This window comes from Nocardioides jiangsuensis, from assembly GCF_019679455.1.
Lineage (GTDB): Bacteria > Actinomycetota > Actinomycetes > Propionibacteriales > Nocardioidaceae > Nocardioides_C > Nocardioides_C jiangsuensis.
On sequence record NZ_JAIEZQ010000003.1, the window covers coordinates 447,321 to 501,760 of the forward strand.

At 72.2% G+C, this 54,440-nt stretch carries 59 protein-coding genes and 1 tRNA gene (2 of these 60 cut by a window edge); 33 read left to right on the forward strand and 27 right to left on the reverse strand.

What is annotated here, in order from left to right; genetic code table 11:
* The 3 genes from K1X13_RS18050 to K1X13_RS18060 all read left to right on the forward strand — a co-directional run.
* Positions 1-268: the end of a histidine phosphatase family protein gene (locus tag K1X13_RS18050; protein ID WP_221026524.1), read on the forward strand. It extends 365 nt beyond the left edge of the window; 268 of the gene's 633 nt are visible here — the last part of the coding sequence; its start codon lies beyond the left edge, outside the window; it ends in the stop codon at positions 266-268.
* Positions 269-282: 14 nt separating this feature from the next.
* Entirely contained in the window at positions 283-762 is a 480-nt protein-coding gene (locus K1X13_RS18055) for a universal stress protein (protein ID WP_221026525.1), read from the forward strand.
* A 79-nt stretch (positions 763-841) separates the two neighbouring features.
* Positions 842-917: transfer RNA gene (locus K1X13_RS18060), tRNA-Ala, on the forward strand.
* Between the two features lie 86 nt (positions 918-1,003).
* Here K1X13_RS18060 and K1X13_RS18065 read toward each other — a convergent pair.
* Entirely contained in the window at positions 1,004-1,510 is a 507-nt protein-coding gene (locus K1X13_RS18065) for a YflT domain-containing protein (RefSeq protein ID WP_221026526.1), read from the reverse strand.
* A 91-nt stretch (positions 1,511-1,601) separates the two neighbouring features.
* Between K1X13_RS18065 and K1X13_RS18070 the strand changes: the two genes are divergently transcribed.
* Positions 1,602-2,048 (forward strand): hypothetical protein, encoded by a 447-nt coding sequence (locus K1X13_RS18070; protein WP_221026527.1) that lies wholly within the window; start codon positions 1,602-1,604, stop codon positions 2,046-2,048.
* A 32-nt stretch (positions 2,049-2,080) separates the two neighbouring features.
* On the opposite strand, the gene K1X13_RS18075 is transcribed toward K1X13_RS18070, so the two are convergent.
* The 7 genes from K1X13_RS18075 to galE (K1X13_RS18105) all read right to left on the reverse strand — a co-directional run bounded on the left by K1X13_RS18075 (position 2,081) and on the right by galE (K1X13_RS18105) (position 6,953).
* A complete protein-coding gene (locus tag K1X13_RS18075; protein ID WP_221026528.1) occupies positions 2,081-2,800 on the reverse strand; it encodes a hypothetical protein in 720 nt (239 codons plus the stop codon).
* Between the two features lie 72 nt (positions 2,801-2,872).
* A complete protein-coding gene (locus K1X13_RS18080) occupies positions 2,873-3,328 on the reverse strand; it encodes a hypothetical protein (protein ID WP_221026529.1) in 456 nt (151 codons plus the stop codon).
* Positions 3,329-3,452: 124 nt separating this feature from the next.
* Entirely contained in the window at positions 3,453-3,815 is a 363-nt protein-coding gene (locus K1X13_RS18085) for a hypothetical protein (RefSeq protein WP_221026530.1), read from the reverse strand.
* A gap of 108 nt (positions 3,816-3,923) precedes the next feature.
* Positions 3,924-4,685: an SDR family NAD(P)-dependent oxidoreductase gene (locus tag K1X13_RS18090; protein ID WP_221026531.1), complete on the reverse strand. Its 762-nt coding sequence runs from the start codon at positions 4,683-4,685 to the stop codon at positions 3,924-3,926.
* Complete coding sequence (locus K1X13_RS18095) at positions 4,685-4,993, reverse strand: hypothetical protein (protein WP_221026532.1); 309 nt, start codon at positions 4,991-4,993, stop codon at positions 4,685-4,687. Before K1X13_RS18095 ends, K1X13_RS18090 begins: the two co-directional genes overlap by 1 nt.
* A complete protein-coding gene (gene galE, locus K1X13_RS18100; RefSeq protein ID WP_221026533.1) occupies positions 4,990-5,952 on the reverse strand; it encodes a UDP-glucose 4-epimerase GalE in 963 nt (320 codons plus the stop codon). Before galE (K1X13_RS18100) ends, K1X13_RS18095 begins: the two co-directional genes overlap by 4 nt.
* Positions 5,949-6,953 carry a UDP-glucose 4-epimerase GalE gene (gene galE, locus K1X13_RS18105; protein WP_221026534.1) on the reverse strand — a complete coding sequence of 335 codons (1,005 nt, stop codon included), beginning with the start codon at positions 6,951-6,953 and terminating at the stop codon, positions 5,949-5,951. Before galE (K1X13_RS18105) ends, galE (K1X13_RS18100) begins: the two co-directional genes overlap by 4 nt.
* A gap of 128 nt (positions 6,954-7,081) precedes the next feature.
* On the opposite strand from galE (K1X13_RS18105), the gene K1X13_RS18110 reads away from it, so the two are divergent.
* The 3 genes from K1X13_RS18110 (at position 7,082) to leuS (ending at position 11,915) form a co-directional block, all read left to right on the forward strand.
* Positions 7,082-8,773 (forward strand): sodium:solute symporter family protein, encoded by a 1,692-nt coding sequence (locus tag K1X13_RS18110; RefSeq protein WP_308249628.1) that lies wholly within the window; start codon positions 7,082-7,084, stop codon positions 8,771-8,773.
* Between the two features lie 26 nt (positions 8,774-8,799).
* On the forward strand, positions 8,800-9,093 hold the full coding sequence (locus tag K1X13_RS18115; RefSeq protein ID WP_221026535.1) for a hypothetical protein: 294 nt from the start codon (positions 8,800-8,802) through the stop codon (positions 9,091-9,093).
* A 317-nt stretch (positions 9,094-9,410) separates the two neighbouring features.
* Positions 9,411-11,915: a leucine--tRNA ligase gene (gene leuS / locus K1X13_RS18120; protein WP_221026536.1), complete on the forward strand. Its 2,505-nt coding sequence runs from the start codon at positions 9,411-9,413 to the stop codon at positions 11,913-11,915.
* Positions 11,916-11,999: 84 nt separating this feature from the next.
* Here the strand turns inward: leuS and K1X13_RS18125 are convergent, their stop codons facing one another.
* Positions 12,000-12,647 carry an SDR family oxidoreductase gene (locus tag K1X13_RS18125; protein WP_221026537.1) on the reverse strand — a complete coding sequence of 216 codons (648 nt, stop codon included), beginning with the start codon at positions 12,645-12,647 and terminating at the stop codon, positions 12,000-12,002.
* A 111-nt stretch (positions 12,648-12,758) separates the two neighbouring features.
* Here K1X13_RS18125 and K1X13_RS18130 point away from each other — a divergent pair, with 111 nt between their 5' ends.
* The 3 genes from K1X13_RS18130 to K1X13_RS18140 all read left to right on the forward strand — a co-directional run bounded on the left by K1X13_RS18130 (position 12,759) and on the right by K1X13_RS18140 (position 17,040).
* Positions 12,759-13,625: a DegV family protein gene (locus K1X13_RS18130; RefSeq protein WP_221026538.1), complete on the forward strand. Its 867-nt coding sequence runs from the start codon at positions 12,759-12,761 to the stop codon at positions 13,623-13,625.
* A 90-nt stretch (positions 13,626-13,715) separates the two neighbouring features.
* Positions 13,716-14,702: a helix-hairpin-helix domain-containing protein gene (locus K1X13_RS18135; protein ID WP_221026539.1), complete on the forward strand. Its 987-nt coding sequence runs from the start codon at positions 13,716-13,718 to the stop codon at positions 14,700-14,702.
* A 13-nt stretch (positions 14,703-14,715) separates the two neighbouring features.
* Positions 14,716-17,040 (forward strand): ComEC/Rec2 family competence protein, encoded by a 2,325-nt coding sequence (locus tag K1X13_RS18140; RefSeq protein WP_308249629.1) that lies wholly within the window; start codon positions 14,716-14,718, stop codon positions 17,038-17,040.
* Between the two features lie 74 nt (positions 17,041-17,114).
* Here K1X13_RS18140 and K1X13_RS18145 read toward each other — a convergent pair whose 3' ends face one another.
* The gene (locus tag K1X13_RS18145) at positions 17,115-18,596 is read right to left on the reverse strand and encodes a serine/threonine-protein kinase (RefSeq protein ID WP_221026541.1); all 1,482 of its coding nucleotides are present in this window, start codon (positions 18,594-18,596) and stop codon (positions 17,115-17,117) included.
* Positions 18,597-18,770: 174 nt separating this feature from the next.
* Here K1X13_RS18145 and holA point away from each other — a divergent pair, with 174 nt between their 5' ends.
* Positions 18,771-19,754, forward strand: coding sequence for a DNA polymerase III subunit delta (gene holA / locus K1X13_RS18150; protein ID WP_221026542.1), 984 nt, complete (start codon positions 18,771-18,773; stop codon positions 19,752-19,754).
* 147 nt (positions 19,755-19,901) lie between these two features.
* Here holA and rpsT read toward each other — a convergent pair whose 3' ends face one another.
* The 3 genes from rpsT to K1X13_RS18165 form a co-directional block, all read right to left on the reverse strand.
* The gene (rpsT, locus tag K1X13_RS18155; protein WP_221026543.1) at positions 19,902-20,162 is read right to left on the reverse strand and encodes a 30S ribosomal protein S20; all 261 of its coding nucleotides are present in this window, start codon (positions 20,160-20,162) and stop codon (positions 19,902-19,904) included.
* Positions 20,163-20,319: 157 nt separating this feature from the next.
* Complete coding sequence (locus K1X13_RS18160; protein WP_221026544.1) at positions 20,320-21,267, reverse strand: phosphotransferase; 948 nt, start codon at positions 21,265-21,267, stop codon at positions 20,320-20,322.
* On the reverse strand, positions 21,264-22,226 hold the full coding sequence (locus K1X13_RS18165) for a phosphotransferase (protein WP_221026545.1): 963 nt from the start codon (positions 22,224-22,226) through the stop codon (positions 21,264-21,266). Before K1X13_RS18165 ends, K1X13_RS18160 begins: the two co-directional genes overlap by 4 nt.
* A gap of 19 nt (positions 22,227-22,245) precedes the next feature.
* Between K1X13_RS18165 and lepA the strand changes: the two genes are divergently transcribed.
* The 4 genes from lepA (at position 22,246) to K1X13_RS18185 (ending at position 27,897) form a co-directional block, all read left to right on the forward strand.
* Positions 22,246-24,234 carry a translation elongation factor 4 gene (gene lepA, locus K1X13_RS18170; RefSeq protein WP_372450712.1) on the forward strand — a complete coding sequence of 663 codons (1,989 nt, stop codon included), beginning with the start codon at positions 22,246-22,248 and terminating at the stop codon, positions 24,232-24,234.
* Positions 24,235-24,260: 26 nt separating this feature from the next.
* Positions 24,261-25,196, forward strand: a complete 936-nt coding sequence (locus K1X13_RS18175; RefSeq protein WP_221026547.1) for an aminoglycoside phosphotransferase family protein — start codon at positions 24,261-24,263, stop codon at positions 25,194-25,196.
* Between the two features lie 64 nt (positions 25,197-25,260).
* Positions 25,261-25,914, forward strand: a complete 654-nt coding sequence (locus K1X13_RS18180) for an MOSC domain-containing protein (protein ID WP_221026548.1) — start codon at positions 25,261-25,263, stop codon at positions 25,912-25,914.
* 156 nt (positions 25,915-26,070) lie between these two features.
* Positions 26,071-27,897 (forward strand): AMP-dependent synthetase/ligase, encoded by a 1,827-nt coding sequence (locus tag K1X13_RS18185; RefSeq protein WP_221026549.1) that lies wholly within the window; start codon positions 26,071-26,073, stop codon positions 27,895-27,897.
* Between the two features lie 4 nt (positions 27,898-27,901).
* Here the strand turns inward: K1X13_RS18185 and K1X13_RS18190 are convergent, their stop codons facing one another.
* Positions 27,902-28,876, reverse strand: a complete 975-nt coding sequence (locus tag K1X13_RS18190) for a putative endonuclease domain-containing protein (protein ID WP_221026550.1) — start codon at positions 28,874-28,876, stop codon at positions 27,902-27,904.
* Between the two features lie 121 nt (positions 28,877-28,997).
* On the opposite strand from K1X13_RS18190, the gene hemW reads away from it, so the two are divergent.
* Positions 28,998-30,224: a radical SAM family heme chaperone HemW gene (gene hemW, locus K1X13_RS18195; RefSeq protein WP_221026551.1), complete on the forward strand. Its 1,227-nt coding sequence runs from the start codon at positions 28,998-29,000 to the stop codon at positions 30,222-30,224.
* Positions 30,225-30,230: 6 nt separating this feature from the next.
* On the opposite strand, the gene K1X13_RS18200 is transcribed toward hemW, so the two are convergent.
* Together K1X13_RS18200 and K1X13_RS18205 are read right to left on the reverse strand one after the other, a co-directional pair.
* Positions 30,231-30,716, reverse strand: coding sequence for a DUF4870 domain-containing protein (locus K1X13_RS18200; protein ID WP_221026552.1), 486 nt, complete (start codon positions 30,714-30,716; stop codon positions 30,231-30,233).
* 9 nt (positions 30,717-30,725) lie between these two features.
* On the reverse strand, positions 30,726-31,571 hold the full coding sequence (locus K1X13_RS18205) for a DUF3097 domain-containing protein (RefSeq protein WP_221026553.1): 846 nt from the start codon (positions 31,569-31,571) through the stop codon (positions 30,726-30,728).
* A 139-nt stretch (positions 31,572-31,710) separates the two neighbouring features.
* Between K1X13_RS18205 and K1X13_RS18210 the strand changes: the two genes are divergently transcribed.
* Together K1X13_RS18210 and K1X13_RS18215 are read left to right on the forward strand one after the other, a co-directional pair.
* Complete coding sequence (locus K1X13_RS18210) at positions 31,711-32,304, forward strand: PadR family transcriptional regulator (protein ID WP_221026554.1); 594 nt, start codon at positions 31,711-31,713, stop codon at positions 32,302-32,304.
* Positions 32,301-32,717, forward strand: a complete 417-nt coding sequence (locus K1X13_RS18215; protein WP_221026555.1) for a DUF1707 SHOCT-like domain-containing protein — start codon at positions 32,301-32,303, stop codon at positions 32,715-32,717. The genes K1X13_RS18210 and K1X13_RS18215 overlap by 4 nt, the downstream gene beginning before the upstream one ends.
* A gap of 22 nt (positions 32,718-32,739) precedes the next feature.
* Here the strand turns inward: K1X13_RS18215 and K1X13_RS18220 are convergent, their stop codons facing one another.
* On the reverse strand, positions 32,740-33,606 hold the full coding sequence (locus K1X13_RS18220; RefSeq protein WP_221026556.1) for an MBL fold metallo-hydrolase: 867 nt from the start codon (positions 33,604-33,606) through the stop codon (positions 32,740-32,742).
* Positions 33,607-33,753: 147 nt separating this feature from the next.
* Between K1X13_RS18220 and hrcA the strand changes: the two genes are divergently transcribed.
* Genes hrcA through K1X13_RS18235 form a run of 3 tightly spaced genes read left to right on the forward strand, consistent with a single transcriptional unit; the run spans position 33,754 to position 36,712 of the window.
* On the forward strand, positions 33,754-34,776 hold the full coding sequence (gene hrcA / locus K1X13_RS18225; protein WP_221026557.1) for a heat-inducible transcriptional repressor HrcA: 1,023 nt from the start codon (positions 33,754-33,756) through the stop codon (positions 34,774-34,776).
* A gap of 11 nt (positions 34,777-34,787) precedes the next feature.
* Entirely contained in the window at positions 34,788-35,975 is a 1,188-nt protein-coding gene (gene dnaJ / locus K1X13_RS18230; protein WP_221026712.1) for a molecular chaperone DnaJ, read from the forward strand.
* On the forward strand, positions 35,972-36,712 hold the full coding sequence (locus K1X13_RS18235; protein WP_221026558.1) for a 16S rRNA (uracil(1498)-N(3))-methyltransferase: 741 nt from the start codon (positions 35,972-35,974) through the stop codon (positions 36,710-36,712). Before dnaJ ends, K1X13_RS18235 begins: the two co-directional genes overlap by 4 nt.
* Before the next feature lie 90 nt (positions 36,713-36,802).
* On the opposite strand, the gene K1X13_RS18240 is transcribed toward K1X13_RS18235, so the two are convergent.
* From K1X13_RS18240 to K1X13_RS18250, 3 genes are read right to left on the reverse strand one after another with little or no spacing between them, the layout of a single operon-like run.
* On the reverse strand, positions 36,803-37,849 hold the full coding sequence (locus K1X13_RS18240; RefSeq protein WP_221026559.1) for a winged helix DNA-binding domain-containing protein: 1,047 nt from the start codon (positions 37,847-37,849) through the stop codon (positions 36,803-36,805).
* Between the two features lie 32 nt (positions 37,850-37,881).
* Positions 37,882-39,036 carry a Gmad2 immunoglobulin-like domain-containing protein gene (locus K1X13_RS19775; RefSeq protein WP_221026560.1) on the reverse strand — a complete coding sequence of 385 codons (1,155 nt, stop codon included), beginning with the start codon at positions 39,034-39,036 and terminating at the stop codon, positions 37,882-37,884.
* Complete coding sequence (locus K1X13_RS18250; RefSeq protein WP_221026561.1) at positions 39,033-39,557, reverse strand: SigE family RNA polymerase sigma factor; 525 nt, start codon at positions 39,555-39,557, stop codon at positions 39,033-39,035. The genes K1X13_RS19775 and K1X13_RS18250 overlap by 4 nt, the downstream gene beginning before the upstream one ends.
* Before the next feature lie 185 nt (positions 39,558-39,742).
* On the opposite strand from K1X13_RS18250, the gene K1X13_RS18255 reads away from it, so the two are divergent.
* A complete protein-coding gene (locus K1X13_RS18255) occupies positions 39,743-40,099 on the forward strand; it encodes an HIT domain-containing protein (RefSeq protein WP_221026562.1) in 357 nt (118 codons plus the stop codon).
* A 29-nt stretch (positions 40,100-40,128) separates the two neighbouring features.
* Here K1X13_RS18255 and K1X13_RS18260 read toward each other — a convergent pair whose 3' ends face one another.
* Positions 40,129-40,368 (reverse strand): hypothetical protein, encoded by a 240-nt coding sequence (locus K1X13_RS18260; protein WP_221026563.1) that lies wholly within the window; start codon positions 40,366-40,368, stop codon positions 40,129-40,131.
* Positions 40,369-40,502: 134 nt separating this feature from the next.
* Here K1X13_RS18260 and K1X13_RS18265 point away from each other — a divergent pair, with 134 nt between their 5' ends.
* Genes K1X13_RS18265 through K1X13_RS18280 form a run of 4 tightly spaced genes read left to right on the forward strand, consistent with a single transcriptional unit; the run spans position 40,503 to position 43,794 of the window.
* Positions 40,503-41,540: a PhoH family protein gene (locus tag K1X13_RS18265; RefSeq protein WP_221026564.1), complete on the forward strand. Its 1,038-nt coding sequence runs from the start codon at positions 40,503-40,505 to the stop codon at positions 41,538-41,540.
* Positions 41,541-41,589: 49 nt separating this feature from the next.
* Positions 41,590-42,102, forward strand: coding sequence for an rRNA maturation RNase YbeY (gene ybeY / locus K1X13_RS18270; RefSeq protein WP_221026565.1), 513 nt, complete (start codon positions 41,590-41,592; stop codon positions 42,100-42,102).
* Positions 42,099-43,466 carry a hemolysin family protein gene (locus K1X13_RS18275; RefSeq protein ID WP_221026566.1) on the forward strand — a complete coding sequence of 456 codons (1,368 nt, stop codon included), beginning with the start codon at positions 42,099-42,101 and terminating at the stop codon, positions 43,464-43,466. The genes ybeY and K1X13_RS18275 overlap by 4 nt, the downstream gene beginning before the upstream one ends.
* Entirely contained in the window at positions 43,447-43,794 is a 348-nt protein-coding gene (locus K1X13_RS18280) for a cytidine deaminase-like protein (protein WP_221026567.1), read from the forward strand. Before K1X13_RS18275 ends, K1X13_RS18280 begins: the two co-directional genes overlap by 20 nt.
* Positions 43,795-43,809: 15 nt before the next feature.
* Here K1X13_RS18280 and K1X13_RS18285 read toward each other — a convergent pair whose 3' ends face one another.
* The 3 genes from K1X13_RS18285 to K1X13_RS18295 form a co-directional block, all read right to left on the reverse strand.
* Complete coding sequence (locus K1X13_RS18285) at positions 43,810-44,646, reverse strand: SMP-30/gluconolactonase/LRE family protein (protein ID WP_221026568.1); 837 nt, start codon at positions 44,644-44,646, stop codon at positions 43,810-43,812.
* Positions 44,647-44,723: 77 nt separating this feature from the next.
* Positions 44,724-45,101 carry a YybH family protein gene (locus K1X13_RS18290; RefSeq protein WP_221026569.1) on the reverse strand — a complete coding sequence of 126 codons (378 nt, stop codon included), beginning with the start codon at positions 45,099-45,101 and terminating at the stop codon, positions 44,724-44,726.
* Positions 45,102-45,132: 31 nt separating this feature from the next.
* Positions 45,133-45,594 (reverse strand): GNAT family N-acetyltransferase, encoded by a 462-nt coding sequence (locus tag K1X13_RS18295; protein ID WP_221026570.1) that lies wholly within the window; start codon positions 45,592-45,594, stop codon positions 45,133-45,135.
* 87 nt (positions 45,595-45,681) lie between these two features.
* Between K1X13_RS18295 and K1X13_RS19505 the strand changes: the two genes are divergently transcribed.
* Positions 45,682-46,569, forward strand: coding sequence for a YchJ family protein (locus tag K1X13_RS19505; protein WP_264082334.1), 888 nt, complete (start codon positions 45,682-45,684; stop codon positions 46,567-46,569).
* A 131-nt stretch (positions 46,570-46,700) separates the two neighbouring features.
* On the opposite strand, the gene K1X13_RS18305 is transcribed toward K1X13_RS19505, so the two are convergent.
* A complete protein-coding gene (locus K1X13_RS18305) occupies positions 46,701-47,756 on the reverse strand; it encodes a zinc-dependent alcohol dehydrogenase family protein (protein ID WP_221026571.1) in 1,056 nt (351 codons plus the stop codon).
* Between the two features lie 243 nt (positions 47,757-47,999).
* On the opposite strand from K1X13_RS18305, the gene K1X13_RS18310 reads away from it, so the two are divergent.
* The gene (locus K1X13_RS18310; protein ID WP_221026572.1) at positions 48,000-48,512 is read left to right on the forward strand and encodes a hypothetical protein; all 513 of its coding nucleotides are present in this window, start codon (positions 48,000-48,002) and stop codon (positions 48,510-48,512) included.
* 9 nt (positions 48,513-48,521) lie between these two features.
* Positions 48,522-48,896, forward strand: coding sequence for a hypothetical protein (locus K1X13_RS18315; protein ID WP_221026573.1), 375 nt, complete (start codon positions 48,522-48,524; stop codon positions 48,894-48,896).
* 50 nt (positions 48,897-48,946) lie between these two features.
* Here K1X13_RS18315 and K1X13_RS18320 read toward each other — a convergent pair whose 3' ends face one another.
* On the reverse strand, positions 48,947-49,411 hold the full coding sequence (locus K1X13_RS18320; protein WP_221026574.1) for a hypothetical protein: 465 nt from the start codon (positions 49,409-49,411) through the stop codon (positions 48,947-48,949).
* 333 nt (positions 49,412-49,744) lie between these two features.
* Positions 49,745-50,452 (reverse strand): hypothetical protein, encoded by a 708-nt coding sequence (locus K1X13_RS18325; RefSeq protein WP_221026575.1) that lies wholly within the window; start codon positions 50,450-50,452, stop codon positions 49,745-49,747.
* 186 nt (positions 50,453-50,638) lie between these two features.
* Between K1X13_RS18325 and K1X13_RS18330 the strand changes: the two genes are divergently transcribed.
* The 4 genes from K1X13_RS18330 to K1X13_RS18345 form a co-directional block, all read left to right on the forward strand.
* Positions 50,639-51,997, forward strand: coding sequence for an FAD-binding oxidoreductase (locus K1X13_RS18330; protein WP_308249631.1), 1,359 nt, complete (start codon positions 50,639-50,641; stop codon positions 51,995-51,997).
* Entirely contained in the window at positions 51,994-53,283 is a 1,290-nt protein-coding gene (locus tag K1X13_RS18335; protein WP_221026577.1) for an SAM-dependent methyltransferase, read from the forward strand. The genes K1X13_RS18330 and K1X13_RS18335 overlap by 4 nt, the downstream gene beginning before the upstream one ends.
* Positions 53,284-53,363: 80 nt before the next feature.
* Positions 53,364-53,879: a SigE family RNA polymerase sigma factor gene (locus K1X13_RS18340; RefSeq protein WP_221026578.1), complete on the forward strand. Its 516-nt coding sequence runs from the start codon at positions 53,364-53,366 to the stop codon at positions 53,877-53,879.
* On the forward strand, positions 53,876-54,440 hold the 5' end (the start) of the coding sequence (locus K1X13_RS18345; protein WP_221026579.1) for a hypothetical protein. It continues 641 nt past the right edge of the window; only the first 565 of its 1,206 coding nucleotides appear in the window; it begins with the start codon at positions 53,876-53,878; the stop codon falls past the right edge of the window. The genes K1X13_RS18340 and K1X13_RS18345 overlap by 4 nt, the downstream gene beginning before the upstream one ends.

The window sequence follows — 54,440 nt, forward strand, 5'->3', positions numbered from 1 at the left end:
GACGGCGGGCGACGTGTGCGCCCGGATGATGCCGGTGCTGCGCGAGTGCCTCGACTCCCTCGACGCGGGGGAGACCGGGGTGGTCGTCGGGCACGGCGCATCGCTCAAGGTCGGCCTCCTCGGCCTGCTCGGCTGGGACATCGACGGCCACCGCGACCTCGTGGTGCTCGACAACTGCGGCTGGGCCACGGTCGAGCGGCGCGCGGGTGACGAGCGCATCCGTCTGGCCGGCTACAACGAGAAGGTGCTCCGAAGCGCCGCCATCTAGGGGAGGATGGAGCCATGAACGCGAGCATCGGTGATGTCACCAGGCGGGTCGTGTGCAACGGCGGTGTGGTGGTCGGTGACGACGGCTCCTCCGGCGCCGAGGAGGCGCTTCGGTTCGCCCTCGAGGAGGCGCGCCGCCGGGAGACCACGCTGCACGTGGTGCGCGCCTGGTCGATCATGAGCACCGCGCGGCCGATCGACGTACCGCAGGGCATCGCCGCCTCCCTGGAGGAGTACGAGGCGACCGCGTTGTCCGACGAGCAGAAGCGCGTCGCGCAGCTGCTCGGGGAGGACCACGGAGTCGAGGTCGAGGTGCACGCCGTGCACGCGCCCGCGGTGCAGGCCCTGATCGAGGCGTCCGAGTCCGCCGACGTCGTCGTGGTCGGCTCGCGCGGCCTGGGCGGGTTCCGCAGCCTGGTGCTCGGCTCGGTCGCCGAGCAGGTGCTCCGGCACGCCGCCGGGCCCGTGATCGTCGTACGCCACAAGGCCTCCTGACACGGGAGGTACCCCTCGATTTCGCATCCGAGGGGGCTGTTGGCTAAGATTCCCGAGTTGCCTGACCGAGTCGGGCGGCGGGGCTGTGGCGCAGCTGGTAGCGCACCTCCATGGCATGGAGGGGGTCAGGGGTTCGAGTCCCCTCAGCTCCACCAACACGGAAAGCCGGTTCTCACGGAGAGCCGGCTTTCGTCGTTCTCGGTGAGCCGCCGCCTGGCCGGAGGCCCCTCGCGGTCGCTGCTCAGCCGGTGTACGGCGACGGCCCGCCCGGCATCTGCGCGAGGAGCTCACGACCCCGCTGCGCGAGCTTGTGCTCGACGAGCACCTCGTACTTGGTCGCCACCACCTGGCTCACCGAGGTGAAGTCGCGGCGGCCGCGGGTTGCGGCGTACCCGACCAGCGCCCAGATCAGCCCGAACAGCGCCCCGAACAGCGCGGTGGAGAGGACCACCGGAAGCGTCTCGCCGGTGCCGAAGACTGCGAACACCAGCCCGATGAACAGGCCGAGCCACAGACCGGAGAGCATGCCGCCGACCGCCACCCGTCCGGTGGTGAGCCGCCCCGTGACCCGCTCGACCTGCTTGAGGTCGGTGCCGACGATCATGCAGTTCTCCACGGGGAACTCGTGGTCGGAGAGGTGGTCCACCGCGCGCTGCGCGTCGGCGTACGCGTCGTACACCCCGACGGACATCGGGAACTCCAGCGCCAGCGCGGCGCGGGACCCGGGAAGGTTCGCCTGGTTGTTCATGCCCCCATCGTGGCAGCAGGGTCCACTCGCGCGAAGGCCGCGCGCGGGCTCGGCTCGACACGCCTCGACGGGCCCACGTAGCGTGCGCCTCATGACGGGGACCCGGACAGAGCACCTGACGAGCGCGCTCGGCGCCGTGACACGGGTGGCACGCGACGACCTGCCCATCATGTACCTCGACGTCGCCTTCGACGTCGAGGCGATCCAGGCGGGCTGGCCGGCGTTCGAGTCCCGGTTCACCTCGCTGCGCGGACGCAAGATGATGGCCGTGGTCTTCCCCGAGCAGGGCATCTACCGGCTCGCCACCGCGATGCGCGACGAGGACGACCCGGACGCGCTCGGCCTCGACATGGGCGCGCTGCCCGGCGGGGCCTACCTCCGGCTCGCGCTCGTGGGCGAGGCGCCGCGGGTCTACCGCGACATCGGGCCCGCCTTCGACGCGCTGCACGGGCTGGGGGAGTACGACGCCTCCCGGCCCTCGATCGAGCTCTACCGCCGCCACGGTGAGGTCGACTGCCTGATGCCGGTCCTCGGCTGACCGGACGCGGAGGCTGCGCGACCTAGGTGTACCTAGGCGGGGTTCCGGGGGAGCAGCCGGTCCCAGCCGTCGACCAGGTCCAGGTTGGCCACGACCGGGAGCCGGACCGGGTAGGTGATGCCGACGAGCTCCCAGAAGCGGGTGAAGCTCCACGGGTCCGCGGGGTCCTCCCGATCCTCCGGGGGGTGCCGGTCGGCGTGCTGTCTGCGCCCCGGCCACCAGATGCGGATGCCGCGCGCGGGGATCTCCTCGACCTCGGCGTCGACGTCGTCGGCCTCTTCGGGTCCGGCCTGGCGGAAGTGGGTCGCGACGTCCGCGACGGGGACGCCGAACACGGCTGCGACCGTCGCCGGGTCACCCGCCCACGCGCGCGCCACCGACTCGACCTCGCCGAGGTGCCGGGCGAGCGCCAGCGGGTAGGAGGCGAACCTGTCCAGCACGGTGCCGGCGCGGAGCAGGTGGTGCGACCAGCCGTCGTTGCCGGCGAGGCCGACCGCGCTGACCACGGTGTCGAGACGTTCCGACAGGGCACGGCAGATGGCCACGTCGTACAGGTTGAAGTACTCCGGCCACAGCACCCCGGTCCAGCCGTCGAGCGGTTCGAAGACGTCGATGGTGGCGGGGCTCAGCGGACGCCCCACGTCGGACACCGAGGTGGTGACGCCGTGCTCGCGCAGGTACGCGGTGATGCCGTCCACCAGGTCGCACGCGGCCACGTCGCGGAACGCCGACACCGTCAGGTAATGCCCCATGCCCGCGCACCCTAGCCCCCCGCGGCCTCGCGGACAGCCGAACCGCGGGACGTGGCGGCGTCGGGACGCGGGTCAGCGCTTGGCCGAGCGGACCTTGGCGACCGCCACCGCGATGAGCAGACCGAGCAGGAGCACGAGCAGGAGGACGGGAGACAGCACGGCCAGCAGCACGAGCGCGACCACCGCGGCCACGATGGCGGCCTTGACCTTGCTTCCGCCGCCGGACCAGGCTCCCTTGACCGCCGCCCAGACGGGGTTCTTGCCCTGCAGGCCGGCCTGGACGCCGCTGACCGCGGCCTGCTGCTTCGCCCCACCGCCGGTGACACCCTCGGCCACGTCCGCGAGGCCGGAGGACGCGGCTTCGACGGTGCTCTCGGCCACCCCGGTGAGCTTGCCTCCCAGGGCGTCGATCTTCTGCGACACCTTGGCCGCCGCGAACTCGAGCGCGGTGCTCAGCACGTGGCGGAACGCGGCGCCGGGGCTCGCCGTGGAGTCGGTCGTCGCAGGGTCGGCGTGGTGTGCAGTCATGTGATCACTTCCTCGGTTCGACCGTACCCGTCGGCCGGCGCCCTACCCGTCCTTCCCGGTGCGGACGACATCCGACCCGGCTCAGGGTCGAGGTCCCCCCTGCCCAGGCATCGTGGGTGGCCGCTCACTCCCACCAGAGCGTCTCGCCGAGCACGACGACGACCAGCAGGGCCGGGAACAAGGACAGCGGGAGCCACAGCAGCGCCCACTGTTCGTGCCTGACCTTGGCGACGACCGCGAGCGCGAAGGCCGCGAGAGACGCGACCAACCCGCCGAGCAGCGCCACCGCGCCGAGGAGACCGACCCAGGTGTCCTCGGTGGCACCCACGCCACCCACGGCCAGCGCCACCGCGAAGATCGTGTACGACACCGCGATCACGGCCGCGACCGCAGCCGCGAGCCCGACTGCCCACCGGGCCGGGCGGGAGTGCCCGTCGGCGGGACCTGCGGGGCTGCGGGCGGGTCCTGGCACGGGTTCGGCTGTCATCGAGCTCACCTCTCTCGCGAACCCCCGGTTCCTCGTGGCTCGATCGTCCCATCGCCGCCCGGTCGGGAGCAGAGGACAACGGCCCCCGTTCCGCCAGGTGCGGCGCGGTCAGGTGATCGTCATGCCGCCGTCGACCGCGAGGGTCTGCCCGGTCACGTAGCCACCGGCGTCGCTGGCGAGGAAGACCAGGGCCGCGGCGAGCTCGCGGGCGTCGCCCTTGCGGCCGGCGGGGATCCGCGGCGCCATCGAGTCCAGGTAGCCCTCGGGGTACTGGTCGGTCATCTCCGAGGCGAAGAATCCCGGCGCCAGCGCGTTGACCCGGATCCGCTTGCGGCCGGTCCACTGCTGGGCGAGGTCGCGGGTCAGCCCGATCAGGCCGGCCTTGCTCGCGGCGTACGCGGCCTGGGGGAGTCCCGCGGTGGTGATCCCCAGGACGCTGCTGATGTTGACGATGCTGCTGCCCGGCCCCATCACCCGGCCGCACTCCTGGGCCATCCAGTAGCAGCCGTTGAGGTTCACGTCGACGACCGAGCGGAACTGCTCCGGGGTCTCCCTGGTCGCGGGCACCGCGGTGCCGAGCCCGGCGTTGTTGACCAGGACGTCGACCCGGCCGAAGGCCGCCATCGTCTCCTCGACGAGCCGGCGGCAGTCCTCGGGCTCCGCGACGTCGGTGCGGACCGTGATCGCGCGGCGACCGGCCGCCTCGACCAGCTCCCGGGTCTCGTCGAGCCGCTCCACGCGGCGCGCGCCGAGCGCCACGTCGGCCCCGGCCTCGGCGAGGGCCTGCGCGAAGGCCACCCCCAGCCCGGACGACGCCCCGGTGACCACGGCCACCTTGCCGTCGAGGCGGAACATGTCGAGGACGCTCATCATTCTCCTTCGAAGGGACGGAGCTGGACGACCACGCCGCCGTACCGGGCCTCGTCGGCCCAGCAGCGGTTGCCGTCGACGTACACGAGGTGGGTGACCGTCACCTCGGCGGCGAGGGACTGGTCGTCGGCGTACCGGGCGGCGAACCCACCCGTCTCGCTGGTGTTGCCCAGCACCACCCGCCGACCGCCCTCGTCGGTGGCACGCGCGACGCACTCGCGGCACAGGTAGCCGGGGTAGTGGGGGACCGCCGGCTGCTCGCGGCCGCACACGGGGCAGGTCACCAGGTCGAGGGACACGTCGGTCACTCCGCGCTCTTCCGCGCCGCCCAGGCGCCGGCCACCATGTCGGTGAGGGTGTGCCGCATCTTCCAGTCGAGGTCGCGGGCCGCGAGCTCGCCGGTGGCCACGATCCGGTCCGGGTCGCCCGGCCGGCGCGGCGCGATCTCGGGGTCGAACGCGATCCCGGTCACCGCGGCCATCGCGTCCATGATCTCGCGGACCGAGCTGCCGGTCCCGCTGCCGAGGTTGTACGCCGGCGCCAGGGACGTCCCGTCCTCGAGCGCCCGCGCCGCCACCACGTGGGAGTGCGCGAGGTCGGCCACGTGCACGTAGTCGCGCACGCAGGTGCCGTCGGGGGTGGCGTAGTCCTCGCCGTTGATGCGCGGCGTACGACCGGAGAGGAGCGCCTCGAACACCAGCGGAAACAGGTTGTGCGGGCTGCTGTCGTAGATCGCCGGGTCGCCGGAGCCGACCACGTTGAAGTAGCGCAGCGAGGTGTGCCGAAGGCCGACCGCGGTCGCCTGGTCGGCCAGCAGCCACTCGCCGACGAGCTTCGACTGGCCGTACGGCGACTGGGGTGCGAGCGGCGTGTCCTCGGTGACGAGCTCCTCGTCGGGGGTGCCGTACACCGACGCGCTGGACGAGAAGACCGCGTGCTGCACACCGGCCTCCTCCATCGCGCGCAGCACGCTCACCGTGCCGGTGACGTTCTGGTCGAAGGTGTGCAGCGGCCGCTGGACCGACACCCCGGCGTACTTGAAGCCGGCCACGTGCACCACGCCGGTGACCGCGTGCTCGCGCAGCGTGCGCCGGACCAGGTCGGTGTCGAGGATGCTGCCCCGGACGAACGGGGTGCCCTCGGGGACGAAGCCGGCGTGACCGCTCGACAGGTCGTCGAGGACGACGGCCCCGATCCCCACCTCGGCGAAGGCCCGGACGACGTGCGCGCCGATGTAGCCCGCGCCACCGGTCACCAGCCAGGTCACGGGTACCCCAGGACGGACTCGCGCTTCGCGCTCCACGCGAGCGCCGAGGCGATCGCGTCCTCCATGCTCAGCGAGGAGGTCCAGCCCAGGACCTCGCGGGCCTTGTCCACGTTGGCGAAGGCGCCGACGGCGTCACCGGGGCGGGGCGGCGCCTCGCGCAGCGGCACCGGTCGGGCGAAGACCTTCTCGAAGGCGGCGACGAGCTCCCGCACGGTGACGCCCGCGCCGGTGCCCACGTTGATCACCGTGCTCGGGGCGTCGACGGTGGCGAGCACGTCGTCGAACCGCTCCACGGCCTGCACATGCGCCTGCGCGAGGTCCCACACGTGGATGTAGTCGCGGATCCCCGTGCCGTCGCGGGTCGGGTGCTCGGTGCCGGTGATCGTGAACGCGTCCTTCTGCCCCATCGCGGCCATCACCAGCTGGCCGAGGACGTGGGAGGGCTCGCGGGCGTAGATCCCGGACTCGAGGTCGGGGTCGGAGCCGATCGGGTTGAAGTAGCGCAGCATGATCGCCCGCAGGTCGGTGGCGGCCGCCATGTCGGTCAGCGCCATCTCCATGACCCGCTTGGTCCGGGCGTACGGCGACGGCGGGTCGAGCGGGGCGTTCTCGTCGACCTCGAAGTCGTCGACGGTGGCGTAGAGCGAGGCCGAGGAGGAGAACAGCACCCGTGGCTTGCCGAGCTTCACGAGCTGGTCGAACAGCTCGAGCGACTTCGTCACGTTGTCGCGGTAGTACTCGTAGGGCAGCTCGACCGACTCCGGGACCACGATCCGGGCAGCCATGTGGATCGTGCAGTCGAGATCGGGGTGCTCCTCGACGATCCGGGCGAGCAGGCCGCGGTCGGCGATGTCGCCCTCGTAGAAGATGCGGTCCTTCACGAAGACGCGGGGGCCGGTGAGCAGGGAGTCGAGGATCACCGGGGTGTGCCCGGCCTCCTCGAGTGCCTTGGCCGTGGTCGATCCGAGGTAGCCGGCGCCGCCGGTGACGAGAACCTTCATGGCCCCGACCCTAGTGGGGTGGTTTGAAAATGTGTGGCAAGGGATACCAGTACTCACGGGCCTGGTTACGGCCGCGTGACCACCGGGTAACGTGCCGCCGGTCCTGAACACATCTATCGGGAGGCACCGTGGTTCTCGCGGCCGGTGACCAGCTGAGGCTCGACGCAAACTGGGTCGACTACCTGTTGGTGGCGCTCTACTTCATGTTCGTGCTCGGCATCGGATTCGCTGCGAAGCGGTCCGTGTCGAGCAGCATCGACTTCTTCCTCTCCGGACGGTCCCTGCCCGCGTGGGTGACCGGTCTGGCCTTCATCTCGGCGAACCTCGGCGCGATCGAGATCATGGGCATGTCCGCGACCGGTGCGGAGTTCGGCATGCCGACCATGCACTACTTCTGGATCGGCGCGATCCCGGCCATGCTGTTCCTCGGCGTGGTGATGATGCCGTTCTACTACGGCTCCAAGGTCCGCAGCGTGCCGGAGTTCATGCGGCGACGGTTCGGCACCGGGGCCCACCTGGTCAACGCGGTGAGCTTCGCGCTCGCGCAGGTGCTGATCGCGGGCGTGAACCTGTTCCTGCTCGCCAGCGTGGTCAACGCGCTGCTCGGCTGGCCGCTGTGGGTCTCACTGGTGATCGCCGCCGCGGTGGTGCTGTCCTACACCGCGCTCGGCGGGCTGTCCGCCGCGATCTACAACGAGGTGCTCCAGTTCTTCGTGATCGTCGCCGCGCTGCTGCCGCTGACCCTGATCGGTCTGAACAAGGTCGGCGGCTACGAGGGTCTGAAGGAGAAGGTGACCGCGGGCCCGAGCGGCGGAGCGGACCTGTCCTCCTGGCCGGGCCAGGCACTGTCGGGCTTCGACTCGCCGCTGCTGTCGGTGATCGGCATCGTCCTCGGCCTCGGCTTCGTGCTCTCCTTCGGCTACTGGACCACCAACTTCGTCGAGGTGCAGCGCGCGATGGCGTCGGAGTCGATGTCCGCGGCGCAGCGCACCCCGATCATCGGTGCCTTCCCGAAGATGTTCATCCCGTTCATCGTGGTGATCCCCGGCATGATCGCCGCGGTCACCGTCAACGAGCTGGCCACCTTCAAGGAGAACGGCGGCACGGGGGGCTCGGTCGACTACAACGACGCGCTACTGCTGCTGATGCGTGACCTGCTGCCCAACGGCATGCTGGGTCTCGCGATCGCCGGTCTGCTGGCGTCGTTCATGGCCGGCATGGCCGCGAACATCTCGGCGTTCAACACCGTGTTCAGCTACGACCTGTGGGAGCAGTACGTCGTCAAGGACCGCGAGGACTCCTACTACCTCCAGGTCGGCCGCGTGGTCACGGTGGCCGCCACGGTCCTCGCGATCGGTACGGCGTTCCTCGCCGCGGGCTACGCCAACCTGATGACCTACCTGCAGACGCTGTTCGGCTTCTTCAACGCGCCGCTGTTCGCCACGTTCATCCTCGGTATGTTCTGGAAGCGGATGACCCCGACCGCCGGCTGGATGGGTCTGGTGTCCGGCACCGCGGCCGCGGTCACGGTCTGGCTGCTCAGCGGGGACGTCCTGGGCGTGATCGGCATCGAGGGCCAGGGCGGTGCGTTCGTCGCCGCCGGCGCCGCGTTCGCGGTGGACATCGTGGTCAGCGTCGCCGTGAGCCTGATGACCAAGCCGCGGGAGTACGGCGAGCTGAAGGGGCTGGTCTGGTCCCTGACGCCCAAGGAGTCGTTCCAGGACGAGCACCCGTCGCGGCTGTCGTGGTACCAGAACCCGAACAAGCTCGCGGGCCTGGCGCTGGCCATGGTCATCGTCCTCAACTTCATCTTCGCCTGACCCGGCCGAGCCACCAGGAGACCGACATGAGCAAGCACGACACCACGGCCGGCAGGTCCCCGCACCGGGCCGGCGCGTTCGACATCCGCACGTTCATCGCGATGCTGATCGGCCTGTACGGGCTGGTCCTGGTCGTCACCGGGCTGGTCTCGACCAGCGCCGCCGACCTGGAGAAGGCCGGCGGGGTGAACGTCAACCTGTGGACCGGGATCGGCCTGCTGGTCGTCGCGGCCCTCTTCCAGGGCTGGGCGATGCTCCGCCCGCTCGTCGTACCCGAGGACTTCGACGGGCGCGAGGACGACCAGCACGGCGCCGGCTGACCGAGCCCGCGCGAGCTGCCCACTGACCTGGCTCAGGCCCTTCGGTGCCGGAGCCAGGTCAGTGCTGGTCGCGGGCCGGTTCGCGGGCCTGTTCGGCGGGCGGACGCACCGGGCACCGGACCGCGGTCCCTCCGCTGCGGTACCATGAGCCCGTGCGGAAGACTCTTCTTCTTAGTCAGCCGCGTTGACCACGATCCACGTCAGCGCGGCTACCCCTCATGCCTGAGGGGTTTTTTTATGCCCCGCCGTGAACCGCGGGCCCGGGGCCGGGAGAGGACCACGACGACCAGCACGCCGCGACAGGAAGACGAAGACCGATGAGCGAGCAGACCCAGAGCCAGGAACACGCAGCGGAGCCCGCCACCTATGACGTGGTCGCCGCGCAGGACCGCTGGCGCAAGGTGTGGGACGACCTGAACCCGTTCGAGGCCGCCGACGACGGGAGCCGGGAGCGCCGCTACGCGCTGACGATGTTCCCCTACCCCAGCGGGGACCTGCACATGGGCCACGCCGAGGTGATGGCGCTGCACGACGTGATCGCGCGCTACTGGTGGCAGCGCGGGTACGACGTGCTGAACCCGATCGGCTGGGACTCCTTCGGCCTGCCCGCGGAGAACGCCGCGATCCGCCGCGACGAGCACCCGGCGACGTACACCTACGCCAACATCGAGACCCAGGCCGAGTCGTTCCGCCGCTACGGGATGAGCTTCGACTGGTCCCGGCGGCTGCACACCAGCGACCCGGAGTACTACCGGTGGACGCAGTGGCTGTTCCTGCGCTTCCGCGAGCGGGGCCTGGCCTACCGCAGGTCCAGCCCGGTCAACTGGTGCCCCAACGACCAGACCGTGCTGGCCAACGAGCAGGTCGTCGGCGGCATGTGCGACCGCTGCGGCGCCGAGGTCACCAAGCGCGAGCTGACCCAGTGGTATTTCAAGGTCACCGACTACGCCCAGCGGCTGCTGGACGACATGGAGGGGCTGAAGGCCACCTGGCCCGAGCGCGTGCTGGCGATGCAGCGCAACTGGATCGGCCGCTCCGAGGGCGCGCACGTCGACTTCGAGATCGAGCCCGCCGGCGAGGAGCCCGGCCGCACGGTCACGGTGTTCACCACCCGCCCGGACACGCTGTACGGCGCCACGTTCTTCGTGGTGGCCGCCGACGCGAAGCTGGCCGGCGAGATCTGCGCGCCCGAGCAGCGGGAGGCGTTCGAGGCCTACCTGGCTCAGGTGCGCAAGGAGACCGACATCGACCGGCTGTCCAGCGAGCGCGAGAAGACCGGTGTCTTCCTGGGCCGCTACGCCGTCAACCCGGTCAACGGCGAGCGGATCCCGGTCTGGGCCGCGGACTACGTGCTGGCCGACTACGGCACCGGCGCGGTGATGGCGGTCCCCGCCCACGACCAGCGCGACCTGGACTTCGCGAAGGCGTTCGACCTGCCGGTACGCCGCGTCGTCGACACCGGCGAGGAGAACCCCGAGGAGACCTTCGTCGCCACCGCCGGTGACGGCGTGTACGTGAACTCCGACGACCTGGACGGGCTGACCGACAAGGCGTCGGGGATCGCCCAGATCGTCGGCCGGCTGGAGGGCGAGGGCCGCGGCAAGGGCGCGGTCAACTTCCGGCTGCGCGACTGGCTGCTGTCCCGTCAGCGGTTCTGGGGCTGCCCGATCCCGATCATCCACTGCCCGACGTGCGGCGAGGTCCCGGTTCCCGACGACCAGCTGCCCGTCGTACTGCCGGACCTGAGGGGAGCCGACCTGAAGCCCAAGGGCACCTCGCCGCTGGCCGCCGCGGAGGAGTGGGTCGACGTCGACTGCCCGTCGTGCGGCGGGCCCGCCAAGCGGGACAGCGACACGATGGACACCTTCGTCGACTCGTCGTGGTACTTCCTGCGCTACTGCTCCCCGGACTACACCGAGGGCCCCTTCGACCCCGAGGCGGTCCGGAGGTGGATGCCGGCGCATCAGTACGTGGGCGGTGTCGAGCACGCCATCCTGCACCTGCTGTACAGCCGGTTCTTCACCAAGGTGCTGCACGACATGGGCATGGTCGACTTCGAGGAGCCGTTCCAGGCGCTGCTGAACCAGGGCCAGGTCATCAACCAGGGCAAGGCGATGAGCAAGTCCCTGGGAAACGGCGTGAACCTGGGCGACATGATCGACCAGTACGGCGTCGACGCGGTCCGGCTGACGATGGTGTTCGCGGGACCGCCCGAGGACGACATCGACTGGGCCGACATGTCCCCGTCCGGGTCGCTGAAGTTCCTGCAGCGCGCGTGGCGGCTGAGCGGTGACGTCACCTCGGAGCCGGGGACGCCGTACGACGGCGGCGACGTGACCCTGCGCAAGGCCACGCACCGCACGCTGCGCGAGGTCGAGCACCTGGTCGACTCGCACCGGTTCAACGTGGTCGTCGCCCGGGTCATGGAGCTGGTCAACGTCACCCGCAAGGCGATCGACTCGGGCTGCGGCCCGACCGACCCGGCGGTGCGCGAGGCGGTCGAGGCCGTCGCGATCCTGCTGTCCCTGGTCGCGCCGTACACCGCGGAGGAGATGTGGTCTCGGCTGGGCCACGAGCCGACCGTGGCGAAGGCCGGCTGGCCGACCGTCGACGAGGCGCTGCTGGTGCAGGACTCGGTCACCGCGGTCGTGCAGGTGCAGGGCAAGCTGCGGGCCAAGCTGGAGGTCGGCCCGGACATCTCCGAGGCGGACCTGGAGGCGATGGCGCTGGCCGAGCCGGTGATCCAGCGGGCGCTGGAGGGGAAGACGGTCCGGAAGGTGATCGTCCGGGCGCCGAAGCTGGTCAACATCGTCGCCGGCTGACCCCTCACGAACAACCGGGTCGATCTCCTGCACGTGGTGCGGGTGATCGACCCGGTTGCGTGAACGGGGCGCGTGGCTGTCTCGTCAGAGGCCGGCGAGGGCCTCGGCGACGGGGGTCTGGCCGGTGAGGACGGTGAACTGCCTGCGGATCGTCGCGGGGTTCCCGAGGGCGGCGAGGAGGACGGCGGCGACGTCCTCGCGGGGGATCTCCCGCGGGTCCGACCCGGGGTCGAGCGAGATGCTGCCGGTGCCCTCGTCGTCGGTGAGCCGGCCGGGCCGGACGATGGTCCAGTCGAGGTCACGTCCGCGCAGGTCCTCGTCGGCCGCGGCCTTGGCCCGCAGGTACACCTGGAAGACCTGGTCGCTGTCGGGGTCGGCCTGGTCGGTGCCCATCGAGGAGACCATCAGGTAGCGCCGTACGCCCGCCTGCTCCGCGGCGTCGGCCAGCAGCGCAGCGGCAGCGCGGTCCACGGTGTCCTTGCGTGCGGCGCCGCTGTTAGGGCCACCTCCGGCGGCGAAGACCACCGCGTCGGCGCCGGAGACGACGGCGGCGACGTCCGCGGCCGAGGCCTGCTCGAGGTCGAGTACGACGCCCCGGGCACCGACCTTCTCGAGGTCGGGGACGTGGTCGGGGTTGCGGACCAGGCCGACGGCCTCGTGACCCGCCTCGGCGAGCTGCCGCTCGAGCCGCAGGGCGATCTGGCCGTGTCCGCCGGCGATGACGACGCGCATGTGCTTCCTTCCGTCGGGGGTCGTGGACGGGGGAGTACCCCTGTCCCGGGCACAACACGTCCGGGACGCGGACGATTCCGTCAGCACCTGACCGACCGGTAACCTTCCCGCATGCCCCGCACCGCCCTCGTCACCGACTCGACGGCCTCGCTGCCGCCCGAGGTCGCTGCCGAGCACGGCATCACCGTGGTCCCGCTGCAGGTGGTGATCGGCGCGCGCTGCTACGACGAGGGCGTCGACGGCGGTGCCAACGCCGGCACGGTGGCCGAGGCGCTGCGCACCTGGGTGCCGGTGAGCACCTCCCGCCCCACGCCCGCCGCCATGCTCGAGGCCTACGAGCGGGCGGCCGCCGAGGGTGCCACCGAGATCCTGTCCGTACACCTCTCCGGGGAGCTGAGCGGCACGGTCGAGTCCTCCCAGCTCGCGGCCAAGGAGTCGCCGGTGCCGGTGACCACGGTGGACTCCCGCCAGCTCGGGATGGCGACCGGCTTCGGGGTGCTCGCCGCCGCGGACGTCCTCGCGGCGGGCGGCAGCGCCGCGGAGGCGGCCGCGGTCGCGGAGAAGCGGACCAGCGGCACGACCTCGCTGTTCTACGTCGACACCCTGGAGTACCTGCGCCGCGGCGGCAGGATCGGCGCGGCCGCCGCGCTGCTCGGCTCCGCGCTGTCGGTGAAGCCGCTGCTCAAGCTCGAGGACGGCCGGATCGCCACGATCGAGAAGGTGCGTACGACGGGCCGGGCGCTGGGCCGGCTGGAGGAGCTCGCCGTCTCCGCCGCCGGGGACCAGAAGGTCGACCTGGCCGTGGCGCATCTCGCCAACCCCGAGCGCGCGGAGCTGCTCGCGGGCAACCTGCGCACCCGGCTCGCCTCCAACCTCGACGGCCGTGACGTCGTCGTGGGGGAGGTGGGCGCCGTGATCGGCGCCCACGTCGGGCCGGGCATGGTCGCGGTCGTCGTCTCGCCGCGCTGCGCCGACTGAGCCCGTCCCCGGGCCGGTCGGTGGACCGGCCGTCCACAGGTACGGCGGCGGGGCTGTCGCGGGCTGCCCGGGGCTCCTACGTTCGACCGCATGCGTGGACGCCGAGCAGCCCAGGAGCAGGTCGCCGAGGTCGCCCGGTGGCGACTCGAGCTGCTGAGCGCCGAGCTCGCCACCCTGCGGGAGGCGACGACCCCGCACGAGGGCGTCCCCCGGCCCGTCGGCGACGATCCGGTGACCGCGGCCCGGCAGAGCGGCGACGTGGGGCCGGCGGCCGTCGAGTCGTGGGCGGAGCCGCTGGCGCCGGGGCGGCACGCCCGTCGGCCCCTGGGCCCGCTGGCCCGTGTGGGCGGGTGGCTGCACGACCAGCTGCCGCCGACGCTGCACGGGCGGGTGGCCCTCACCTCCGGGCATCTCGCCGTGGTCGCGCTGCTCGTCGGCGCCGGGCTGGCGCTGACCGCGTGGTGGTCGGTGCGCGCCGACGGGGGTGAGCCGGTGCCCGCGCTCGCGCCCGCGGCGTCGCCGCAGGACGGGCTCGCGGTCGTGGACCCGTCGCCGGAGCCCCCGCCGACCTCGGGTCCGCTGACGAGCCCAGCCGCCTTCACCCCCGCCGCGGCGGCGGGGTCCGCGGCCGAGCCGGGTGCCGTCGTGGTCGTGGACGTCACCGGCCGCGTCCGCCGGCCGGGGATCGTCACCCTGCCGGTCGGCGCGCGGGTGGTCGACGCCCTCGAGGAGGCCGGCGGTGCGCGCAGGGGCGTCGACCTGGTGCCGCTGAACCTGGCCCGCCTGCTGGTCGACGGCGAGCAGATCGTGGTCGGCGTCCCACCCGCGGCCGGGGTCGCCGCCCCCGCGGCGTCCGCCCCGACGGGGTCCTCCTCGGCGGCCGGCTCGATGGTGAACATCAACAGCGCGTCGGAGGTGGAGCTCGAGGAGCTGCCCGGCGTGGGCCCGGTGACGGCCGCGGCGATCGTGCAGTGGCGCACCGAGCACGGTGCGTTCACCGCGGTCGACGAGCTGCTCGAGGTGTCCGGGATCGGCGATGCCACCCTCGCCGAGATGGCCCCCTACGTCACCCTCTGACGGGCGCGGACAGGTGCCGAGCCCGCACGAGGACGAGGGCGAGGAGCGGCCGTCGCCCGACCTGCGGGTGGTGCTGCTGGCGGTGGTCGCCTGGGCGGGGGCACTGGCCGGGTTCCTCCTGCAGCCCTGGCTGGCCGCCGCCGTGTCCGGACTCGCGGCGGCCGCGGTGACCGTCCGCTCCAGGAGAGGCCGGCCGGTCGTGCTCGCCGTGGCGTGCCTCGTGGCCGGGACGGCGGTCGGTGGCTCGGCGATGCTGCGGGCGGAGGCCAACCGATCCAGCCCGGTGGCCGCGCTCGCCGAGCAGCGGGCGTTCGTCACCGCCTCGCTGCGCGTCGCCTCCGACCCGGTGCGACGGGAGGGACGGTTCGCGTCGTACGTCCTGCTGCGGGCCACGGTGACGGAGGTCACCGGTCGTGGCCGGCGGTACGCCACGCACGTGCCGGTGCTCGTCATCGCGGGCGACCCGTGGCGCGAGGCCGAGCTCGGGTCGGTGGTCCGGGTGGAGGGGCGGCTGGCCCCGGCGGACGGACCGGACCTGGCGGCGGTGGTGTCGACGAGCCGTGACCCCACCGTGCTCGAGCCGCCCGCGGGGGTGCTGGACGCGGCGTCGGTGGTGCGGGCCGGGATCCGGGCCGCGGTCGCACCGGCCGGGCCTGAGGAGGAGGCGCTCATCCCCGCGCTGGTCGTCGGCGACGACCGGGGGATGCCGGCCGGGGTGGTGGAGAGCTTCCAGGTCGCCGGGCTGACCCACCTCCTGGCCGTCTCGGGCACCAACCTCACCCTGGTCGTGGGGTTCGTGCTCGTCCTCGCCCGGTGGGCCGGGGTGCGCGCCCGCGGGCTGGCCGTGGTCGGGGCGCTCGGCGTGCTCGGGTTCGTGCTGCTCGCGCGGCCCGAGCCGAGCGTGGTGCGGGCAGCGGCGATGGGGTCGGTGGCGCTGGTCGGCATGGGCACGAACGGCCGGGACCGGGGCGTGCGTGCCCTGGGCGTGGCGGTCCTGGTGCTGCTCCTGCTCGACCCGTGGCTCGCGCTCTCGCTCGGCTTCGTGCTCTCGGCGCTGGCCACCGCGGGCATCCTCCTGCTGGCCCCGCCGTGGCGGGACGCGCTGATGCGGTGGCTCCCGCGCTGGCTCGCGGAGGCGGTGGCGGTGCCGCTCGCCGCCCAGCTGGTCTGCACGCCGGTGGTGGCCGCGATCTCCGACCAGGTCAGCCTGGTGGCGGTGGTCGCGAACATGGCGGTCGCTCCGCTGGTCGGCCCGGCCACCGTGCTCGGCCTCGTCGGCGGGCTGGTGATGCTCGTCGTGGACCCGGTCGGGCTCCTGCTCGGTCGTCTGGCCGGGGGCTGCGCCTGGTGGATCGTGACGGTGGCCGACCGGAGTGCGCGGCTGCCGACCGCCGCGGTCGAGTGGTCGGCCACCGCCGGCTCGCTGGTGCTGCTCTCGCTGCTGTGCGTGGCGGCCGCGCTGGTGCTGCCGCGGATGCTGGCCCGGCGCGGTTGGTCCGTGGCGGGTGCGCTGGTCATGGTGCTGGTCGTCGTACGCCCGCTGCCGACCCCGGGCTGGCCGCCCGACGGCTGGGTGATGGTGGCCTGCGACGTGGGGCAGGGCGACGGGCTGGTGCTGCGGGCCGGCGAGGACACGGCGGTGGTGGTCGACGCGGGACCGGAGCCGGCCCTGATCGACCGGTGTCTGGACCGGCTGGGCGTGGAACGGGTGCCGGTGGTGGTGCTGACCCACTTCCACGACGACCACGTCGCGGGCCTGCCCGGCGTGCTGGCGGACCGGGTGGTGGGCGAGGTGCAGGTGACCGGGCTCCGCGACCCGGAGCAGGGCGCTGCGTCGGTGGACACCTGGGCGTCGGGCTCCGGTGTCCCGGTCCGGGTGCCGGCGTACGGCGAGGTGAGCCGGGTCGGGGAGCTCACCTGGCAGGTGGTGGGGCCCTCACGCGAGGTCGGCGGCGAGGGGTACGGCGAGGAGGGCTCGCCGGCCAACAACGCCAGCGTGACCCTGCTCGTGGTGACGCACGGCATCCGGATCCTGCTCACCGGCGACCTCGAGCCCGGGGCCCAGGAGCTGCTCGACCGGTCGACGACCGAGCTGCGGGTCGACGTGCTCAAGGTGCCGCACCACGGCAGTCGCTACCAGGACCCGGCGCTGCTCTCCGGTCTCGGCGCGCGGCTCGCGCTGATCTCGGTGGGGGAGGACAACGAGTACGGCCACCCCGCGCCCGAGACGCTCGACCTGCTCCAGGACGCCGGGGCCGAGGTGCGCCGGACCGACGAGTCGGGGGACGTCGCGGTCGTGGTGCGCGACGGCCACCTGTCCGTGGCCTCGACCCGCTGACCGGTGGTCCCCGGGCTGACCTGCCGTCCGGAGGACCGTGCGTCGTGGCGCGCGCTCCTCCGGACGAGGTGGCCCTACTGCGTCTGGGAGCTGATCACGCGGTCGTCGGCGATCGCGTAGGCGCCGTCCGAGCCCTGCAGGTCGATCTCCTGCTGCTCGGTGACCACCCGGCCGTCGTCGAAGGTGTAGGTGATCACGGTCGAGACGGTGTCCGAGCCGGAGCTGGCGGAGGTCTGGCTGCTCTCGACGGACTCGATCGAGCCCCAGAAGTCCTCGTACTCGTCCTTGCCGACCGACTGCATGCTCGGTGCGAGCATCGACCAGCCGGTGTCGGTGTCCTCGGGCATCACGTCGAAGTAGCCGTCCACGAAGTCGGCCTTCGCCTCCGCGGTGTCCGGAGCCGGGGCCGGCTTCGGCGTCTTCGAGGGCGTCTGCTCCGGGCTCGGCGTCGGCGTGGGAGACGGCGAGGGCGATCGCTTCGGGGACGCACCCTGGGTCTCGCTCGGCGTCGGTGTGCTCGTTCCCTGCGTCTGGCCCGCGGTCGCGTCGCCGTTCAGGTCCAGCAGGGCGTAGCCGGCCCCGGCCACGAGCAGCAGCGCGGCCGCGACAAGCAGCCAGGGGAGCAGGCCCTTGCGGCGTCGCCTCTCCGGCGGGGCGGCCACCGGAGCGGCGACGGGCCGCGAGGTTGTCGTGGTGGGGTCGTGGGCGTCGTCGGTCGCGAGCGGGACGGTCGCCGCGGCGGTCCGTTCGCGGCCGCGCTCGGCCACGCGGCGCAGGGCGTGGGCGGCGTCGGCCATGGCCCAGCGGGACCGCGGGTCGCGGTCCATCATCCGCGCGATCGGCTCGGCCAGGGGCCCGGCGTTCGAGGGCCGCGGCGGGGGCTCCGAGGCGATGGTCTGGAGCAGGGCGATCGGGTTGCGCTGCGTGGGGTACGGCGAGGCGCCCTCCACCGCGGCGTACAGCGTCGCGCCGAGCGCCCAGACGTCGGACTCCGGGCCCGGGTCGGCGCCGCGGGCGAGCTCGGGGGAGAAGTACGAGGGGGTTCCGGTGAGCAGTCCGGTGCTGGTCAGCTGCGGGTCCCCGGCCATCCGGGCGATGCCGAAGTCGCTGATCTTGGCCTGGTCGCCGGCGCCGACCAGCACGTTGCCCGGCTTCACGTCGCGGTGGATGGTGCCGCGCGCGTGCGCCGCGGCGAGCCCGTCGGCCACCTGGACGCCGATCCGGGCGGCGCGCTCAGGGGACAGCGGGCCGTCCTCGCGGAGGATCTCCGAGAGCGTCCGGGACGGGAAGTACTCCATCACCATCCAGATCTCGTCGCCGGTCTCGACCACGTCGAAGACGGAGACCACGTTCGGATGGTTGAGCGCGGCGGAGGAACGCGCCTCACGCATCGCCCGGGCGACGTCGGTCGACGTCTGGTCGGGCAGGTTGCCGACGTTCTTGACCGCGACGTCACGGCCGAGGACCTCGTCCTGGCAGAGCCAGACGGTCCCCATGCCTCCTCGGCCGACGGCGCGCTCCACGCGGTAGCGGCCGGCGATCAGTTCGGGCGACATGAGACCCCTTCCGGGCGGGCTGCGGGCATGACGACACAGGCGTACCCATCCCGCGGGCGGTTACGCGTCCCGACGGCCTCCGGGTAGCCGGGCACCGCGTCGATCGGTGGGGCGTCCGCCGTACGACGCCGCCGTCCGGGCCCGTCCCCGCCGTATGGCAGGCTGATCCTCACCATGGCGACCCCCAAGTCATCCGACGTCCTCGGCCACGTCACGCTCGTCACCGGGCCGGAGGAGTTCCTCAACGAACGGGCCGTCTCGCAGGCCCTCCAGGCCGTCCGGCACGCCGACGAGGAGTCCGAGGTCAGCGAGACCACCGCCGACCAGCTCAGCATGGGCACGCTCGCCGACCTGGCCGCGCCCTCGCTGTTCTCTACCATCCGGGTCGTGGTCGTGCGCGGCCTCGAGGACCTGCCCGAGGACACCCACGAGGGGCTGCTGCAGTACGCCGCGTCACCGGCCGACGACGTCGGTCTGGTGCTGCTTCACTCCGGGGGGCAGAAGGGGTCGGGCCTGCTCAACAAGCTGCGGAAGCTGAAGACGGTCACCGAGGTCAAGTCGGCGGCGCTCAAGGCGCACGAGTACCCCCGCTACGTCTCGGGCGAGGTCCGCTCGCACGGCGGCAGGATCGCCGAGGACGCCGCGGAGATCCTGGTGCAGGCGGTGGGGCAGGACCTCCGGGCCCTGGCCGGGGCCGCCCACCAGCTCGCGCACGACTTCACCGGCGAGCCGCTGACCGCCGAGGTGGTCAAGCGCTACTTCGGGGGCCGGGCCGAGGTGAAGGGGTTCGCGGTCGCCGACCACGCCATCTACGGGCGCACCGCCACCGCGCTGGAGGAGCTCCGCTGGGCCCTCGACAACGGCACCGCGCCGGTGCTGGTGACCAGCGCCTTCGCGAGCGGGCTGCGGGGGCTGGCGAAGTACAAGGCCGCCTCCCGTGGCCTGCGCGAGGCCGACCTGGCCCGTGAGGTCGGGGTGCCCCCGTGGAAGCTGCGCACGCTGCGCGAGCAGTCGCGCGGCTGGGAGGACGGCGGCATCGTCCGCGCGATCCACGCGGTCGCGCAGGCCGACGCCGACGTCAAGGGCGCGGCCAGCGACGCGGCGTACGCCCTCGAGCGCCTGGTCATCACCGTGTCCGAGTCACGTATCCAGCGCTGACGCGTCAGCGCGGGCGGCAGCAAGCACGACACGCGCAGGCGGAATGCCGCGCCCGTGGCCGCGCTGTCGGATGGGCTCGTCGACCGGGCCTCCGGGCACGCAAAAAGGCGCCGTCCTCGAGAGGAACGGCGCCTGAGTGCTGGGGCCTCAGAGAGAGGCGGCCTTCTTGGAGATGGCCGACTTCTTGTTGGCAGCCTGGTTCTTGTGGATGACGCCCTTGGAGGCAGCCTTGTCGAGCTTCTTGTTGGCGACCTTCGCCAGCTCCTGAGCCTTGGTGGAGTCACCGGCGTCGGCGGCCTCGCGGAACTTGCGGATCGCCGACTTCAGCGCCGACTTCACGGACTTGTTGCGCTCGTGCGCAGCCTCGTTCTGTCGGTTGCGCTTGATTTGGGACTTGATGTTCGCCACGGGGCAAGCCTCGATCGGTTCATTCGGAGTTTGGTCTGGGTGTGCGCATCGCCGTTGCCGGCCGGACACGCGAAGGTCAAAGGTACCAGCGAGGCGGCTTCAGCCTCAAATCGACGGTACGGCGGCCGACCGCGGCCGGCCCAGGAGCGCCGGCGGCTCAGAGGCCCAGCCTACGGCGCGCACCCTCGAGCAGCCGGGACGACTCCCGGCGCCGGAAGTCGTTGAGGGTCGGCAGGCCCACGTCGACCGCCACGGTCGTCCGGTAGCCCAGCCACACGCCGAGCGAGGTGAGCAGCGCGGTGACGTGGTCGTCGCCGAGCTCGGCCAGCACCCGGCAGGAGCGGACCAGGTCGTCGAACCGCGGGTCCTCCACCCACTCCAGGCGCACGACCAGCGGGTCGAACCACGCCGGGCCCACCCGCGACATGCCCCAGTCGACGAAGACCACGTCGCCGTCCTCGCGGACCAGCACGTTGTCGTTACGGATGTCCCCCTGGACCACGGCGTCGCCCTCGGCCACGGCGAGCAGCCGCTCGTGCCGCTCGACGAGGGCCCCGGCGTGCTCGTGCACCCAGTCGGGGAGCACCCCGCGCGGCAGGGTGGCGACCTCCGGCCACGCCTCGCCCCAGCGGGCGATGCTCTGCCGGGTGCTGGCGATGTCGAGACCCGCTCCGGCGCCCGCGAGCTCGGCCACCAGGTCGTCGGTGGCGGCCAGCAGCCGTGCCTCGTCGTCCGGGTCGGTGGTGTCCACGTGCCGCCCGGGGACGTCCTCGAGCACCAGCGCGACCCAGCCGTCGGGCTCGTCGAAGGAGGCCAGCAGCCCCGCCCACAGGTCGTGGCGGCCCAGGTGGGACAGCACCGCCGTCTCGTGGCGGAACAGCCCCGGCGTCATCGGGTTCAGCTCGGGCCCGACCGCCTTGACGAAGGCGCGGGTGCCGTCGGCGGCCACCACCCGGGTGGCGCAGCCGGGGGACATCCCGCCGACCTGCTCGAACGTCTCGCGCACCGGGGAGCCGAGCACGCCGTCGACCCAGGCGCGGACCCGGTCCGGGACCTCGGCGTAGGCCTTCCTGACCCCGACCGCGCGGGGTGCGGCGCCGGTCACGACCAGCCTCGCCGCTGGGCGAGCCAGGCCCAGCTCACCTCGGAGTACCAGCGGGCGTGCACCCGGAGGTAGGGCGAGGAGTTGGGCACCGGCCGGTCCCGGCACTCCAGCATGTAGCCGCAGACCAGCGCGAGCAGCACGTCGACGTGATCGGGGTCGACGTCCCGGGTCAGCCGCCGCTCGGCGAGGACCGCGTCCGCGTCCAGCCCGTCGCCGTACGCCGAGATCAGCAGCAGCACGGTGTCGATCCAGGCCGCGCCGACCACCGGCCAGTTCCAGTCGCAGAGCAGGGCCGGCCCGCCCGCGGGAAGCAGGAAGTTGTCGTCCCTCCCGTCGGTGTGGACCAGGGTGTCGCCGCGGGTGACCTCGTCCATCCGGTCGGCGAGCGCCGCGGCCTCCTCCAGGTGCGGCCAGTCGGGGGAGTGCTCGCGGACGTACGCCCAGCCGGTGCGGAAGGTCTCGAAGTCCTCGGCGAACGCGGCCGGGTCCAGCCCGGGCGGTGGCGGGGTGAGCCGGTCCGCGAGCGCCTCGAGACTGTCCAGGCAGGCGTCGAGCTCGGCGCGGGCCCAGGGGCGCGCGGGGTTCGGTGCGTCGACGTACTCCAGGCCGATGACCACCCACAGGTCGTCCTCGTGGCTCCACAGCAGCCGCGGCACCGGGAGGCCGTCCGGGAGCAGCCGCAGCTTCCGGATCTCCTCGCGGTAGGAGTCGGCGAACGGTGCCTGCGCCTTCTTGCTCGCCGCCTTCACGAACTGCCGGGAGCCGTCCCGGCCGGTGAGCACGGAGGCGAAGCCGGGGGTGAACCCGGCGCCGGCGGAGTCCGCGGAGACCACGGTGGAGCCCAGCCTGCTCTCGATCAGCCGCCGCAGCATCGGCGGCAGCAGCAGCCAGTCGAGCCGGCGGGCGGTCTGCCCGTGCGGCACCGGCTCGACGGTGGCGAGGTCTTGGGGCAGGCTCATGGCGCCACATTCTGTCCGCATGGCCCGGCCCCGGCGACTGCCATTACCGGCGTGTCCTCGTCGGTTCGCGTGCCGTGGGACAATGAGGACTCCGCCTCACCCGTCCAGAGCCAGCCCAGACGTCCGGAAGAAGTTCGTGCCCAAGACAGTCGCATCGGTGCCCCAGCCGGGCCAGACACCGCCCGAGATCATCCGCAACTTCTGCATCATCGCGCACATCGACCACGGCAAGTCCACGCTGGCCGACCGCATGCTGCAGCTGACCGGCGTGGTCGACGAGCGGAGCGCCAGGGCGCAGTACCTCGACCGGATGGACATCGAGCGCGAGCGCGGCATCACCATCAAGAGCCAGGCCGTGCGCATGCCGTGGACCGTGTCCGAGGGCGACAACACCGGGACGACGTACGTCCTGAACATGATCGACACCCCCGGCCACGTCGACTTCACCTACGAGGTGTCCCGCTCGCTCGAGGCGTGCGAGGCCGCGGTCCTGCTCGTCGACGCCGCGCAGGGCATCGAGGCGCAGACGCTGGCCAACCTCTACCTCGCCCTCGGCGCGGACCTGCAGATCATCCCCGTGCTGAACAAGATCGACCTGCCCTCGGCGCAGCCGGAGAAGTACGCCGCGGAGCTTGCCGGGATCATCGGCTGCGACCCCTCCGACGTGCTGCACGTGTCCGCGAAGACCGGCATGGGCGTGGAGGCGCTGCTCAACGAGATCGTCAAGCAGACCCCGGCCCCGGTCGGGAACGCCGACGCCCCGCCGCGCGCGCTGATCTTCGACTCCGTCTACGACACCTACCGCGGCGTGGTCACCTACGTCCGGGTGGTCGACGGCAAGCTCAGCCACCGCGACCGGATCAAGATGATGTCGACCGGCGCCACGCACGAGATGCTCGAGGTCGGCGTGATCTCGCCCGAGCCGGTGAAGGCAGGCGACCTCGGCGTCGGCGAGGTGGGCTACCTGATCACCGGCGTGAAGGACGTCCGCCAGTCCCGGGTCGGTGACACCGTCACCAGCCAGATCCACGGGGCCACCGAGGCGCTCGGCGGCTACAAGCACCCCAACCCGATGGTGTTCGCCGGGCTCTACCCGATCGACGGCGACGACTACCCGACGCTGCGCGACGCGCTCGAAAAGCTCCAGCTCAACGACGCCGCGCTCGCCTACGAGCCGGAGACCTCCGGGGCGCTCGGGTTCGGCTTCCGGATCGGCTTCCTCGGCCTGCTGCACATGGAGATCGTCCGCGAGCGCCTCGAGCGGGAGTTCAACCTCGACCTGATCTCGACCGCGCCGAACGTGGTCTACCACGTGACGATGGAGGACGGCACCGAGCACGAGGTGACCAACCCGAGCGAGTACCCCGCCGGCAAGATCGCCGAGGTGCGCGAACCGGTGGTCAAGGCCACGATCCTCAGCCCCAGCGACTACATCGGCGCGATCATGGAGCTGTGCCAGAGCAAGCGCGGCCAGCTCGAGGGCATGGACTACCTCTCCGAGGACCGCGTCGAGATGCGCTACACGCTGCCCCTCGCGGAGATCGTCTTCGACTTCTTCGACCAGCTGAAATCGCGCACCAAGGGCTACGCCTCTCTCGACTACGAGCCCACCGGCGAGCAGCCCTCGGACCTGGTCAAGGTCGACATCCTGCTCCAGGGCGAGCCGGTCGACGCGTTCAGCGCGATCGTGCACAAGGACCACGCCTACGCCTACGGCGTCGCGCTGGCCGGGAAGCTGCGCGACCTGATCCCGCGCCAGCAGTTCGAGGTGCCGATCCAGGCCGCGATCGGCGCCCGGGTGATCGCCCGCGAGACCATCCGCGCGATCCGCAAGGACGTGCTCGCCAAGTGCTACGGCGGTGACATCACCCGGAAGCGCAAGCTGCTCGAGAAGCAGAAGGAGGGAAAGAAGCGGATGAAGATGGTGGGCCGGGTCGAGGTCCCGCAGGAGGCCTTCATCGCCGCGCTCTCCACCGGCGACACCGGGGACAAGAGCGGGAAGAAGTAGGTGCCCGCGGCCCCGCCGGTCGCCGGATGACCCTGCTCCCGTTCGACCTGCCTCCGGGCCTGCTCGCGTTCGCCGAGCGCGGGGAGGCCTGGGCGTCCTGGCTCGCCGCGCTCCCGCGGCTGGTCCGCGACGTGGGCGAGGAGTGGGAGCTCGCCTTCGACGGCGCGCCGATGCACGGGTACTGCGCGCTGGTGGTCCCGGTGCGTACGACGGGCGGCCGGCCCGCCGTGCTCAAGGCCACCTGGCCCCACGACGAGGCGGAGCACGAGCACCTCGGCCTGCAGGCCTGGGCCGGCAACGGCGTGGTGCGGCTGTACCGCGCGGACCCGCGTCGGCAGGTGATGCTGCTCGAGCGGCTGCATGCCGGCGAGGACCTCACCGCGCTGTGGGACGTCGAGGCCTGCGAGATCGTGGCGGGGCTGTACTCCCGGATCCATGTCCCGGCCCTGCCGCAGCTGCGCACGCTGACGTCGTACGTCTCGCGCTGGGCGGACGACATGGAGCGGCTGCCGCACGACGCCCCGGTGCCGCGCCGCCTCGTCGAGCAGGCGCTGTCCCTGGCCCGGGACCTCGCCGCCGACGACGCCTCGGTCGGCACGATGATCCACGGCGACCTGCACTACGAGAACGTGCTCGCCGGGGACCGTGAACCGTGGCTGGTGATCGACCCCGAGCCGATGTCGGGCGACCCGCACTACGAGGTCGCGCCGCTGCTGTGGAACCGGTGGGACGAGGTGGTCGCCTCGGGCGACGTGCGCGACGCCGTACGCCGCCGCTTCCACACCGTCGTGGACACCGCGGAGCTCGACGAGGGCCGGGCGCGGGACTGGGTGGTGGTCCGAGAGATGAACAACGCGATGTGGACCATCCAGGACGCCGCGCGCGCCGGTGCGGCGATGACCCGCGAGGACCGGGACTGGATCACCCGGGCGATCGCGATCGCGAAGGCCGTGCAGGACTGAGACGACCGGCACGTCGACGAAATACCGTCGCCGCAGACCCGGTGGCTTTGGAAGAATGACCGGTATGACCCCCCACGTGACGTCGGTGAACGTCGGCCAGCCCGAGAGCGTGGGGTTCGCGGGGCGCTTCGGGCGCACCGCGATCCGCAAGCACGCCGTGACCGGTCCGGTCGCGGTGCACGCGCTCGGCGTCGCGGGGGACCGCGTCGCCAACACCAAGCACCACGGCGGGGTGCACCAGGCCGTCTACGCCTTCGCGCAGGAGGACCTCGGCTTCTGGGCCGGGGAGCTCGGCCGTCCCGTCGAGCCGGGACGGTTCGGGGAGAACCTCACCACCCTCGGCATCGACGTGAACGAGGCCGTGCTCGGCGAGCGCTGGCGCGTGGGCACGGTGCTGCTCGAGGTGTGCGAGGTGCGGATCCCGTGCTCGGTGTTCAAGGGCTGGATGGGGGAGTCCGGGTACGACGACCGCGCGTGGGTCAAGCGGTTCACCGCGCAGGCGCGACCCGGGCCCTACCTGCGGGTGCTGGAGGAGGGGACGCTGCAGGCAGGTGACGAGATCGTCGTCGAGCACCGCCCCGACCACGGGGTGACCGTGTCGACGATGTTCCGGGCGTTCACGACCGACCGGCAGCTGATGCCGCGGCTGCTCGACGTGCCCTGCCTGCCGCCGTACATCCACGAGCAGGCCCGCGCCTACGTGGCGGCGCTGGTCTGACGGCGGGGAGGCTCGGTGAGTTCCGTATCTCGAAACGGAGTCAAAACCCGGGCGATACCTACCGTTGAGTAGCCATCTGCTCTACGTTGTGCAGCAACCAGTCAGCCGCCCACTGGCGCGACCCGTCGTGCCCCCGTGGGAGAGATAGGGAGAGCGATGTCCGAGACCGCCGTCAACCACGACCTCACCGCGATCGAGAATCGAGCGCCCAACGTCGGACGTCAGTTCTTCGACCGGGTGCAGGCCAGCCCGAACCGGGAGGCCTACCGCTTCCCCAAGGGTGACGCGTGGGAGTCGGTGACCTGGAAGGAGACCGGTGACGAGGTCACCAGGCTGGCCGCCGGGCTCGTCGCGCTCGGCCTCGAGCCGGAGCAGCGTGTGGGTATCGCCTCCAGCACCCGCTACGAGTGGATCCTGGCCGACCTCGCCATCATGTCCGCGGGTGGCGCGACCACCACGGTCTACCCGTCCACGATGGCCGAGGACGTCGCCTACATCCTGGCCGACTCCGAGTGCCGGGTGGTGTTCGCCGAGGACGACGAGCAGGTCGCCAAGCTGACCGCGCACAAGTCCGAGCTGCCGCACCTGGACAGGGTGGTCACGTTCGACGGCACCCCCGACGGTGACTGGGTGATCGGGCTGGCCGACCTGGAGAAGCTCGGTGAGGAGCTGCTCGCCCAGAGCCCCGGCGTCGTCGAGGAGCGGATCGAGGCGACCTCCCCGGACGCGCTGGCCACGCTGATCTACACCTCCGGTACGACGGGTCGTCCCAAGGGCGTGCGGCTGCGCCACTCGTCGTGGACCTACGAGGGCACCGCGATCAAGGCGCAGGGCATCCTCGACGAGAACGACCTGCAGTACCTGTGGCTGCCGATGGCCCACTCGTTCGGCAAGGTGCTGCTGTCCACCCAGCTCGCCTGCGGCTTCGCCACCGCCGTCGACGGGCGGGTGGAGAAGATCATCGAGAACCTCGCGGTGGTCCGGCCCACCTTCATGGGCGCCGCGCCCCGCATCTTCGAGAAGGCCCACGGGCGCATCATCACGATGCAGCAGACCGAGGGCGGCATCAAGGAGAAGCTCTTCAACCAGGCGTTCGCCGTCGGCACGAAGGTCCGCCAGCTCAAGCTGGAGGGCAAGCCGGTCCCGTTCCTGCTCGCCAAGCAGCACGCGCTGTTCGACAAGCTGGTCTTCGCCAAGATCCGCGAGCGCTTCGGTGGACGGGTCCGCTTCTTCATCTCCGGCGCCGCCGCGCTGAACCAGGAGGTCGCGGAGTGGTTCCACGTCGCGGGCATCCTGATCCTCGAGGGCTACGGGCTCACCGAGACCTCGGCCGGCTCGTTCGTGAACCACCCCGACGAGTACCGCTTCGGGACCGTGGGCCAGGTGTTCCCGGGCAGCGAGGTGCGGATCGCCGAGGACGGTGAGGTGCTGATCAAGGGCCCCGGGGTCATGGACGGCTACCACAACCTCCCGGAGCAGACCGCCGACACCTTGCAGGACGGCTGGCTGCACACCGGCGACATCGGCGAGGTCGACGCCGACGGCTTCCTGCGCATCACCGACCGCAAGAAGGACCTCTTCAAGACCTCCGGCGGCAAGTACATCGCGCCGTCCTCGGTCGAGTCGCAGTTCAAGGCGGTCTGCCCGTACGCCAGCCAGTTCCTCGTGCACGGCAATGACCGGAACTTCTGCGTCGCGCTGATCACGCTCGACCCCGACGCCATGGCCGAGTGGGCCACGCACAACGGGATGACCGGTGCGTCGTACAAGGAGATCGTCAGCTCCCAGAAGGTCCAGGACATGGTCCAGGGGTACGTCGACCAGCTCAACGCCCGGCTCAACCGCTGGGAGACCGTGAAGAAGTGGATCCTGCTCGACCACGACCTCTCGGTGGAGTCCGGTGAGCTGACCCCGTCCATGAAGGTCAAGCGCAAGGTCGTCGAGGGCAACTACAAGGACCAGATCGACGCTCTCTACCGCTGACGCGTCACCCCGGTCGTCCGTAGGAGCGCGCGCTATCGGCCCCGCTCCTACGGACGACCCGGTCCACGCCCAGGGCGCGGAGGTCCCGGACCACCCGATCCGGATCCCGGCGGATCTCGTACGTCGTGCAGCGCAGCACCACCCGCCCGGCCACGACGAGTCCCCGCTCACGCGTCATGTCGGCGGCCCACCGGGCGGCGTGCATGTGCAGGCCGCCGTCGACCTCCAGCACCACGACCCGGCCGTCGGGGAGGTCCCACTCGCAGTCGGTGTAGCGGTTGACGCCGTCAGCGTCGCGTCGACGGACCTGCCGCCGGGGGAGCGGCAAACCGTGCGCGCGGCACAGGCGGCCCACGTCGACCTCGGCCATCGACTCGGCGCCTCCGGCGATGTCCGCGAGCACCGAGCGGAACACCCGGGCCCTGCGAAGCGGGTGCAGGAGCGCCACCCAGTCCGTCAGCGCGGCCGGTGTCGTCAGCCCCTGCTGCACGGCGGCGGCGAGGAGCCCGCAGGCGGTCCGCTCGACCCGGTGGTAGGCGCCGAACAGCAGGATGGCCGGCTCGAGTCTCAGCACCGGCAGCGTGGACCGGTCCGAGGTCATCGCGGGAAGGTCGCGGCGCGTCTCGACGTACCTGATGCCGGGGATCCGCGGCAGCCGCTCCGACTTGGGCACCAGGACGCAGTCGACCTCCCGCCGCCAGCTCCGCAACCCGTGCATCTCGCCGGCGGTGAGCCCGCCCACCGCGGCCTGTGGTCCCGCGTTCAGAACGGCAGCCCACAGCCGCTGTCGCCGGGTCAGTGGACCGGTCGTCGTACACACCACGAGCGGGCCCACGGGCTGCCACCGAGCGGCGCGGAGCTGGTTCCGCACGAAGTGCCGGTCCAGCCCCAGGTCGCGCAGCTGCTGGCGTGAGAGCACGTCGGCCTGCCGGGAGGCGAGGTCGTGCCAGCGACCGGGGTCGTTGTGGAGTGCGGACACGCCCGCCAGCATGGCCGGGCCCTGTCGTGCGTGCAGGTCCTCGTCCACAGTCAAGGGTCGTCCGTAGGAGCGCGCGCTATCCGCCCCGCTCCTTCGGACGACCCGTTCGTACGATGGGGGCGTGCCTTCCGCCCTGCCCGACGGTGACCCCGCGCCGTACGACGGCTCCCTGCCCGCCCCCGCGCTCGAGGGGCTCGGCCGCCGTCCCTTCGGGTTCTACGTGCACGTCCCGTTCTGCTCGGTGCGGTGCGGCTACTGCGACTTCAACACCTACACCGCCTCGGAGCTCGGGGACGGCCCCGGCGCCTCGCGGGCGTCGTACGCCGACGCGGCCGTCGAGGAGGTCCGCCTCGCGCGCAAGGTGCTCGGCCCGGTCGACGTACCGGTGGAGACGGTGTTCTTCGGCGGCGGCACCCCGACCCTGCTGCCACCGGAGGACCTGGTCCGGGTGGTCGCCGCGATCGACGAGGAGTTCGGGCTCGCGCCCGGCGCCGAGGTCACCACGGAGTCCAACCCCGACAGCGTCTCCGCCGCCGACCTGGCCGTGCTGCGCGCGGGCGGGATCAACCGGGTCTCGTTCGGCGTGCAGTCCGCGGTGCCGCACGTGCTGCGGGTGCTCGACCGGACCCACGACCCGCTCCGGGTGCCGCAGGTCGTGGACTGGGCGCGCGCGGCCGGCTTCGACCAGGTCAGCCTGGACCTGATCTACGGGACGCCGGGGGAGAGCCTCGCCGACTGGCGGACCTCCCTGGACAGCGCGCTGGCGAACCGGCCGGACCACGTCTCCGCCTACGCGCTGATCGTGGAGGAGGGCACCGCGCTGGCCCGGCAGATCCGGCGCGGGGAGGTCGCGATGACCGACGACGACGACCTGGCCGACAAGTACCTCGCCGCCGACGAGACGCTCGAGGCGGCCGGGCTCGGCTGGTACGAGGTGTCGAACTGGTCCCGTGACGGGTCGACCCGCTGCCGGCACAACCAGCTCTACTGGACCGGCGGCGACTGGTGGGGCGTCGGCCCCGGCGCGCACTCCCACGTGGGCGGCGTGCGGTGGTGGAACGTCAAGCACCCGACGGCGTACGCCGGCCGGATCGCCGGAGGGGTCAGCCCCGCGCATGCGCGGGAGGTGCTCGACGCGGAGACCCGGCGGGTGGAGCGGGTGCTGCTCGAGGTCCGGCTGCGCGACGGGCTGGACGTCACCGTGCTCGACGACGCGGGCCGCGCGGCGCTGCCCGCCCAGGTGGACCGGGGGCTGCTCGACCCGGCGGCGCTGGCGGCAGGCCGCGCCGTGCTCACGCTGCGGGGCCGGCTGCTCGCCGACGCCGTCGTGCGCGACCTGCTGCCCTGAGCCGCCTCAGGAGACGAAGCGGATGGTGAGCGGGTAGCGGTAGTCCTGCCCGTTCGACGCCGCGATGGTCGCCATGATGATCACGACCAGCGCGAAGATGCCCAGCGCGATCAGCATGAAGATGCCGACGACCAGCAGCACCAGCACCGCGCTCACGACGAGGTAGATCAGCAGCGAGATCTGGAAGTTCAGCGACTCCACCGCGTGCCGGCGCACGAAGGGCGACTCGTTGCCCTTGATGAGCATGATCACGAGCGGGCAGATGAAGCCCATCGCGAACCAGGCGGCGACCAGCGTGCCGACGTGGGCGACCAGCGCCCAGGTGCGCTCCTCGGACGTGAGCGGCGCGGCGTACCCGGGCGGCTGGACCGGGTGGCCGGGCGGCCCCGGCGGTGGCTGCGGGACGTAGCCACCGGTCGGCGGCTGCTGTGTCGGGTCGGGACGCGTCGGGTCGTGCTGCGGGTCCTGGGGCGAGCCTGGTGACGTGGACATCGGCCCCTCCTAGGGGGTGGTGACGAAGTCGATCAGCTCTTCAACCCTACCGAGCAGGGCGGGTTCGAGGTCGGCGTACGACGAGACTTTCGACAAGATGTGCTTCCAGGCCCGGGCGATGTCGGCCTGGTCCCGGTGCGGCCACCCGAGACTCTGGCAGATGCCGCGCTTCCACTCGATGTTGCGGGGGATCGTGGGCCACTTCTGGATGCCGAGACGGTCGGGCTTGACCGCCTGCCAGATGTCGATGAACGGGTGACCGACGATCAGCACGTTCTTGCCGACCGGGCTCTTCGCGATCGACTGGGCGATCCGGCTCTCCTTCGACCCCGGCACGAGGTGGTCCACGAGCACGCCGACCTTCCGCTCGGGGCCGGGCCGGAAGTCCCGCAGCTGCTCGGCGAGGTCGTCCACGCCCTCGAGGTACTCCACGACCACGCCCTCGACGCGCAGGTCGTCGCCCCACACCTTCTCGACGAGCTCGGCGTCGTGCCGGCCCTCGACGAAGATGCGGCTCGCGCGGGCCACCCGCGCCTTGGTGCCCGGGACCGCGACCGACCCGGAGGCGGTGTGCGTCCTGCGGGCCGGGCCCTTGCGTGCCGGCGGGGTGAGGATGACCGGGACGCCCTCGAGCAGGAACCCGGTGCCGAGCGGGAACGTACGGCGCTTCCCGCGGCGGTCCTCGAGGGTCACCGTCATCAGGTCACGCTCCACCGCGACGATCTCGCCGCACCAGTCGGTGGTGACCTCCTCGACGACGAGGCCCTTGTCAGCCTCGATCTCGACCGCACGCCCGCGCTTGGGGGCGCGCCAGTCGGTGTTGAGGACGTCGGAGCCGTAGCGGTCGAAGGTCATGGGGCAAGACGCTATGCGCCTCTTGCGGGCGGCTCGGGCAGGCACGCCGCCGGGTGGCGCAGGCCACGGAAACCTCTTTCCTCCGACACGGTCGCGATATATCGTCAACCTATCGGTCTCGTCGTGAGGAGGTTGCCTGATGCGGAGCAACGACTGGGGGAGCTGGGGGCAGTGGCCCGGCCCGGGACAGAGCCGGGGCGGGGCGCCGTGGGGGTCGGGTCCGCCGCCGTGGATCGCCGGCTTGTTCGGCCTGGCGCAGCAGGGCGGCACCCGGGCGCCGAAGGTACGCCGCGGGGACGTGCGCGCCGCGATCCTCGACGTGCTGGCCGTGGAGCCGATGAACGGCTACCAGATCATCCAGCAGATCGCCGAGCGCAGCGGCGGGGCGTGGAAGCCGAGCCCCGGGTCGGTCTACCCGACGGTGCAGCAGCTCGAGGACGAGGGGCTCGTCGAGGCGACCGAGGCGGAGGGGCGCCGTACGCTCCGGCTCAGCGACGCCGGGCGGGAGTACGTCGCGACGCACCCCGAGGAGCTCGCCGCGACCTGGCGGGTGTTCGACGAGAGCCCCGAGCAGGAGACCCACGAGCTCAAGCCCGTCATCGGCCAGGTGATGGCCGCGGTGTGGCAGATCATCGTGTCGGGCAACCGGCAGCAGCAGGCCGAGGCCGCCGAGATCCTCGCCGAGACCCGGCGCAAGCTCTACGGCCTTCTCGCGGACGGGGACCCGGAATGAACATCACCCCGGAGCCCCGAATCGGGGACCGCGAGCGCGAGGCCGCCGCGACCGCCCTGGGCGAGCACTACGCCGCGGGGCGGATCAGCAAGGAGGAGTACGACGAGCGCAGCGCCGTGGTCTGGGCGGCGAAGACGAACGCCGAGCTGAGGCCGGTGTTCGCGGACCTCCCGGCCGCACGGCGCCAGCCACCCTCAGCCCCGGTGTCGCCGCCGGTCCCGCAGCGCCGGACCGGCCGCCCCGGCGGCTGGCGGATCCCCCTGCTGCCCCTGCTCGTGCTGGCGATCGGGATCGCCCTGCTGACGGAGCTGCCCCTCTGGCTGCTGCTGCCCGCGGCCGGCTGGCTGTGGTTCAGCGGCGTGCGGCGGCACCGGGCCGGCCACCACCCGGGCTGGTCCGGGCACTGCCGGTAGCGGACGCAGCGCCGACGCGGGCTCAGGCCAGGGGGAGCGAGCGGGCGTCGCGGGGGAGCATCCCGAAGCCGCGGGTGAACGCGTGCCCGAGCTCCTCGGCGGGGTAGGGCCACTCCGCGGCGGCGGCCATGTCCTCGGGGCGCACGCCGCGGCCCGCCAGCTCGCGGACCGTCTCCGCCACCACCCCGATCGCGTCCCGCTGGCCGACCACGAAGTCGCGGTCCACCGGCAGCCCGTGCCCGGGCACGACCACCGAGCCGGGCCCGAGCAGGCTGACCACCAGGTCGAGGGTCGCGGGCCACTCCAGCGGGTAGCAGTCAGGGCCGAAGCCCGGTACCGCACTGCGCAGCGCCGACTCCTCCACGAGGTCGCCGGCGAACAGCACGTCGGCGTCGGGCACCCGGACGACCGCGTCGCCGGCGGTGTGGCCGCGGCCGGGGTGGAGCACCTCGACCGACCGGTCGCCGAGGTCCACGACCTTCGCCGAGGAGAACGTGGTCCCCGGTACGACGAGCCGTCCGCCGGCGTCCCCGGCCGCGGTCGCGGCCCGGTGCTCCTCCGGCATGGCGGCGGCCGCCTCCTCGTGCGCGACGAGGTCGAGGCCGCCGTACTCCTCGGCCAGCACCGCGTTGCCCAGGAAGTGGTCGAAGTGCGCGTGCGTGTTGACCACCGCGACCACCTCGCCGGCGCCGAGCCGCCGCACGTGCTCGACCGCGACCCGCGCCGCCGCCTCCGAGGCCAGCGTGTCGATGACGAGCAGGCCCCGGTCGCCGGCGACCAGCCCGACGTTCACATCGAGGTGCTCGTAGCGCGCCACCCAGCACCGGTCACCGACCTCGACGAAGCCGCCGCCGTGGGGGAGGTCGTGGGCGATCTCACGTGCGTCCATGCCGCTCACCCTAGGTCGCGCGATTGAGCGTCCCCTGGGTCGGGCTAGTAGCATTGGCACTCGAATCAGGTGAGTGCCAGCATCGACGGCCACGGTCACCGGGCCGCCGCGGGCACGCGCTGTCCCACGAGCGAAGGAGGCGAGGTCATGGTCGAGGACCGCAAGCTCGCCGTCCTCCGTGCCATCGTCGAGGACTACGTGTCGACCCAGGAGCCGGTGGGCTCCAAGGCCCTCGTCGAGCGGCACCGGCTCGGGGTCTCCCCGGCCACGGTGCGCAACGACATGGCCGCGCTCGAGGACGAGGGCTTCATCACCCAGCCGCACACCAGCGCCGGCCGGATCCCCACCGACAAGGGCTACCGGCTCTTCGTCGACCGGCTCAGCCAGGTCAAGCCGCTCTCCGCCGCGGAGAAGCGCGCGATCACCAGTCTGCTCGAGGGCGCCATCGACCTCGACGACGTCGTCCAGCGCAGCGTCCGGCTGCTCGCGCAGCTGACCCGCCAGGTCGCGATCGTGCAGTACCCGACGCTGTCGCGCTCCACGGTCCGCCACGTCGAGGTGGTCACGCTGGGCGGCCACCGCCTGCTGCTCGTGCTGATCCTCAGCACCGGCCGGGTGGAGCAGCGCGTGGTCGAGCTCCCCGAGCCGATCTCCGACGAGACCGTGGCCGACATCCGGACCCGGATGAACCGCGCCACCCTCGGGCAGAAGCTCACCGACGCCACCGAGCGGCTGGTGAGCCTCCCCGACGAGTTCGAGCCCGGCAGCCGCGCCCCGGTGGCGCTGCTCGTGGCCGCGCTCGTCGAGGCGATGTCCGACCACCGCTCCGACGAACGGGTCGTGGTCGGCGGCACCGCCAACCTGGCCCGGTTCGGTGAGGGCTTCGACGCCTCCATCAAGCCGATGCTCGAGGCGCTCGAGGAGCACGTCGTGCTGCTCAAGCTCCTCGGCGAGGCCACCACGCCGTCGACGCTGACGGTGCGGATCGGGCACGAGGTGCCCTACCAGGAGCTCTCCACGACCTCGGTCGTGGCCACGGGCTACGGCCCCGGCGAGGAGGCGCTCGCCACCCTCGGCATCGTGGGCCCGACCCGGATGGACTACCCCGGAACCATGGCGACCGTGCGCGCAGTCGCGCGGTACGTCTCCAAGATCCTCGACGAAGGTTGATGAACGACACTGTGAGCCAGGACCTCTACGAGACCCTTGGCGTCCCGCGTGACGCCGACGCCGACGCGATCAAGAAGGCCTACCGGCGCCTCGCCCGTCAGCTGCACCCGGACGTCAACCCCGACCCGGAGACGCAGGAGAAGTTCAAGGAGGTCTCCCACGCCTACGAGGTGCTCTCGGACCCCGAGAAGCGGCGGATGTACGACCTCGGCGGCGACCCGTTCGGCGGTGGCGCTGGGGCAGGCGGCTTCGGCCAGGGGGCCGGCTTCTCGTTCACCGACATCATGGACGCCTTCTTCGGCGGCCAGGGCGGGGGAGCGGCCGGCGGCGGCCGGGGCCCGCGTCCGCGGGTGCGCCGCGGCCAGGACGCGCTGATCCGCCTGGAGGTCGACCTCGCCGAGGCCGCCTTCGGCACCACCCGCGAGCTCAAGGTCGACACCGCCGTGCTCTGCACCGTCTGTCACGGCGACGGCGCCGCGCCCGGCTCCACCCCGGTCACCTGCGAGACCTGCGGCGGACGCGGCGAGGTGCACCAGGTGCAGCGCTCGTTCCTCGGCGAGATCCGCACGCTCCGCCCCTGCGCGGCCTGCCGCGGCTACGGCTCGATCATCCCCGAGCCCTGCCGCGAGTGCTCCGGCGACGGCCGGGTGCGGTCCCGCCGCTCCCTGACCGTGAAGATCCCCGCGGGCGTCGACACCGGCACCCGGGTGCAGCTCTCCGAGCAGGGCGAGGTCGGCCCGGGTGGCGGCCCCGCCGGCGACCTGTACGTCGAGATCCACGTCGCCGAGCACCAGATGTTCACCCGGCACGGCAACGACCTGGTCTGCAGCGTCACGGTCCCGATGACCGCCGCGGCGCTGGGCACGTCGATCGACCTGCCCACGCTCGAGGCCGACCTGGTCGAGCACGGCGCGGAGACCGACGTGGAGACCACCGTCGAGCTCGACATCCGCGCCGGCACGCAGTCGGGCACCGAGGTGGTGCTCAACGGTCGCGGGGTGCCGCGGCTGCGCGGCGCCGGCCGCGGCGACCTGGTGGTGCGGATCGTGGTTGAGACCCCGACCCGGCTCGACGAGCGCCAGGAGGAGCTGCTCCGCGAGCTCGCCGCGCTGCGGGACGAGGAGTCCCCCGACGGGCACGTGCAGGCCGCCCACAAGTCGGTCTTCGGCCGGCTCCGCGACGCGTTCAACCCGCGATGAGCCTCCCGGTCTTCCACGTCCCCTCCCTCGCAGGCGTCGGGGTCGGCGGGTCGGTCGAGGTGACCGGCGACGAGGCGCACCACGCGGTCGTCGTCCGCCGGATCCGGGTGGGGGAGCAGGTCGCGCTCACCGACGGCGTGGGTACGACGGCCGTCTGCACGGTGCGCGAGACCGACAAGCGGACCCTCACCGCGCAGGTCGACGAGGTCGCCACCAGCGAGGCCGGGGTGCCCCGGGTGACCGTCGTGCAGGCGATCCCCAAGGGCGACCGCGCGGAGCTCGCCGTGGAGATGCTGACCGAGGTCGGCGTCGACGTGATCGTGCCCTGGGCAGCGGGCCGCAGCGTCGCGGTGTGGCGCGGTGACCGCGCGGAGAAGTCGCTGGCCAAGTGGCGCAGCACCGCGCGGGAGGCCGCGAAGCAGGCCCGCCGCTCCTGGTTCCCCGAGGTCACCGAGATGGCCACCACCGACGACGTGGTGACGCTGCTGGAGAAGGCCTCGCTGCCGGTCGTGCTGCACGAGGCCGCGTCCGGTCCGCTCGCCGACCTGCCCGTGCTCGGCCGCGGTGACATCGTGATCGTGGTGGGCCCGGAGGGCGGCATCAGCGACGAGGAGCTCGCCCGGTTCGCGCACGTCGGCGCCGAGGCGGTCCGCCTCGGGTCGTCGGTGCTGCGGACCTCGACCGCCGGCGTGGCCGCGGCCGCGGCGCTGCTCAGCCGCACCCCGCGCTGGCGCTGACCGCACCCTGCCCTGGAGCCCGCGCGGGCGCTGAACCCGCGCGACGCTGACCCGCACGGGCCCGCGCGGGCGGCGCAGGCTCCCGGAGGCTCAGCGGGCGAGGAAGGTCTCCAGCGCGGCGACCTCCGCGTCGAGCTGGGCACGTTCCGCGCGGGTGAGGTCCCGGAACAGCTGGACCTCGATCCCGTCGCCGGTCCGTCGCCACAGCCCCTCGAGCATTCCGTCCACGAAGACGGTGGCCCCGACACCGCCGTTGCGACCCATCCAGCGCGCCCGCTTCTCCGGCTCGGCCACCCGGGTCCGGTCGGCGTGGGAGAGCCACAGGTTGTCGTACTGCCCGAGCAGCCGCACCGGGGCCGGAGTCCCGGGGTCGGCCAGCGGCAGGCCCGCCAGGTCGAACCAGGTGCGTCCGTCCTCGTCCCGATAGGTCACCAGCTCCTCGCCCAGCGCGTCGAGCACCGCCCTCGCCCCGGTCAGCCCGGACCAGGTGGTGAGGTCCGCGGGGGAGGCCGGCCCGTACGCGCGCAGGTAGCGCCGGGCCACGTCGGCCAGGTCCGGGTCGGGGTCGAGCGGGCCGCCGAGCCAGTCCTCCGCGGTCAGGTAGCGCGGCCCGCCGGACCGGCCCCACAGCCCCCGCGGCGGCAGCTGCACGAGCGGGAGCATCGTGCGGACGGCGGTGGCCAGGTGCCCCGGCTCGTGGTCGGGGAACCGTTCGGCGAGCGCGGCGCCGAGCGCCTTCGACGTGAGCGGTCCTCCCGCCAGGACGTCGCGTCCGGCAGCCACCAGGTCGTCGTACCGGAGGTCGGCGGTGTGCCGGGCGAACACCGTGCTGCGGTGGAGCCGGTCCAGCATCGGCTGCATCAGCGGGCGCAGGCGCCGGCAGTCCGCGGCCGTCACCAGGTGGATCGTGCCGCGCATCAGCACCAGGCGGACGGCCTCGCGCCGCTCGAGCGCCCCGGACAGCTCGGCGGGGTCGAAGCCGGCGACGCGGGACCACAGCGAGACGTACGGTGGCAGGACGTCCTGCGCCTGGAGCCCGAGCAGGTGCTCGGTCATCTCCAGGGCAGGGACGCCGGTGTGCTCGAGCAGGTGCTGGCGCTGCAGCAGCGTGCGGTTCAGGACGCGGCGGGTGAGCACGCTCCCGACCCTAGGACCTCGCGGGGCCCCGGTCAGGGGAGCACGGTGACGCGCTTGGTGTCCTCCCACGGCGCGAAGCCCTCGCCGCCCGACGGGTCGGTGTCGTGCACGACCAGGGTGTACTCGCCCGGGGGCGCGGTGACCTTGAAGGAGTACGGCGCCATCGTGCAGCACTCCTCGGCGGTGGTGAACCCGTCCGCCACGACCTTGCCGCCTTGCTTCAGCTCCCACTGCACCGTGGCCTCGAACGCCGCCGCGAGCCCGGAGACCTCGAACGCGGACCCGGGCTCCACCTCGGCGCCGTCGGCGGGCTCGACGATCCACACCTGGGCGAGCACGTCGGCGGCGTCGCCCTGGGCCAGCGGCTCGTCGATCGGCACCCCGAAGACCGTGTCGAGGGGGCCGCCGTCGAGGCCGTCATTGACCAGGATCCGCACCGGGTCGCGCGACTGGAGGGCGCCCTGCACGGTGTAGAGCAGCTGCTCGACGGCCATCTCGGCCTCCTCCACGGTCATCCACTCGGGACGGTCGCGGATGATGTCCTCGGCGGCGATGTCGACGGTGATGGTGCCGTCGGAGTGGGTCACCTCGGTGGCGGTCGCCGATCCCCACCCGGCCCAGCCGGACCGGTAGTCGGGGTCGCGCGGCCGGGTCCCGATGGCGGCGTTGACCGCCTCGACCGCCGCGTCGCGGTCGGCGGGGACCCGGGTGAACTCGCGGTACAGGCGCGGCCCCCGGCTCGTGTCGCCGAGGAAGTACGCCGGGACCGTCTGGAGCTCGACCGGCCCGTCGGCGGGGGAGGCCGAGGGCTCGGCGGCCGGGGTGCTCGGCGCCGCGGTCGCGTCCTCACCGGGCTCCGTGCTGGGTTCCGCGCTCGCCTTGCCGGCCGGGGTGGGCGCCGCCGAGGAGGACTCGGTGGCCGGCCCGGCGAAGTCCGGGTCACCGGCGTCCGTCGTACCGGGACCGCCGCCCACGACCGCGACGGCGGCCACGGTGGCCGCAGTGGCCAGCGCGGCGGCTCCGGCGCCGAGCAGCCACGGCCGCTTGCGCTGGAACGGCGACCCCGACGTGCGGGCGTGGATCGAGTCGAGGGAGTCGCGCGGCTCCACGTCGGAGACCGCGTCGTCGAGCAGGTGGCGCATCTGCTCGTCGTCGTCGGGACCGGTCGGGCGGGGGAAGTCGTTCACGATGCGTCCTTCAGGAGGTGGCGGAGGGAGGCGACGCCGCGGGAGGCGTGGCTCTTGACGGCGCCGCGGCTGATCCCGAGCGTGTCGGCGATCTGGGCCTCGGAGAGGTCGAGGTAGTAGCGGAGCGCGATCACCTCGCGCTGGCGGTCGGGCAGGTCGCGCATCGCCGCGAGGACCTCGCGCCGGCGTTCCGCGACGAGGGTCTCCTCGTCTGCACCCGGGTGCGCGCCGACGACCGGCCGGTGCTCCAGGCCCGCCGCATGCCTCGAGCGGACGGTGCGGTGCCGCAGCACCGAGCGGGACCGGTTCACGACGGTCTGGCGCAGGTAGGCCAGGCCCTTCTCCGGGTCGTCGAGCCGTCGCCACCTGCCGTGCATCGCGACGAAGGAGTCCTGGACCACCTCCTCGGCGGTCTCGACGTCCCGGACCAGCAGGACGGCGAGGCGCACGAGCCGTCGGTAGTGCGCGGCGTACAGCTCGTCGACCGCGGTGTCGGCATCCCAGCGCGTCGAGGCGCTCATCGATCTCCCGTCGGAGCGGCGGAGGGTCGTCATCAGGCTGTTCACGCTAGTTCCACGCGCGAGGCAGTCGGTGGGTTTACACGCCGTGTCGGCGGATCGTCCGGATCGGGATGCGAAGGGTGGGTGGGTTTGCCCGGTCACGGAGCGGTGGGTCGGCCCGCCAGGGGCGTGCCATAGTGGCGGGCATGACTGGCGAGAGAGACGCAGACTGCCTGTTCTGCAAGATCGCGACGGGGGAGATCCCCGGCGACGTGGTGCACGAGACCGAGTCGACGCTGGCCTTCCGCGACATCGAGCCGCAGGCGCCCACGCACATCCTGGTGATCCCGCGCAGCCACCAGCCCAACGTGGCCACCCTCGCGGCCAAGGAGCCGGAGACCGCGCTCGCGCTGCTCGACGCGGTCGCCGCGGTCGCTGAGCAGGAGGGGCTCGAGGCCGGCTACCGGGTGGTGTTCAACACCGGCGCGCAGGCACACCAGTCCGTCTTCCACGTGCACGCCCACCTGCTCGGGGGACGCACGATGGGCTGGCCGCCGGGCTGAGCGCCGTGGCCGGGGGCGGCGGCCCCGGCTCAGAACAGCTGACGGGTGACGCCGAGCAGCAGCGGCAGCACGAACGCGAGCAGCAGCACCCAGGCCACGACCCGGTGCATCCGCCGCCGCGGGTCGAGCGACCCCGCCATCGCGATCATCGCGCCCTCCTCGGTGTTCCGGTCGAACCCGAGTCGGCGGGCGTCGGCGGGGATCCCGTTGTGGCCGAGGAACACCTCGGGGTGGATCTGCTCCTCGCGCGGCTCGTCGTACTCCCTCATCCCGCCAGGGTAGACCCCGGCACGTGACGGGAATCGGAAAGTCAGGTGCGCGGTTCCCTGGGTGTACCCGTAGCATGGGGAGCGTTCCAAACGTCCTGTTCACTCACTTGTGGAGGTCGGCCGCCAGGCCACCGATGACAGATTCCGACACTCCTCGTCACACGATCGTGGTCCCGGCGAGCATCCCGATGGTGGCCCTCCTCGGCCCCGGGGACGAGCACCTGACCCTGATCGAAAAGGCATTCAAGGCCGACGTGCACGTGCGCGGCAACGAGATCACCCTGCAGGGTGAGTCCGCCGAGGTCGCCCTCGCCGAACGGCTGATGGACGAGCTGGTCACGATCATCCGCACGGGTCAGGGCATCACCACCGAGACCGTCGAGCGCGCGATCGCCATGCTCCGGACCGAGACCAAGGAACGTCCCGCCGACGTCCTGTCGCTGAACATCCTCAGCAACCGCGGTCGCACGATCCGGCCCAAGACGCTGAACCAGAAGCGCTACGTCGAGTCGATCGACAAGCACACGATCTCGTTCGGCATCGGCCCCGCCGGCACCGGCAAGACGTACCTGGCGATGGCCAAGGCCGTGCAGGCGCTGCAGTCGAAGAACGTGAACCGGATCATCCTCACGCGCCCCGCCGTGGAGGCGGGGGAGCGGCTCGGCTTCCTGCCCGGCACACTCAGCGAGAAGATCGACCCCTACCTGCGCCCGCTGTACGACGCCCTCCACGACATGCTCGACCCGGAGACCATCCCGAAGCTGCTCGCGGCCGGGACGATCGAGGTCGCTCCGCTGGCGTACATGCGTGGCCGCACCCTGAACGACGCCTTCATCATCCTCGACGAGGCGCAGAACACCTCGCCCGAGCAGATGAAGATGTTCCTCACCCGCCTCGGCTTCGGGTCGAAGATGGTCGTCACCGGTGACGTCACCCAGGTCGACCTGCCCGGCGGCATGAAGAGCGGCCTGCGCGTCGTCGAGGAGATCCTCACCGGCATCGAGGACGTCGGCTTCAACCGGCTCACCTCGCACGACGTGGTGCGGCACCGTCTCGTCGGCCATATCGTGGCGGCGTACGACGAGTTCGAGGCCCGGCGGGAGAACGGCACCGGGCCGCACAAGACCGACCCCTCCGGTGAGGGGCGCCGGCAGAGGAGCCACCGAGCATGACCCTCCCAGGGAGCCGTCCGTCCCGTCCGACCCTGCCCGGGGGCCACGCGTGAGCATCGAGGTCCTCAACGAGTCCGGTGACGAGGTCGACGTCCGGGACCTGTCCACGCTGTCGCGGTTCGTGATGGACCGGATGCGGGTCCACCCGCAGGCCGAGCTGTGCATCAAGCTCGTCGACGAGGACACCATCGCCACGCTCAACGAGCAGTGGATGGAGAAGACCGGCCCCACCGACGTGCTCGCCTTCCCGATGGACGAGCTGCGCCCCGGCCTGGTCAACGAGGAGCCCGAGGAGGGAGTCCTCGGCGACCTGGTGCTCTGCCCGGCGGTGGCCGCACGGCAGGCCGCCGAGGCCGGTCACGCCACCACCGACGAGGTGGACCTGCTCACCGTGCACGGCATCCTGCACCTCCTGGGCTACGACCACGCCGAGCCGGAGGAGCACCAGGAGATGTTCGGCCTCCAGGCCCGGCTGCTCACCGAGTGGCAGGGTGCCCGGGGCGGCGAGACACCCCCCGGCGACGTGACGCCCGCGGACTCCGACGGAGACCCGCAGAGATGAGCGGGCAAGATATCTGGCTGCTGGTCACAGCAGCCGTACTCGTGTTCGTCGCCGGCCTGTTCAGCAGCGCCGAGGCGGCACTCTCCTCGTTCTCCAAGGCGCGCGCCGAGGAGATCTCCGCGGAGGGCAGGCCGGGCGCCGCGCGGCTCCTCACGATCGTCGAGGACCCGCCGCGCTACCTGAACACCGCGCTGTTCCTGCGGATGGCGTGCGAGATCGCCGCGATCATCCTGGTCACCGTGGTGATGCTGGACCTGATCGAGGGCGCGCCCACCGTCCCCACCACCGAGGAGACGAGTGAGGCCGGCCGTTGGCTGGCGATCCTCGCCTCGCTCGGGCTGATGCTCGTGGTCTCGTTCGTGGTGATCGGGGTCGCCCCGCGCACCATCGGCCGGCAGCACTCCGAGCGGGTCGCGCTCGCGTCCGCCGGCGTCCTCCTCGGCTTCACCAAGGTGCTCGGCCCGCTGCCGCAGCTGCTGATCCTGATCGGCAACGCGATCACCCCGGGCCGTGGCTTCAGCGAGGGCCCGTTCGCCTCCGAGGCCGAGCTGCGTGAGCTCGTCGACCTCGCCGAGGCCAGCAGCGTGATCGAGTCCGGCGAGCGGGAGATGATCCACTCCGTCTTCGAGCTCGGGGACACCATCGTCCGCGAGGTGATGGTGCCCCGCACCGACGTGGTCTTCATAGAGCGCACCAAGACCCTGCGCCAGGCGATGTCGCTGGGCCTGCGCAGCGGCTACTCGCGGATCCCGGTCATCGGCGAGAACCTCGACGACATCGTCGGGTTCGCCTACCTCAAGGACATCACCAAGCGCGTCTTCGACCGGCACGAGGCGGAGTCGACCGAACGGGTCGAGTCCGTGATGCGCCCGGTGCTCTACGTCCCCGACTCGAAGCCGGTCGACGAGCTGCTGCGGGAGATGCAGGCCAAGCGCAAGCACGTCGCGGTGGTCGTCGACGAGTACGGCGGCACCGCCGGCCTGGTCACCATCGAGGACGTGCTCGAGGAGATCGTCGGCGAGATCACCGACGAGTACGACGAGGCGCGAGTCGACGTCGAGGTGCTCTCCAACGGCACCACCCGCGTCTCCTCGCGGTACCCGGTCGACGACCTCGAGGGGATCTGCGGCGTGCGGATCGACGACGACGACGTGGACACCGTCGGCGGGCTGATGGCCAAGCACCTCGGCCGGGTCCCGATCCCCGGGTCCGTCGTGGAGACCCACGGCCTCCGCTTCGAGGCCGAGGCCCCGACGGGCCGGCGGAACCGGATCGGAACGGTGCTGATCGCCCGCACCGAGCCCGTCGACGAGCACCAGGACGCCGAGTCCTACCCTGACTCCCATGCCGATCGAGCTCACTGACCCCGAAGACACCAAGATCGTCACCCTCGCGCGTTCCACCCGGGCGCGCACCGGTGCGGCCGAGGGCGCCTGCGTGCGCGACACCGACGGCCGCACCTACGCCGCGGCCACGGTCGACCTTGCGTCGCTGAAGCTCTCCGCGGTCCAGGTGGCGGTGGCGACGGCCGTCTCCAGCGCGGCGCGCGGGCTCGAGGCGGTGGCGGTGCTCGGTGAGGCGACCGGCGTGGACGACGCCGACCTGGCCGCCGTACGCGACTTCGCGGGGGAGGGCGTCACCGTCTACGTCGCGGCGCCCGACGGCTCCGTCGTCGCCTCGCTGACCAGCTAGCTACTGAGTCCGCGGTCAGGGCCTGCCCGCGTGCGGTACGTCGACGCGGATCCTGAGGATCTGCCCGGTGCGGCCGCCCGCGACGCTCATCGCGCTCTGGTCCCACGTCGTCGCCACGATGAACAGGGTGCGGCCGTCGTCGCCCCCGAGCATGCAGGCGAAGCAGCCCCGGTCCACGTCGACGGCCTGCAGCACCTCCCCGCCTTCGCGGACCCGGACGCAACGTCGGTGGGGGACGTCGGCGAACCAGACCGCCCCCTCGGCGTCGAGGCAGATGCCGTCCGGCGCTGCATCGCCGAGCCCGGCCCACACGCGTCGCCCGCCCAGGTCACCGTCCGGGCCGATGTCGAAGGCCGTGAGCCGGTTCCCGTACGACTCGGCGACGATCAGGGTGGTGTCGTCCGGGGTGATCGCCATCCCGTTGGGGAACCACAGGTCGTCGGCCACCTCGCGCATCGCGCCGTCCGACCGGACCACGGCCACCGTGCCCGCGGCCGGTGGGGCCCCGGCCATCATGTCGAAGCCGATCTCGTTGACGAACGTGTTCCCGCGGCCGTCCACGACCACCTCGTTCCACATCCGGTCCAGGCCGCCGTACGGGGTCAGCGAGCCGTCCGGCTCCTCCCGCCACACCTGACGGCCGCTGCCGCTCGTGACCACGAGGCGCCCGTCCGGCAGCCAGTCGATCGAGAACGGCAGCCAGGGCACCGTCCACACGACCTTCCGGTTGCCGTCGTCGTCGAAGGTGAGCACCTCCCCGGTGACCCAGTCGCAGACCCAGAGGCGGTCGTCGTGCCACCGTGGCGACTCGCCCATGGCGAGGCCGCTCGCCAGCACCGTCGGATCCGTCATGCTCCGCCCTCCGTCTGCCCTCGCAGGTGCAGACTCCGAGGGTGCGCCGAGCTCATCGCCCGACGTCTTGCATGGGTCTAGTGGCCGTCGGGCTTGTTCGGCGCGAAGGGCCACTCCTCGAACGAGGCGCACCGGCCGTCCTGCGTGAACCGGAGCACCCACAGGTCGCGCCAGGACTGGCCCCGGGGCGCGCCGTACTCCACGAACACGCGGACGACGGCAGTCTGCCCGTCCACCGCCACGACGTCGCTCGACATCGTGAACTCCTCGTCCGGCCCTTCGCGTTCGGCGTCCCAGAGCCGGGCGAGCGCTTCGAGGCCCGCGGCGGGGCGCGCCCAGGGGGAGGGGAGGTAGGAGGCGTCCGGCGCGAACAGCTCGGCGAGCCGGTCGGTGCCCGGCGTGCGCCACAGTCGTTCGTAGTCGGCAACCCACCTCTCGACAGCCGCGCGGTCCATGACCTCATTGTGCGCCGCGCGGCCACCTGCGTCAGAGCTCCTTGCGCAGGTAGTGGTTGGTGTGCCCGGGCGGGTAGTCGTGCTTGACGCCGTACTCCACGTAACCCGCCTTGCGGTAGAAGCCCGGCGCCTGGAAGTCGAAGGTGGTGACCTCGGACCAGCGGCAGCCGAGCCGCCGGCCCTCGTCCTCGACCGCGCGCAGCAGCGCGAGACCGAGTCCTCGGCCCCGGACGGCCTCGTCGACCCACATCGTGTCGACGTCGAGCCAGTGCCAGACGCGTTCGACCCTGGCGGTGCAGCCACCGATCAGTGCCCCGCCGCTCCCGAGCACGAAGGCGTGCACGGACTCGGCGGCCAGGTTGTCGCCGTGGAACCGCTCCCGGATCGCCGCGGAGCGGGCCTGGTTGTACTCGACCAGGTGTGTGGTGAGCTGGTCCTCGAGGGTGGCGTCGACGGTCGTGCTCAGCTGCCAGCCGTCGCCTGGGAGTCGCATGGGCTCAGCGTGGCCCTGCGCTCGCGACGAGGCAACGCCATTTCCGGAACACCGTCGCCACGAGCCGAGGACGACTTAGCCTCGACCATGCGAAACAGCGGGGTGGATGCGCGCTCGAGCGATGACGAGATCTACCGGTGGTTCGTCGGCTCCCTGGCCTACCTCGGCTCCGCGGAGGTCGAGCCCGGCGTCATCCGCGTGCGGGTGACCGGTGAGGACGGCCCGGGGTCGTCGGGCCGCGTGATCGACGTGGTGGTCTCCCGGCAGGAGCTCCGCTCGGTGGCCTGGGCCGAGGACGACATCTTCGACGACAGGAACGAGCCCGTCGTCCCCGAGTCCCGCAACCCCGTTCGCTCCGGGCTGGCTCAGCTGAGCCTGTTCGCCGAGGAGGCCCTGGCCACCGCCCGACCCACCGAGCGGTACGTCGTGTTGCACCGTGGCCGCCTCGTCCCGTCCGTGCGGCGGGAACTGCCACCGGTGCGGGGTCCCCACGACGAGCCGGAGTCCGCACCGCCGGGGCCGGCCGCGGATGTCACCGGGCGTGCGTCTCGGCCGGGTGCCACACTCCCTGTCATGACCTCGCCGTTCACCGCCCCCTCCCGCGAGTGCCCGTGCGGGAGCGGCGCGGCGTACGACGTCTGCTGCCGGCCGCTCCACGACGGCGCGCCCGCGGAAACGGCGGAGGCGCTGATGCGGTCGCGCTACTCGGCGTACGCCGTGGGCCATCTCGACTACGTGTTCCGCACCTGGCACCCGCGGACCCGACCGGCCGACCTCACGCCCACACCCGGGACGACCTGGGTCGGGTTGGAGGTCCTCCGGACGGCCGAGGGCGGGCCCTCCGACGACGTCGGCGAGGTCGAGTTCCGCGCGTGGTTCCGCACCCCGGACGGGGAGCACGTCCTGCACGAGACGAGCCGGTTCGAGCGGCGCCGGGGCCGCTGGGTGTACGTCGACGGCGACGTCGTCCGGTAGCTCCGAATACGGCTCCCGGTCCCCGAGTTCCCGCGCCGTCCGGCCACGCGGCCTGGGGTCGTGGGGAGCCGAACCAGGTACGAAGCACGCCGAACCCGCCACCGGCCGCCGGGCCGGCAGGACCCCTGAGCTCAGCGGCTGATCACGACCTTGAGCGCCTTGGTCTCGGCGGCGCGGCCGAAGGTGTCGTAGGCATCCAGCATCTGGTCGAAGGTGAAGTGGTGGGTGGCGAACTTCTCGGCCGCCAGCTTGTGCTGGGCGACCAGCTTCAGCAGCATCGGCGTGGTCGAGGTGCTCACCAGGCCCATCGTGATCGACAGGTCCATGATCCAGAGGTCCTGCAGCGCCAGCTCGACCGGCTTCCCGTGCACGCCGACGTTGGCGACCGCACCGCCGGGGCGCACGATCTTCGTGCAGGCCTCGAACGTGCCCGGGATGCCCACGGCCTCGATCGCCACGTCCACGCCGAGCCCGTCGGTCATCGCCCGGACCTGGTCGGCCCAGTCGTCCGCGCCGCTGTCCACGGTGTCCGTCGCGCCGAAGGCCCTGGCCTGCTCGAGCCGGTTGGTGTCGAGGTCCAACGCGATGATCCGGGCGGCGCCGTACAGGCTCGAGGTCATGATCGAGGCAAGGCCGACCGGACCGGCCCCGACGACCGCGACCACGTCACCGGGCTTGACCCGGCCGTAGCGCACGCCGATCTCGAAGCCGGTGGGCAGGATGTCGGACAGCATCACCGCGGCCTCGTCGCTGACGCCCTCGGGGACCTTGTACACCGAGTTGTCGGCGAACGGCACGCGCACCAGCTCCGCCTGGGTGCCGTTGATGAGGTGCCCGAAGATCCAGCCGATCCCGCTCGCGCCCTCGTCGGCCAGGCAGTGCGCGTACAGCCCCTGGTGACAGTAGGAGCAGGCGCCGCAGGCGCTGATGCACGAGATGATCACCCGGTCGCCGACCGCCACCGTGGAGACCGCGGAGCCGACCTCGGTCACCGTGCCGACACCCTCGTGGCCGAGGATCCGCCCGTCGGTGACGGCGGGTACGTCGCCCTTGAGGATGTGCAGGTCGGTGCCGCAGATCGTCGTGGTGTCGACCCGGACGATGACGTCGGTGGGATCGACGATCACCGGGTCGGGGACGTCCTCCCAGGCCTTGTTGCCGGGACCGTGGTAGACGAGTGCCTTCATGAATGAGCCTTCCTCCGTCGACTGCCCCGGCCCGAACCCGGGTCACGGGATGAACCACGTCCCAGTCTGGTGACGGCCGCGGTCGGCCGACAGGGCCCAACGTCCCGGCGACGGCGCCCGTCGAGGTCGCCCACCGCGGTGACCGTCCTCGTCCAAAGCCGCACATCCTCCGGGTGCCAGGTCTAGGGTCTGAACCAGAGGCGGTTCATGCCGGCCGTTGCCTGTCGAAGAGGCGGTGACGCAATGAGTCTGACCGACCGTGAGTTCTGGACCCTCGTCCACGGCATGGGGTTCGGAGCACTGTTCCTGCTGGGGTTCGCAGGCGGGCTCGAGGGGCTCTACAGCCTGCGACCGCAGTTCCTGCAACCCGCGGGTGTCCGGGACCGTGCGCGTCGCTTGCAGATCGGTGTCGTCACGATGGCGGTGGCGGCGTGGGGGACGGTGCTCACCGGGACCTGGATCGTCTACCCGTGGTACCGCGAGGACATTCCCGAGAGCCCCCGGTCCGTGCTCCTGGCCGACCCGGCGACGGAGGAGTGGCACCACTTCGGCATGGAGTGGAAGGAGCACGTCGCCTGGATCAGCCCCATCCTGGCCACCACGGTGGCGTTCATCGTCCTCTACTACGGAACCAGTCTCATCCGCCACGACCGCGTCCGTAAGACCACGATCGTGCTGTTCGTGCTCGCGTTCGTCTTCGCCGCGGTCGCAGGGCTCTTCGGGGCGCTGATCACCAAAGCCGCCCCTCTCGTGTAGGAGACAGAGATGGCATCGAACGTGAACGCCGGCGCCACGGCACCCGAGCACGCCGAGTACGTCGACAAGCCCGAAGGCCCCGTTGCCGCCGCGATCCTCGCCGCGGGTGTCGGGGCGCTCGCGCTGGGCATCCTCACGACCCTGGCCGAGGCGAGCGAGGGCTTCAAGGAGTTCCTCACGATCACCGAGCCGGTCGGCCCGCTGTCGGGGAAGACCATCGGTGCCGTCATCATCTGGCTCGTGGCCTGGGCTGTGCTGCACCTGATGTACCGCACCAAGGAGGTCGAGTCCCGGAAGGCGCTGACCGTCACGCTCGTCCTCATCGGGCTCGGGGTCCTCGGTACCTTCCCGATCTTCTTCCAGGCGTTCGCGCCCCCGGAGTAGTCGCGTGACGCACTGACAGCGGCCGCGGACGACGACGTGCCCTTTGGGGGTTACGAAGGTCGTACCGCCCGGTCGGAGGGACGGGTCGTCACACCCTTGGCGAAGGAGACGCACGCGGTAACGAGGCCGATGGCGCTGCCGACGATCCCCAGACCCAGCAGGATGCGCACGACGAGCGTCCAGCCGGCCCAGTCGCCGCTGAAGTCGAAGGGGAACACCTGCCACATCCGCACCAGCGCGACGAGCCCGACCGCGGTCGTGAGCAGGTCGCCCAGCGCTCTCAGCCAGCGGGGGTCACGGACCAGGTACACCAGGTTGGCGGCCAGGTTCACGACGATCGAGGCGTTCACCAACCCCAGGACCAGCACCAGGTCGGCGGTGAGGAACGGCAGGACCTCCCAGCCCGGCCAGCGGTTGACGGCGTACAGCATGGCCGCGTTGACCAGCACCGCCACGACGTAGCCGAAGCGGCGCGCGCCGACGGTCGGACGCGTGCGTGTCGCCGTCTTCGTCATGAGGGCCTCCGGGGGCTGTCGGGCCACTCCTCACGCTAGGCAGCTGCCGTGGTGGCGGTGAGGGGCGAAGGTCACCCCTCCGCCGTTCAGGCGTCACTCGTTCGGTGTCGAGGCGTCACTCAGTCGGCGTTGAGGCGTCACTCGTTCGGGGCCGAGGAGTCAGTCGTACGGCGCCACCGGCACGACTGACCTCTCAAGACCGCACGGCTGACCTCTCAAGACCGCACGACTGACCTCTCAACACCGCACGACTGACCTCTCAACGAGCCCCGAACGGGCGACAGGCGGATGCCGCTCCGACGGGCGGCGGAACGTCCCGGACTGCGGCTGTTGCTACGGCTTGGGGTGCCGGCGATGCCGGTGGTGCTCCATCACCTTCGCGTCGTGGTCGAGCAGCGGGTCGGCGACCAGGTACTGCGCGAGAAGGCTGTCGTGACGGCGCGGCGGGGGCCTCACGGGCTCCGGGACGACCCGGCCCTCGGCGGTGTCCCAGAACCGGTCCGCGACCGCGAACACCCGCCGGGCCACCGTGCCCGCCATCCCGGTGTGCGGCAGGTGCGGGTGCGGCCGGGTCGGCGCCTTGGTCTCGGCGTCGAAGACCCGCTGCGCCATCAGGTCCAGCTCGGCTGGCGGCCCGTGCGTCAGCAGCGCGCTGACCAGCTCCCGCTCAGCCTGGTTCTGGGCGTGCAGCTGCCGCTCGACGACCGCCCACAGCTCCTGCCAGGGCAGGTAGATCGCGTGCGCCTCGCCGTACAAGCGCGCCTTCACCAGCGCCAGGGTCAGCTCCAGCCGCCTGGCCGCTCCGAGGTAGCGCTGCACCAGCGCCTCCCCGTCGGGCACGGCCCGGGAGACCGGTCGCAGCAGCACGACCTCGACGGCGGCGAGGTGCCGGCTGGCGGAGGCGAGGAAGCCGTCGGTGTCCGCGTAGGTCTCGCGCGGCCGGGTCAGGTCCCGGTGCGGGGCCGTCGCCGCGGCCATGCGCTCGTCCAGGGCCCGGTGCGTGGCATCGATCGTCTGCTCCAGCGAATGCCCGTGCGTCACGGTCCTCACCTCCCGAGGATGGGCCCGACGCGGCCGCGAGCGGCACCGGACCGCTGCTTCCAGTGTGGCCCCGGCCACAACCAAGGACAATGCGCGAAGAACATCGTTCGACATCCGACCGCCACACCTGACCGCTACGTTGGATCGGTGACCGGTCTGGTGGGTCAGCACGCTCATGAGGCCGCGGTGCATCGTCTCCGCCAGTCCTACGAGGCGATCCCCGCGGGCGCCCCCGTGCGCCTGGCCAAGCGGACCTCGAACCTGTTCCGCCCCCGTGCCGACGTCACCACCCCCGGCCTCGACGTCTCGGGTCTCCGCGGCGTCGTCGCGCTCGACCCGCGGGCCCGCACCGCCGACGTGCAGGGGATGTGCACCTACGAGGACCTCGTCGACGTCACCCTCGCGCACGGCCTGATGCCGCTCGTCGTACCGCAGCTTCGCACGATCACGCTCGGCGGTGCCGTCACCGGGCTCGGCATCGAGTCCACGTCGTTCCGCAACGGGCTGCCGCACGAGTCGGTGCTGGAGATGGACGTGCTCACCGGCGCCGGTGACCTGGTCACCGCGACCCGGGACGGTGACCACGCGGACCTGTTCACGACCTTCCCCAACTCCTACGGCAGCCTCGGTTACGCCACCCGGCTGCGGATCGAGCTCGAGCCGGTCTCCCGGTACGTCGCCCTCCGGCACGTGCGCTTCGACGACCTCGACGCGCTCGCCAAGGCCGTCGACGGGATCGTCGCCGACCGGTCCTGGGAGGGCACCCGGATCGACGGGGTCGACGGGGTGGTCTTCGAGCCCGGCGAGGCCTACCTGACGCTGGCGACCTGGACCCACGACCCGGGCGGGGCGACCCCGAGCGACTACACCGGTCAGGACGTCTACTACCGGTCGCTGCAGCGGCGCGAGACGGACCTGCTCACCTGCCACGACTACCTCTGGCGGTGGGACACCGACTGGTTCTGGTGCTCCCGGGCGTTCGGCGCCCAGGACCCGCGGGTGCGCCGGCTGTGGCCGCGCCGGTATCGCCGCAGCGACGTCTACCACCGGCTGGTCGGGCTGGAGAACCGCCTCGGGCTGGTGGCGCGGGTGGACCGGTGGCGGGGGAGACCGGCCCGCGAGCGGGTGATCCAGGACGTCGAGGTGCCGGTGGAGAACCTGGCCGCGTTCCTCCGCTGGTTCGACGACGCGGTGGGGATGCGGCCGGTGTGGCTGTGCCCGCTGCGGCTGCGCGAGCCGACCGGGCCCGGGAGCGCGACGGCGTGGCCGTCGTACCCGCTGCTGCCCGGCACCACCTACGTCAACGCCGGCTTCTGGGGGACGGTGCCGATCGCCCCGGGCGCGCGGGACGGTGACGTCAACCGCGCGGTGGAGGCGCGGGTGACCGAGCTCGGCGGCCACAAGTCGCTGTACTCCGACGCCTACTACGACCGGGCCACGTTCGACCGCCTCTACGACGGGGCGAACCTGGCGCGGGTGAAGGACACCTACGACCCCGAGGGCCGGCTCACCGGTCTCTACGAGAAGGCGGTGACGCGTCGATGACGCTGACGACGACCGAGCAGATCACCATCGGCGAGGCGGTCACCCGGCTGATGCCGGACGGCGTCCCGTTCCGGATGACGGCGTACGACGGCAGCGCGGTCGGCCCGGAGGACGCCCCGATCGTGCTGCACCTGCGCACGCAGCGCGGGCTCGCCTACCTGCTGACCGCCCCCGGTGACCTCGGGGTGGCCCGGGCGTACGTGATGGGCGACCTCGACGTCGAGGGCGCGCACCCCGGCGACCCCTACGAGGTGATGCGGATGCTGATGAGCCGGCTCCGCTTCCGGGTGCCGCCGCCCGCCGAGCTGCTCCGGATCGTCCGCGGCCTCGGACTGAACAACCTCAAGCCACCCCCGCCCCCGCCGCAGGAGCACCTCCCGCGCTGGCGCCGGGTGCTGGAGGGGATGCGGCACTCCAAGGAGCGGGACGCGGTCGCGATCCAGCACCACTACGACGTGTCGAACCGCTTCTACGAGCTGGTGCTGGGACCGTCGATGACCTACACCTGCGCGGTCTTCGGCGCCGAGGACACCTCGCTGGAGGACGCGCAGGCCGAGAAGTACGACCTGGTCTGCCGCAAGCTCGGGCTGCGCCCGGGGCAGCGGCTGCTCGACATCGGCAGCGGCTGGGGCGGCATGGTCCGCCACGCCGCGCGGGAGTACGGCGTCACCGCGCTCGGCGTCACGCTCTCCCGGCAGCAGGCCCTGTGGGCCCAGCGCGAGATCGAGCGGCAGGGCCTCGCGGACCGCGCCGAGGTGCGGCACAGCGACTACCGCGACGTGGTGGAGGGCGGCTTCGACGCGGTCAGCTCGATCGGCCTCACCGAGCACGTCGGGGTGCGCAACTACCCGTCGTACTTCGAGTTCATCCGGTCCCGGCTGCGCCCCGGCGGCCGGTTGCTCAACCACTGCATCACCCGGCCGGACAACCGGGCGAGGGACACCGGTGCCTTCATCGACCGTTACGTCTTCCCGGACGGCGAGCTGACCGGGTCGGGCCGGATCATCACCGAAATGCAGGACGCCGGCCTCGAGGTGCGCCACGAGGAGAACCTGCGCGAGCACTACGCTCTGACCCTGGCCGGGTGGAGCCGGAACCTGGTGGCGCACTGGGACGAGTGCGTCGCCGAGGTCGGCGAGGGCACGGCCAAGGTGTGGGGCGTGTACATGGCCGGGTCGCGGCTCGGCTTCGAGCGCAACGAGATCCAGCTGCACCAGGTGCTCGCCTCCCGCACCGATGCGGCGGGCAACTCCGGCTTCCCGTTGCGCCCGACCTGGCCGGGTTGAGGTCCCTCTCAACCTTTCGGCGTCCGGTGGGGTCTGTACCTGTGACACACCGATGACGACGGGCTCGACCAGGGGGACCGATGAGGGACAGCGACGAGGTCGCGTTCGGCGACTTCATGGCCGCACGATGGACGGCGCTGTTCCGCACGGCGTACCTGATCACCGGCGACCGGCACGAGGCCGAGGACCTGCTCCAGACCTCGCTCGCGAAGACCTTCGTCAGCTGGAGGCGCGTGCGGGACAAGGGTGCTGCCGACGCCTACGTCCGGCGGGTGATGGTGAACACCGCCGCCAGCCGCTGGCGCAGCGGGCGGCACGAGCAGGCCACCGACGTGCTGCCCGACGCCGGCCACGACGGCGGCGTCGAGTCGGCCACCACCCAGGTCGTCCTCTGGCAGCGGATCAGCGAGCTGCCACCGCGGATGCGCGCCACCTTGGTGCTGCGCTACTACGAGGACCTGACCGAGGCCGAGACCGCCCGCGAGATGGGCTGCTCCGTCGGTGCCGTCAAGAGCCAGACCCACCACGCACTCAAGCGGCTGCGCTCGTCCCTCGGGGACGAGATGCTCGCCGGGATCTCCCAGGGGGCACGATGAACACCGACCTCACCGACCAGGTGCACGACGCGTTCGTACGACGGGCGAACGACGTCGAGGCGCCCCCGATCGACCACGTCGCCTTCGAGGCGAAGGTCGGGCGTGCCCGCACTCGCCGCCGGGCCGGGGTCGCCGGCGCCGTGGCGGCGGTCGCGGCGGTCTCTGCCGTGACGCTGACCGCCGGCCTCGGGCTGTCCGACCTGACGGCCACCCCGGCCCCGCCGGTCGGCTCGTCCGCGCCGGACCCCGCCGGTCCCGTGGCGCCGCTGCGCAGCAAGGTCGTCTGGGTCGACGAGGGCGCGGTCACGATCTTCCAGCGAGGGGCCACCTACGCCTTCGGGTACGACGACTTGGGCCGCTTCGAGGACGCCTACCGCACCGTCGACGGCGTGCTCGTCATCGACGGGGAGAGCGGCCTGGTGCGGATGAGGCTCTCCGGGGACGGGACCGGCAAGGCGCCGCTGTCATCCCGCCGGGTCACCGCCCCCGTCGACGGCGCGGTGCAGGCGGTCGCGGTCTCCCGGGACGGCCGGACCGCGGCCTGGCTCACCCTCGGGGACC

Bases quoted from the DNA above. Each gene is read 5' to 3' on its own strand.
- K1X13_RS18055 (WP_221026525.1), top strand. From the start codon at position 283: ATGAACGCGAGCATCGGTGATGTCACCAGGCGGGTCGTGTGCAACGGC.
- K1X13_RS18065 (WP_221026526.1), bottom strand. From the start codon at position 1,510: ATGAACAACCAGGCGAACCTTCCCGGGTCCCGCGCCGCGCTGGCGCTG.
- K1X13_RS18070 (WP_221026527.1), top strand. From the start codon at position 1,602: ATGACGGGGACCCGGACAGAGCACCTGACGAGCGCGCTCGGCGCCGTG.
- K1X13_RS18075 (WP_221026528.1), bottom strand. From the start codon at position 2,800: ATGGGGCATTACCTGACGGTGTCGGCGTTCCGCGACGTGGCCGCGTGC.
- K1X13_RS18080 (WP_221026529.1), bottom strand. From the start codon at position 3,328: ATGACTGCACACCACGCCGACCCTGCGACGACCGACTCCACGGCGAGC.
- K1X13_RS18085 (WP_221026530.1), bottom strand. From the start codon at position 3,815: ATGACAGCCGAACCCGTGCCAGGACCCGCCCGCAGCCCCGCAGGTCCC.
- K1X13_RS18090 (WP_221026531.1), bottom strand. From the start codon at position 4,685: ATGAGCGTCCTCGACATGTTCCGCCTCGACGGCAAGGTGGCCGTGGTC.
- galE (WP_221026534.1), bottom strand. From the start codon at position 6,953: ATGAAGGTTCTCGTCACCGGCGGCGCCGGCTACCTCGGATCGACCACG.
- K1X13_RS18115 (WP_221026535.1), top strand. From the start codon at position 8,800: ATGAGCAAGCACGACACCACGGCCGGCAGGTCCCCGCACCGGGCCGGC.
- leuS (WP_221026536.1), top strand. From the start codon at position 9,411: ATGAGCGAGCAGACCCAGAGCCAGGAACACGCAGCGGAGCCCGCCACC.
- K1X13_RS18125 (WP_221026537.1), bottom strand. From the start codon at position 12,647: ATGCGCGTCGTCATCGCCGGCGGACACGGCCAGATCGCCCTGCGGCTC.
- K1X13_RS18130 (WP_221026538.1), top strand. From the start codon at position 12,759: ATGCCCCGCACCGCCCTCGTCACCGACTCGACGGCCTCGCTGCCGCCC.
- K1X13_RS18135 (WP_221026539.1), top strand. From the start codon at position 13,716: ATGCGTGGACGCCGAGCAGCCCAGGAGCAGGTCGCCGAGGTCGCCCGG.
- K1X13_RS18145 (WP_221026541.1), bottom strand. From the start codon at position 18,596: ATGTCGCCCGAACTGATCGCCGGCCGCTACCGCGTGGAGCGCGCCGTC.
- holA (WP_221026542.1), top strand. From the start codon at position 18,771: ATGGCGACCCCCAAGTCATCCGACGTCCTCGGCCACGTCACGCTCGTC.
- K1X13_RS18165 (WP_221026545.1), bottom strand. From the start codon at position 22,226: ATGAGCCTGCCCCAAGACCTCGCCACCGTCGAGCCGGTGCCGCACGGG.
- lepA (WP_372450712.1), top strand. From the start codon at position 22,246: ATGGCCCGGCCCCGGCGACTGCCATTACCGGCGTGTCCTCGTCGGTTC.
- K1X13_RS18175 (WP_221026547.1), top strand. From the start codon at position 24,261: ATGACCCTGCTCCCGTTCGACCTGCCTCCGGGCCTGCTCGCGTTCGCC.
- K1X13_RS18180 (WP_221026548.1), top strand. From the start codon at position 25,261: ATGACCCCCCACGTGACGTCGGTGAACGTCGGCCAGCCCGAGAGCGTG.
- K1X13_RS18185 (WP_221026549.1), top strand. From the start codon at position 26,071: ATGTCCGAGACCGCCGTCAACCACGACCTCACCGCGATCGAGAATCGA.
- K1X13_RS18200 (WP_221026552.1), bottom strand. From the start codon at position 30,716: ATGTCCACGTCACCAGGCTCGCCCCAGGACCCGCAGCACGACCCGACG.
- K1X13_RS18205 (WP_221026553.1), bottom strand. From the start codon at position 31,571: ATGACCTTCGACCGCTACGGCTCCGACGTCCTCAACACCGACTGGCGC.
- K1X13_RS18210 (WP_221026554.1), top strand. From the start codon at position 31,711: ATGCGGAGCAACGACTGGGGGAGCTGGGGGCAGTGGCCCGGCCCGGGA.
- K1X13_RS18215 (WP_221026555.1), top strand. From the start codon at position 32,301: ATGAACATCACCCCGGAGCCCCGAATCGGGGACCGCGAGCGCGAGGCC.
- K1X13_RS18220 (WP_221026556.1), bottom strand. From the start codon at position 33,606: ATGGACGCACGTGAGATCGCCCACGACCTCCCCCACGGCGGCGGCTTC.
- hrcA (WP_221026557.1), top strand. From the start codon at position 33,754: ATGGTCGAGGACCGCAAGCTCGCCGTCCTCCGTGCCATCGTCGAGGAC.
- K1X13_RS18235 (WP_221026558.1), top strand. From the start codon at position 35,972: ATGAGCCTCCCGGTCTTCCACGTCCCCTCCCTCGCAGGCGTCGGGGTC.
- K1X13_RS18250 (WP_221026561.1), bottom strand. From the start codon at position 39,557: ATGAGCGCCTCGACGCGCTGGGATGCCGACACCGCGGTCGACGAGCTG.
- K1X13_RS18255 (WP_221026562.1), top strand. From the start codon at position 39,743: ATGACTGGCGAGAGAGACGCAGACTGCCTGTTCTGCAAGATCGCGACG.
- K1X13_RS18260 (WP_221026563.1), bottom strand. From the start codon at position 40,368: ATGAGGGAGTACGACGAGCCGCGCGAGGAGCAGATCCACCCCGAGGTG.
- K1X13_RS18265 (WP_221026564.1), top strand. From the start codon at position 40,503: ATGACAGATTCCGACACTCCTCGTCACACGATCGTGGTCCCGGCGAGC.
- K1X13_RS18275 (WP_221026566.1), top strand. From the start codon at position 42,099: ATGAGCGGGCAAGATATCTGGCTGCTGGTCACAGCAGCCGTACTCGTG.
- K1X13_RS18280 (WP_221026567.1), top strand. From the start codon at position 43,447: ATGCCGATCGAGCTCACTGACCCCGAAGACACCAAGATCGTCACCCTC.
- K1X13_RS18285 (WP_221026568.1), bottom strand. From the start codon at position 44,646: ATGACGGATCCGACGGTGCTGGCGAGCGGCCTCGCCATGGGCGAGTCG.
- K1X13_RS18290 (WP_221026569.1), bottom strand. From the start codon at position 45,101: ATGGACCGCGCGGCTGTCGAGAGGTGGGTTGCCGACTACGAACGACTG.
- K1X13_RS18295 (WP_221026570.1), bottom strand. From the start codon at position 45,594: ATGCGACTCCCAGGCGACGGCTGGCAGCTGAGCACGACCGTCGACGCC.
- K1X13_RS19505 (WP_264082334.1), top strand. From the start codon at position 45,682: ATGCGAAACAGCGGGGTGGATGCGCGCTCGAGCGATGACGAGATCTAC.
- K1X13_RS18305 (WP_221026571.1), bottom strand. From the start codon at position 47,756: ATGAAGGCACTCGTCTACCACGGTCCCGGCAACAAGGCCTGGGAGGAC.
- K1X13_RS18310 (WP_221026572.1), top strand. From the start codon at position 48,000: ATGAGTCTGACCGACCGTGAGTTCTGGACCCTCGTCCACGGCATGGGG.
- K1X13_RS18315 (WP_221026573.1), top strand. From the start codon at position 48,522: ATGGCATCGAACGTGAACGCCGGCGCCACGGCACCCGAGCACGCCGAG.
- K1X13_RS18320 (WP_221026574.1), bottom strand. From the start codon at position 49,411: ATGACGAAGACGGCGACACGCACGCGTCCGACCGTCGGCGCGCGCCGC.
- K1X13_RS18335 (WP_221026577.1), top strand. From the start codon at position 51,994: ATGACGCTGACGACGACCGAGCAGATCACCATCGGCGAGGCGGTCACC.
- K1X13_RS18340 (WP_221026578.1), top strand. From the start codon at position 53,364: ATGAGGGACAGCGACGAGGTCGCGTTCGGCGACTTCATGGCCGCACGA.